53 protein-coding genes and 1 pseudogene (2 of these 54 running past the window's edge) are annotated in these 56,111 nt (G+C 63.8%); 27 read left to right on the forward strand and 27 right to left on the reverse strand.

Annotated features, from left to right (window positions below; translation table 11 throughout):
- Positions 1-1,012 carry the 5' portion of a molecular chaperone DnaK gene (dnaK, locus tag AB7C87_RS11680; RefSeq protein WP_369729639.1) on the reverse strand. The gene continues 923 nt to the left of window position 1, outside the view, so only the first 1,012 of its 1,935 coding nucleotides appear in the window; the start codon lies at positions 1,010-1,012; the stop codon falls past the left edge of the window.
- Between the two features lie 319 nt (positions 1,013-1,331).
- Positions 1,332-2,447, reverse strand: coding sequence for a nucleotide exchange factor GrpE (locus AB7C87_RS11685; RefSeq protein ID WP_369729640.1), 1,116 nt, complete (start codon positions 2,445-2,447; stop codon positions 1,332-1,334).
- Positions 2,448-2,646: 199 nt separating this feature from the next.
- Here AB7C87_RS11685 and AB7C87_RS11690 point away from each other — a divergent pair, with 199 nt between their 5' ends.
- Positions 2,647-4,104: a DEAD/DEAH box helicase gene (locus tag AB7C87_RS11690; protein ID WP_369729641.1), complete on the forward strand. Its 1,458-nt coding sequence runs from the start codon at positions 2,647-2,649 to the stop codon at positions 4,102-4,104.
- A gap of 124 nt (positions 4,105-4,228) precedes the next feature.
- Here AB7C87_RS11690 and AB7C87_RS11695 read toward each other — a convergent pair whose 3' ends face one another.
- Positions 4,229-6,226, reverse strand: coding sequence for a glycoside hydrolase family 15 protein (locus AB7C87_RS11695; protein ID WP_369729642.1), 1,998 nt, complete (start codon positions 6,224-6,226; stop codon positions 4,229-4,231).
- A gap of 200 nt (positions 6,227-6,426) precedes the next feature.
- On the opposite strand from AB7C87_RS11695, the gene AB7C87_RS11700 reads away from it, so the two are divergent.
- From AB7C87_RS11700 to AB7C87_RS11720, 5 genes are all read left to right on the forward strand, one after another.
- A complete protein-coding gene (locus tag AB7C87_RS11700; RefSeq protein WP_369729643.1) occupies positions 6,427-7,980 on the forward strand; it encodes a DUF790 family protein in 1,554 nt (517 codons plus the stop codon).
- An 89-nt stretch (positions 7,981-8,069) separates the two neighbouring features.
- Positions 8,070-8,768: a hypothetical protein gene (locus AB7C87_RS11705; RefSeq protein WP_369729644.1), complete on the forward strand. Its 699-nt coding sequence runs from the start codon at positions 8,070-8,072 to the stop codon at positions 8,766-8,768.
- Positions 8,769-8,916: 148 nt separating this feature from the next.
- A complete protein-coding gene (locus tag AB7C87_RS11710; protein WP_369729645.1) occupies positions 8,917-9,765 on the forward strand; it encodes an alpha/beta fold hydrolase in 849 nt (282 codons plus the stop codon).
- 96 nt (positions 9,766-9,861) lie between these two features.
- Positions 9,862-10,128 carry an AbrB/MazE/SpoVT family DNA-binding domain-containing protein gene (locus AB7C87_RS11715; RefSeq protein WP_369729646.1) on the forward strand — a complete coding sequence of 89 codons (267 nt, stop codon included), beginning with the start codon at positions 9,862-9,864 and terminating at the stop codon, positions 10,126-10,128.
- A complete protein-coding gene (locus AB7C87_RS11720; protein WP_369729647.1) occupies positions 10,128-10,580 on the forward strand; it encodes a type II toxin-antitoxin system VapC family toxin in 453 nt (150 codons plus the stop codon). The genes AB7C87_RS11715 and AB7C87_RS11720 overlap by 1 nt, the downstream gene beginning before the upstream one ends.
- A gap of 356 nt (positions 10,581-10,936) precedes the next feature.
- On the opposite strand, the gene AB7C87_RS11725 is transcribed toward AB7C87_RS11720, so the two are convergent.
- Positions 10,937-11,827, reverse strand: coding sequence for a hypothetical protein (locus tag AB7C87_RS11725; protein ID WP_369729648.1), 891 nt, complete (start codon positions 11,825-11,827; stop codon positions 10,937-10,939).
- A 528-nt stretch (positions 11,828-12,355) separates the two neighbouring features.
- Here AB7C87_RS11725 and AB7C87_RS11730 point away from each other — a divergent pair.
- Positions 12,356-12,748 carry a hypothetical protein gene (locus AB7C87_RS11730; RefSeq protein WP_369729649.1) on the forward strand — a complete coding sequence of 131 codons (393 nt, stop codon included), beginning with the start codon at positions 12,356-12,358 and terminating at the stop codon, positions 12,746-12,748.
- Between the two features lie 82 nt (positions 12,749-12,830).
- Here AB7C87_RS11730 and AB7C87_RS11735 read toward each other — a convergent pair.
- From AB7C87_RS11735 to AB7C87_RS11745, 3 genes and pseudogenes are all read right to left on the reverse strand, one after another.
- A pseudogene (locus AB7C87_RS11735) lies at positions 12,831-12,968 on the reverse strand (IS1595 family transposase); the annotation flags it as partial.
- Positions 12,969-13,082: 114 nt separating this feature from the next.
- Positions 13,083-13,640, reverse strand: coding sequence for a DUF7122 family protein (locus tag AB7C87_RS11740; RefSeq protein WP_369729650.1), 558 nt, complete (start codon positions 13,638-13,640; stop codon positions 13,083-13,085).
- Positions 13,640-14,548 (reverse strand): RsmB/NOP family class I SAM-dependent RNA methyltransferase, encoded by a 909-nt coding sequence (locus AB7C87_RS11745; RefSeq protein WP_369729651.1) that lies wholly within the window; start codon positions 14,546-14,548, stop codon positions 13,640-13,642. Before AB7C87_RS11745 ends, AB7C87_RS11740 begins: the two co-directional genes overlap by 1 nt.
- A 151-nt stretch (positions 14,549-14,699) precedes the next feature.
- On the opposite strand from AB7C87_RS11745, the gene AB7C87_RS11750 reads away from it, so the two are divergent.
- The 5 genes from AB7C87_RS11750 (at position 14,700) to AB7C87_RS11770 (ending at position 19,854) form a co-directional block, all read left to right on the forward strand.
- Positions 14,700-15,398 carry a class I SAM-dependent methyltransferase gene (locus tag AB7C87_RS11750; protein ID WP_369729652.1) on the forward strand — a complete coding sequence of 233 codons (699 nt, stop codon included), beginning with the start codon at positions 14,700-14,702 and terminating at the stop codon, positions 15,396-15,398.
- 93 nt (positions 15,399-15,491) lie between these two features.
- Positions 15,492-16,235 (forward strand): proteasome assembly chaperone family protein, encoded by a 744-nt coding sequence (locus AB7C87_RS11755; protein ID WP_369729654.1) that lies wholly within the window; start codon positions 15,492-15,494, stop codon positions 16,233-16,235.
- A 195-nt stretch (positions 16,236-16,430) separates the two neighbouring features.
- Complete coding sequence (locus tag AB7C87_RS11760; protein WP_369729655.1) at positions 16,431-17,807, forward strand: geranylgeranyl reductase family protein; 1,377 nt, start codon at positions 16,431-16,433, stop codon at positions 17,805-17,807.
- Positions 17,808-17,991: 184 nt separating this feature from the next.
- Positions 17,992-18,834: an aldo/keto reductase gene (locus AB7C87_RS11765; protein ID WP_369729656.1), complete on the forward strand. Its 843-nt coding sequence runs from the start codon at positions 17,992-17,994 to the stop codon at positions 18,832-18,834.
- A gap of 267 nt (positions 18,835-19,101) precedes the next feature.
- Positions 19,102-19,854, forward strand: coding sequence for a hypothetical protein (locus tag AB7C87_RS11770; RefSeq protein ID WP_369729657.1), 753 nt, complete (start codon positions 19,102-19,104; stop codon positions 19,852-19,854).
- 66 nt (positions 19,855-19,920) lie between these two features.
- Here the strand turns inward: AB7C87_RS11770 and AB7C87_RS11775 are convergent, their stop codons facing one another.
- The 4 genes from AB7C87_RS11775 to AB7C87_RS11790 form a co-directional block, all read right to left on the reverse strand.
- Entirely contained in the window at positions 19,921-21,066 is a 1,146-nt protein-coding gene (locus tag AB7C87_RS11775) for an ABC transporter ATP-binding protein (protein ID WP_369729658.1), read from the reverse strand.
- Between the two features lie 63 nt (positions 21,067-21,129).
- A complete protein-coding gene (locus AB7C87_RS11780; RefSeq protein WP_369729659.1) occupies positions 21,130-22,044 on the reverse strand; it encodes a carbohydrate ABC transporter permease in 915 nt (304 codons plus the stop codon).
- Complete coding sequence (locus AB7C87_RS11785) at positions 22,044-23,054, reverse strand: carbohydrate ABC transporter permease (RefSeq protein WP_369729660.1); 1,011 nt, start codon at positions 23,052-23,054, stop codon at positions 22,044-22,046. The genes AB7C87_RS11780 and AB7C87_RS11785 overlap by 1 nt, the downstream gene beginning before the upstream one ends.
- A gap of 33 nt (positions 23,055-23,087) precedes the next feature.
- Positions 23,088-24,422, reverse strand: coding sequence for an ABC transporter substrate-binding protein (locus AB7C87_RS11790; RefSeq protein WP_369729661.1), 1,335 nt, complete (start codon positions 24,420-24,422; stop codon positions 23,088-23,090).
- Between the two features lie 246 nt (positions 24,423-24,668).
- On the opposite strand from AB7C87_RS11790, the gene AB7C87_RS11795 reads away from it, so the two are divergent.
- Positions 24,669-25,301: a DUF4013 domain-containing protein gene (locus AB7C87_RS11795; RefSeq protein WP_369729662.1), complete on the forward strand. Its 633-nt coding sequence runs from the start codon at positions 24,669-24,671 to the stop codon at positions 25,299-25,301.
- Between the two features lie 12 nt (positions 25,302-25,313).
- Here the strand turns inward: AB7C87_RS11795 and AB7C87_RS11800 are convergent, their stop codons facing one another.
- Both AB7C87_RS11800 and wecB read right to left on the reverse strand, forming a co-directional pair.
- Positions 25,314-26,285 (reverse strand): phosphoadenosine phosphosulfate reductase family protein, encoded by a 972-nt coding sequence (locus tag AB7C87_RS11800; protein ID WP_369729663.1) that lies wholly within the window; start codon positions 26,283-26,285, stop codon positions 25,314-25,316.
- Positions 26,286-26,635: 350 nt separating this feature from the next.
- Positions 26,636-27,745: a non-hydrolyzing UDP-N-acetylglucosamine 2-epimerase gene (gene wecB / locus AB7C87_RS11805; RefSeq protein WP_369729664.1), complete on the reverse strand. Its 1,110-nt coding sequence runs from the start codon at positions 27,743-27,745 to the stop codon at positions 26,636-26,638.
- A gap of 753 nt (positions 27,746-28,498) precedes the next feature.
- Between wecB and AB7C87_RS11810 the strand changes: the two genes are divergently transcribed.
- On the forward strand, positions 28,499-29,671 hold the full coding sequence (locus AB7C87_RS11810) for an MFS transporter (RefSeq protein WP_369729665.1): 1,173 nt from the start codon (positions 28,499-28,501) through the stop codon (positions 29,669-29,671).
- Positions 29,672-29,731: 60 nt separating this feature from the next.
- Here AB7C87_RS11810 and AB7C87_RS11815 read toward each other — a convergent pair whose 3' ends face one another.
- The 9 genes from AB7C87_RS11815 to AB7C87_RS11855 form a co-directional block, all read right to left on the reverse strand.
- The gene (locus AB7C87_RS11815; RefSeq protein WP_369729666.1) at positions 29,732-30,313 is read right to left on the reverse strand and encodes a DUF7110 family protein; all 582 of its coding nucleotides are present in this window, start codon (positions 30,311-30,313) and stop codon (positions 29,732-29,734) included.
- A 164-nt stretch (positions 30,314-30,477) separates the two neighbouring features.
- The gene (locus tag AB7C87_RS11820; RefSeq protein ID WP_369729667.1) at positions 30,478-30,822 is read right to left on the reverse strand and encodes a glutaredoxin family protein; all 345 of its coding nucleotides are present in this window, start codon (positions 30,820-30,822) and stop codon (positions 30,478-30,480) included.
- Positions 30,823-30,873: 51 nt separating this feature from the next.
- On the reverse strand, positions 30,874-32,493 hold the full coding sequence (locus AB7C87_RS11825) for a class I adenylate-forming enzyme family protein (RefSeq protein WP_369729732.1): 1,620 nt from the start codon (positions 32,491-32,493) through the stop codon (positions 30,874-30,876).
- Positions 32,490-33,575 (reverse strand): mandelate racemase/muconate lactonizing enzyme family protein, encoded by a 1,086-nt coding sequence (locus tag AB7C87_RS11830; protein WP_369729668.1) that lies wholly within the window; start codon positions 33,573-33,575, stop codon positions 32,490-32,492. Before AB7C87_RS11830 ends, AB7C87_RS11825 begins: the two co-directional genes overlap by 4 nt.
- Positions 33,572-34,513 carry a 1,4-dihydroxy-2-naphthoate polyprenyltransferase gene (locus AB7C87_RS11835; protein WP_369729669.1) on the reverse strand — a complete coding sequence of 314 codons (942 nt, stop codon included), beginning with the start codon at positions 34,511-34,513 and terminating at the stop codon, positions 33,572-33,574. The genes AB7C87_RS11830 and AB7C87_RS11835 overlap by 4 nt, the downstream gene beginning before the upstream one ends.
- 134 nt (positions 34,514-34,647) lie before the next feature.
- Positions 34,648-35,442, reverse strand: coding sequence for a cohesin domain-containing protein (locus AB7C87_RS11840; protein ID WP_369729670.1), 795 nt, complete (start codon positions 35,440-35,442; stop codon positions 34,648-34,650).
- A complete protein-coding gene (locus AB7C87_RS11845) occupies positions 35,442-36,890 on the reverse strand; it encodes a DUF7350 domain-containing protein (RefSeq protein WP_369729671.1) in 1,449 nt (482 codons plus the stop codon). The genes AB7C87_RS11840 and AB7C87_RS11845 overlap by 1 nt, the downstream gene beginning before the upstream one ends.
- 29 nt (positions 36,891-36,919) lie before the next feature.
- Positions 36,920-38,203 (reverse strand): DUF7405 family protein, encoded by a 1,284-nt coding sequence (locus AB7C87_RS11850; protein ID WP_369729733.1) that lies wholly within the window; start codon positions 38,201-38,203, stop codon positions 36,920-36,922.
- Between the two features lie 236 nt (positions 38,204-38,439).
- Positions 38,440-39,330 (reverse strand): 1,4-dihydroxy-2-naphthoyl-CoA synthase, encoded by an 891-nt coding sequence (locus tag AB7C87_RS11855; protein ID WP_369729672.1) that lies wholly within the window; start codon positions 39,328-39,330, stop codon positions 38,440-38,442.
- Positions 39,331-39,613: 283 nt separating this feature from the next.
- Here AB7C87_RS11855 and AB7C87_RS11860 point away from each other — a divergent pair, with 283 nt between their 5' ends.
- The 6 genes from AB7C87_RS11860 to AB7C87_RS11885 all read left to right on the forward strand — a co-directional run bounded on the left by AB7C87_RS11860 (position 39,614) and on the right by AB7C87_RS11885 (position 45,501).
- On the forward strand, positions 39,614-40,486 hold the full coding sequence (locus AB7C87_RS11860; protein ID WP_369729673.1) for an EamA family transporter: 873 nt from the start codon (positions 39,614-39,616) through the stop codon (positions 40,484-40,486).
- A gap of 336 nt (positions 40,487-40,822) precedes the next feature.
- A complete protein-coding gene (locus AB7C87_RS11865) occupies positions 40,823-41,758 on the forward strand; it encodes an ABC transporter substrate-binding protein (RefSeq protein ID WP_369729674.1) in 936 nt (311 codons plus the stop codon).
- 10 nt (positions 41,759-41,768) lie between these two features.
- Positions 41,769-42,485: an ABC transporter permease gene (locus AB7C87_RS11870; RefSeq protein ID WP_369729675.1), complete on the forward strand. Its 717-nt coding sequence runs from the start codon at positions 41,769-41,771 to the stop codon at positions 42,483-42,485.
- A complete protein-coding gene (locus AB7C87_RS11875; protein WP_369729676.1) occupies positions 42,482-43,249 on the forward strand; it encodes an amino acid ABC transporter ATP-binding protein in 768 nt (255 codons plus the stop codon). The genes AB7C87_RS11870 and AB7C87_RS11875 overlap by 4 nt, the downstream gene beginning before the upstream one ends.
- A 55-nt stretch (positions 43,250-43,304) precedes the next feature.
- Positions 43,305-43,994 carry a TOBE domain-containing protein gene (locus tag AB7C87_RS11880; protein WP_369729677.1) on the forward strand — a complete coding sequence of 230 codons (690 nt, stop codon included), beginning with the start codon at positions 43,305-43,307 and terminating at the stop codon, positions 43,992-43,994.
- Between the two features lie 454 nt (positions 43,995-44,448).
- Positions 44,449-45,501, forward strand: a complete 1,053-nt coding sequence (locus tag AB7C87_RS11885) for a DnaJ domain-containing protein (protein WP_369729678.1) — start codon at positions 44,449-44,451, stop codon at positions 45,499-45,501.
- A 25-nt stretch (positions 45,502-45,526) separates the two neighbouring features.
- On the opposite strand, the gene menD is transcribed toward AB7C87_RS11885, so the two are convergent.
- Genes menD through AB7C87_RS11900 form a run of 3 tightly spaced genes read right to left on the reverse strand, consistent with a single transcriptional unit; the run spans position 45,527 to position 49,388 of the window.
- Complete coding sequence (menD, locus tag AB7C87_RS11890) at positions 45,527-47,335, reverse strand: 2-succinyl-5-enolpyruvyl-6-hydroxy-3-cyclohexene-1-carboxylic-acid synthase (RefSeq protein WP_369729679.1); 1,809 nt, start codon at positions 47,333-47,335, stop codon at positions 45,527-45,529.
- Positions 47,332-48,696, reverse strand: a complete 1,365-nt coding sequence (locus tag AB7C87_RS11895) for an isochorismate synthase (protein WP_369729680.1) — start codon at positions 48,694-48,696, stop codon at positions 47,332-47,334. The genes menD and AB7C87_RS11895 overlap by 4 nt, the downstream gene beginning before the upstream one ends.
- 32 nt (positions 48,697-48,728) lie before the next feature.
- Positions 48,729-49,388, reverse strand: coding sequence for a sulfite oxidase-like oxidoreductase (locus AB7C87_RS11900; protein ID WP_369729681.1), 660 nt, complete (start codon positions 49,386-49,388; stop codon positions 48,729-48,731).
- A gap of 266 nt (positions 49,389-49,654) precedes the next feature.
- On the opposite strand from AB7C87_RS11900, the gene AB7C87_RS11905 reads away from it, so the two are divergent.
- The gene (locus tag AB7C87_RS11905) at positions 49,655-49,954 is read left to right on the forward strand and encodes a hypothetical protein (RefSeq protein ID WP_369729682.1); all 300 of its coding nucleotides are present in this window, start codon (positions 49,655-49,657) and stop codon (positions 49,952-49,954) included.
- Positions 49,955-50,204: 250 nt separating this feature from the next.
- Positions 50,205-50,426 (forward strand): ribbon-helix-helix domain-containing protein, encoded by a 222-nt coding sequence (locus tag AB7C87_RS11910; RefSeq protein WP_369729683.1) that lies wholly within the window; start codon positions 50,205-50,207, stop codon positions 50,424-50,426.
- 3 nt (positions 50,427-50,429) lie between these two features.
- On the opposite strand, the gene AB7C87_RS11915 is transcribed toward AB7C87_RS11910, so the two are convergent.
- On the reverse strand, positions 50,430-50,618 hold the full coding sequence (locus AB7C87_RS11915; RefSeq protein WP_369729684.1) for a DUF7550 family protein: 189 nt from the start codon (positions 50,616-50,618) through the stop codon (positions 50,430-50,432).
- A 220-nt stretch (positions 50,619-50,838) separates the two neighbouring features.
- On the opposite strand from AB7C87_RS11915, the gene AB7C87_RS11920 reads away from it, so the two are divergent.
- The 5 genes from AB7C87_RS11920 to AB7C87_RS11940 all read left to right on the forward strand — a co-directional run bounded on the left by AB7C87_RS11920 (position 50,839) and on the right by AB7C87_RS11940 (position 55,879).
- Complete coding sequence (locus AB7C87_RS11920; RefSeq protein WP_369729685.1) at positions 50,839-51,564, forward strand: hypothetical protein; 726 nt, start codon at positions 50,839-50,841, stop codon at positions 51,562-51,564.
- Positions 51,561-52,904 (forward strand): hypothetical protein, encoded by a 1,344-nt coding sequence (locus AB7C87_RS11925; protein WP_369729686.1) that lies wholly within the window; start codon positions 51,561-51,563, stop codon positions 52,902-52,904. The genes AB7C87_RS11920 and AB7C87_RS11925 overlap by 4 nt, the downstream gene beginning before the upstream one ends.
- Positions 52,905-53,156: 252 nt before the next feature.
- Entirely contained in the window at positions 53,157-53,972 is an 816-nt protein-coding gene (gene hisF, locus AB7C87_RS11930; RefSeq protein WP_369729687.1) for an imidazole glycerol phosphate synthase subunit HisF, read from the forward strand.
- Between the two features lie 390 nt (positions 53,973-54,362).
- The gene (locus tag AB7C87_RS11935; protein ID WP_369729688.1) at positions 54,363-54,986 is read left to right on the forward strand and encodes a hypothetical protein; all 624 of its coding nucleotides are present in this window, start codon (positions 54,363-54,365) and stop codon (positions 54,984-54,986) included.
- 47 nt (positions 54,987-55,033) lie between these two features.
- The gene (locus tag AB7C87_RS11940; protein ID WP_369729689.1) at positions 55,034-55,879 is read left to right on the forward strand and encodes a hypothetical protein; all 846 of its coding nucleotides are present in this window, start codon (positions 55,034-55,036) and stop codon (positions 55,877-55,879) included.
- Here the strand turns inward: AB7C87_RS11940 and AB7C87_RS11945 are convergent.
- Positions 55,876-56,111, reverse strand: partial view of a DNA-directed RNA polymerase subunit L gene (locus AB7C87_RS11945; RefSeq protein WP_369729690.1) — the 3' portion only. Its footprint extends 49 nt past the window's final position; the window shows 236 of its 285 coding nt (coding positions 50-285); its start codon lies off the right edge, out of view; it ends in the stop codon at positions 55,876-55,878. The two genes, AB7C87_RS11940 and AB7C87_RS11945, sit on opposite strands and share 4 nt — an antisense overlap.

Here is a 56,111-nt window from a genome sequence, read left to right on the forward strand (position 1 = left end):
TCTTCTGGGGTTCTTTCCCTGTTAACTCCTCGACTTTCTGTGCGACCTGGGGCATCCGGGTCGAGCCACCGACGAGCAACACCTCGTCGATGTCGTCTTTGCCGTAGCCGGCGTCTTCGAGGGCCTGCTCGGTCGGCTCGACGGTGCGATCGATCAGATCCTGTGTGAGCGACTCGAACTTCGCGCGAGTCAAACTCTCTTCTAAGTGAATCGGGCCGTCGTCGGTCGCCGTGATGAACGGGAGGTTAATCTCGGTCTCCTTGCGACTCGAGAGTTCGATCTTGGCCTCCTCGGCGGCGTCTTTGAGCCGCTGGAGGGCCTGACGGTCTTCGCGGAGGTCGATGCCGTGGTCGGCCTCGAACTCCTCGGCGAGGTAGTCGATGATCGCGTGATCCCAGTCGTCGCCACCGAGATCGTTGTCGCCGTTGGTCGCGACGACCTCGTAGACGCCGCCGCCGAGGTCGAGGATGGAAACGTCGAACGTGCCGCCGCCGAGGTCGTACACCAGCACAGTCTGGTCGGAGTCGTCGTCGAGGCCGTAGGCCATCGACGCCGCCGTCGGCTCGTTGATGATCCGCTCGACCTCGAAGCCGGCAATCTCGCCGGCGTCTTTCGTCGCCTGACGCTGTTTGTCGGAAAAGTACGCGGGAACCGTGATGACGGCTCGCTCGACGTCGTCGCCGAGGTACTCCTCGGCGTCGCGTTTGATCTTCTGGAGGATCATCGCCGAGATCTCCTGGGGCGTATACTCTTCGCCCTCGACGTCGACTGTGTAGTCTTCCTCCCCGATGTGCCGTTTGATCGACGCGATCGTCTTCTCGGGGTTCTGGATCGCCTGATTCTTCGCCGGCTTGCCGACGAGCCGTTCGTCGTCGTCGGTAAACGCGACGACCGACGGCGTCGTCCGGTCACCTTCCGCGTTGACGATGATCTCCGGATCGCCGCCTTCCATCACCGCGAACGCGCTGTTCGTCGTTCCGAGGTCGATACCGAGAATTTTGTTGCTCGCCATTAGGAGGGCATTGTGCGCACTTTGGTTTAAACGTTACTAGCCAGGGTGGGGAGGCGAATAAAACTCCTGTGGCCGATATTCGACTGGATCGAATCGCACGTCGAAACGGGTTCTCGAAACGCCCTCGAGTCGAGTCACACCGCGTCTCGACAGCCGAATCATACCGAGTGTCATCAGTATGCCCAACGTCGCCAATCGGATTACATACGTGTCACGAACCAGTCCTCACTGCGTGTCGTCAGCGGATCGCACCGAGTGTCGTGGAGCGGACGGGAAGAAAACCAAAAAAGACGTTTGCGGTGGCTGACAGTAAACCGTCTCAGGCGTCGCCGGTGCCCTCCGGCGACTCGTCGCCGTTTCCGTCCCCGGTCTCGACCTCGCCACCGAGTTCGATCGCGTCTTCGCCCTCGTCGGCACTCGAGTCCGCCGAATCGCCGCCGCCAGACTTCTCCGAAGCGTCGGCCCTCGAATCTGCCGACTCGGCGTCTGCGGTCTCTTCTCCGTCCGCCTCCGGCGCGACCGTCTCGGATCCTTCGGATTCTTCGGATTCCTCGGAATCGGTTGCGAGTTCGCCGTTCGAGACCGTCACCTGTGCGTTCTGGATGACCTTCTCACCCATCTCGTACCCGGGCGTGTAGACGTCCGCGATCGTGCCCTCGGGCTGGTCGCTGTCGACTTTCATCATGACCTCGTGGCGCTGGGGATCGGTCTCGGTTCCTGGCTCGGGATCGATCTCCGAGACGTTCTCGTCGGCGAGCACCCGGTCGAACTCCCGGAGGGTCATCTCGACGCCCTCGCGAAGCCCCGCCGCGTCGTCGCTTTCCTCCTCGAGTGCGCGCTTGAGGTTGTCTCGAACGCCGATGAGGCGTTCGACGAGGTCCTCGGTGGCGCGGTCTTTGACCTGCTGTTGGCGCTTTTTCGCCCGTTTCTTGTAGTTCTGGAAGTCGGCTTGCTTGCGCTTGAGTCGGCTTTTCAGCTCCTCGACCTCCGCTTCGTACTCCTCGAGTTGGTTCTCGCGTTCGGTGAGCGTCTGCTCGCGGCTCTCGAGGTCGTCTTGCAGGTCGCCGATCGTGTCGGCCTGGGCTTCGACGCGCTCGGAGAGGTCCTCGAGTTCCTCGCGCTGGTGGCCGACCGTCGACGAGAGTTCCTGTAGCTCCTCGACGACCGAACTGATCTGCTCGGCGAGTTCGTCGTCGTATTCGGTGACGCGATCGAGGAGTTCCTGTACCTCTTCGCCGGACTCGTTCGGTCGATCCGGTTCACTCGAGTCGGACGATTCGTCCTCGGTCGATTCCGCCGCGGCTGGCGCCGGGTCGGATTCGGGCTCGTCCTCCTCGACCGTTCCGTCGGTTTCCGCCGCCGTCGCCTCGCCCTCGTCCGGTTCGTCTTCGGACGGGACTTCCTGGGCGGAGTTTGCGCCCTCGTCTTCGCTCATGTTCGGCTCAACGAACAGCGGAAATAAAAGGGTTGAGGTCCCCGTCTGGCGCCGGTGTGGACGGCTCCTGACTCTCTGTATCAGGCGGTCTGCTGTCCGTCAGCTCCGGCGCGACGCGACCAGTCCCATGGTCGCGTCGATACATCGGGACAGCGTTCCGTCTGAGTCGCCCGACCGGGCGTTGAGACCCCGACAGTATATGATCGACCGGTCCCCACTACCCGTCGTGTCGCGATCATCCGACGCCGCCGGGGCGGTCGAACTCCGGTACGAGGACGGAACGATTCGGATCGATGGCGAGGAGTCGGTCGTTCACGCACTCGAGCCGGCGATTCCCTCGCTCTCGAGCGATAGACGTTCCGGCGGCTGGCGCGTTCCGGCGACTCGCTACGTCGACGTTCGGAACGAGTTGTGCGATCGGGACGTCCCAGTCGAGGATCGGGTGCTCGCACTCGAGTCCGTTCCCGACCTCGAGTCGGCCTACGAACTGCGTTCCTACCAGCACGAGGCGCTGTTGGCCTGGCTCGAGACGGATCGATGGCTTGATCGTCCCATCGAGACGGGAACCGATGTCGACTGCGCTCCCGCCGGCGTTCTCGAACTGCCGACGGGGAGCGGAAAGACCGTCATCGCGCTGTCGGCGATCGAACGCCTTTCAGTGCCAACGCTGGTGGTCGTCCCGACGATCGACCTCCTAGAGCAGTGGCAACGGGAACTCGAGGCGGAGTTCGAGGTGCCGATCGGCCGCTTTGGCGGCGGCGAACAGCGTCGGGAGGCGATCACGGTTTCGACGTACGACTCGGCGTACCTGAAAGCCGACGCCGTCGGCGACCGGTTCGGGCTCGTCGTCTTCGACGAGGTCCACCACCTCGGCGGGGAGGGCTACCGCCAGATCGGCAGATTGCTCGCCGCCCCCGCGCGACTCGGGCTCACCGCGACGTTCGAACGGCCAGACGACGCCCACGAGGTGATCGCTGAACTCGTCGGCCCCGTCGTCTCTCGCGTCGACGCCGACGAACTCGCAGGCGACCACCTCGCGGCCTACGACGTCAAACGCCTCGAGGTCGACCTGACGGCCGACGAGCGCGAGGCCTACGAGCGAAACCAAGAGACGTTCACGGGCTACCTCGCGCGGTCGAACATACGGATGCAACGCGGCTCGGACTATCAGGAACTCGTCAAGCGATCTGGAAACGATCCCGAGGCTCGCGAGGCGTTGCTCGCCAGACAGCGCGCGCGGGAGATCGTCTTCGGGAGCGCGGCCAAACTCGAGGCGCTCGAGGGGATCCTCGAGAACCACCGCGGTGAGCGAACGATCGTCTTTACGGCCCACAACGACCTCGCGTACGACGTCAGCGAACGATTTCTGATCCCAACGATCACCCACCAGACCGGCGCCGCCGAACGCCGAGAGATCCTCGAGCGATTCCGCGAGGGGACCTACACCCGGATCGCCACCTCGAACGTCCTCGACGAGGGCGTCGACGTCCCGGACGCCTCCGTCGCGGTCGTCCTCTCCGGAAGCGGGAGCGAGCGTGAGTTCACCCAGCGTCTCGGTCGCATCCTCCGACCGAGCGAGGAGACGGATCGGGCGTTGCTCTACGAGGTCGTCACCGCGGACACGTCGGAGGAGAGCACTGCGTCTCGGCGGCGTTGACATCCTCCCGCGGTAACGCGTGGTGATTCGCTCGTGTTCGATGAGGACGGCTGATTTCGAGCGGCCTGTCGGCCGTCGGCTCTGCCTGATCGCAAACCGGCCTCGATCGAGACAGCGGTGCGTATCAGGTTCCGTGTCGTCGAAACAGCGGCGCCGCGGCACCGCTCGAGAGCGCATCCGGCGGCAACTCCTCGGCGTCGGTCGCGCTGGCGAGGTAGATCGCGCTGTTGAGCAACCCGATGTGGCTGAACGCCTGCGGGAAATTGCCGAGAAACGTCCCGTCGTCGGCGTGGATCATCTCCGAATACAATCCGAGCGACGACGCGTGCTCGAGAAGCGATTCGAAGACGTCGGTGGCCTCCTCGAGACGACCGGAGAGGACGAGTGCGTCGACGAGCCAGCACGTACAGATGACGAATCCCCCGGGCTCTTTCGGTCGGGCGGGGCTGTCGGCGAATCGAAAGACGAGTCCGTCGTCGGTCGTCAACTCCTCGAGGATCGTATCGATCGTGTTCTGTACGCGGTCGTCGTCGGGTGGCAGAAAGTCGTACAGCGGGATCAGGAGGGCGGTCGCGTCGAGTGCCTCCTCGGCACCGAAGTACTGGACGAAGCTTTCGCGTTCCTCGTCGTAACCGCGCTCTTCGATCGCCTCTCGAACGGCATCGCGCTCGCGCTCCCACCGATCGACCGGCGCCTCACGATCGTACTCCTCGGCCAGCCGGATCGCCCGATCGATCGCCACCCAACACAGGAGCTTCGAGTGGAGGAAGTGTTCGTGGAGGTCGCGAAACTCCCAGATTCCCTTGTCTCGGTCCTCCCAGCGCTCGCAAACGTAGTCGGCGAGCGCGCGAGTCGACTCCCAGTCGTAGTCGGAGAGGCCGTTCTCGTACCGAACCGTCTCGTAGATCCCCTGGACGATCGTGCCGTAGATGTCGAGTTGCTCCTGGTCCGCGGCGGCGTTGCCGATCCGGACCGGCTTCGAGTCGCGATAGCCCGAGAGGTGCTCGAGGTGTTCCTCCTCGAGATTGGTCTCCTCGTGGAGCCCGTACAGCGGTTGAATCTCCGCGGGCGTCTCGTGGCCGATCTCCCGGAACCACTCGAAGTAGCGGTGGGCTTCGGTGGATTGGCCCACGCTATGAAGCGCCTGAATGGTGAACTTCGCGTCGCGGATCCAGTTGTACCGGTAGTCCCAGTTGAGCTCGCCGCCGATCTCCTCGGGGAGCGACGTCGTCGGGGCGGCCGGAATCGACCCCGTTTCGTCGTGGATCAGGAGTTTGAGAACGAGCGCCGATCTGACGAGTATCTCCTGGTACTCGTCGTCGAAACTGAAGACGTCCGTCGCCGACTCCTCGCAGTTCTCGAGCCACGTCCGCCAGTAGTCGACCGTGTCGTCGTGACTCTGCTCGTACTCGCCTTCGCTCCGGCGGTTCGGCCCCCCGTACTGGAGACAGAGCCAGCACGACTCCCCCGCTTCGATCGAAAGCGTCGTCGACGCGACAGTCTCGGCCGCATCGATCTCGAGGTCGACGTCGGTGTGCAGATAGAGACGGCCCGGTTCGTGATCGCGCATCCGGTCGTCCTCGGGCGCCGCCTCCAGGCCCCCGCCGTCGCCTTCGCGCTCGCCGGCGATTGCGACGACGTCGCCACGATCGTCGCGGTCGAGCGTGGTCGCAGACCGCGCGTAGTCGAATCGCGGTTCGAACACTACCTCGAGTTCGACGGTGCCGGAGACGGCCTCGACCTTCCGGTAGATCGCTTGTTGTGCGAACTGGTCGGTCGATCCCCGCTCGTGTTCTGAGTCGTCGGTCGTCGACTCTCGGATTGCACTTGGCCCCGAAACGGGCATGAAATCGGTCAACGTCGCCGTTCCGCCGTCCGTTTCGAACGTCGTCTCGAGGACGTTCGTCCGCTCGACGTACTCGTGCGTCCCGTCGTACTCCCCGCTGGGACGGACGGCGAACTGCCCGCCGTCTTCCGGGTCGAGGATCGCCGCGAACACGCTCGGCGACTCGAGGTGGGGGAAACAACACCAGTCGATCGATCCGTCGTGGCCGACGAGCGCACAACGATCGTCGTTGCCGATGAGACCGTAGGCGTCGATCGGCAGGAATGTGTCATCCATGTGGTACGCGTCGAAACTCCGTTAGAGTCCGATTCCGTGGCATTAGCGTGCGGTCCGATTGCGTTTCTCGTTCCACGTCGACGGGCAAAAGCGTGGGCTGTGCGATAGCCGCCCCGGCTCGGATCGTCTCGACGCCCGACGTCCGGCCAACTCGCGGGGAGCGGATCGTTTTTGCCGTCGCGTACCCGAGTTCGAGCCGGATGCTGACCAAGGACCTGCTCCGCGTCTCGAGAGCCGGTGGCGGCTATCACCCGCAGTTCGCCGGACGGGAACACCGGCCGCTGGCCGCTCGCGTCGTCGGGACCTACCAGGGCCACGCTGGCGAGACACGCGGCGATCTCGAGGCGGCCCTGGCCGAACTGGAGGCCGACGCTCCCGACTTCAAACTCGTCCGCGGGTTCGCGGCGTTGCTCGAACGCGACGCGACGTTCGAAACCGACGCGCCGGTCGATCCGGAACGCGCCAGGAGAGGCGCGTTCGAGGCCGCAGAAGCCGTCGGCGTCGTGAGCGAAGACGACCGGGCGGCGGCGCTCGCGGACGCCGGTGGCTCACTCAGGTGCTCGGTCGACGACCTCGAGCGATCGCTGTACGCCGACCTCGAGGAACGGCAGGTCCTTACGGCGGTCGACTCACGGTGGGACCCCGACGACCTGATCGCCCAGTACAACCTCTCGCTCGCACAGACTGCGCTGTTCGACGCGACCGAACTCCGGGTTCGCTCGAGCGATCCGAAGGCGCTGGTGACGGCGGTCAAGCGACTGCGGCTGATGTACGAGATCTACGCGCCGGACGACGAGCCGACCGACGCAGTCGAGGGTGGCGACGGGATCGACGACCGGGCGAGCACCCGCGAGGTCGTCGTCACCGGTCCGACGCACCTCTTTCGAGCGACCCGTCGGTACGGAACGCGGTTCGCCCGTCTCCTGCGAACGATCGCGACGGCCGAGCAATGGTTCCTCGAGGCGACGATCGACGACCGCGGCACCGAGAGGCGCCTCTCGCTCTCCCACGAGGACCCGATCGAAGTCCCCGACGTCGCCCCCGTCGCCGACGTCGAGTTCGACAGTAGCGTCGAGGCGGAGTTTGCCGCCCGCGTCTCGACGCTCGATCTCGAGTGGGATCTCGTCCGCGAACCCGAGCCCCTCGCGACGGGAACGCGGGTGATGATCCCCGACTTCGCGTTCGAGTACCACCACGGCGAGTTCCGTGTCTTCTTCGAGATCATGGGCTTTTGGACGCCCGAGTACGTCGAGAAGAAACTCGGCCAGCTCGAGGGCCTCGAGGACGTCGAACTGATCGTCGCCGTCGACGAATCGCTCGGGGTCGGCGAGGAGATCGCCGCCCGCGACTTCCGGGCGGTTCCGTACTCCGGGTCGGTCCGGCTGAAAGACGTCGCCGACGTCCTCCGGGAGTACGAGCGGCAACTCGTCGCCGAGAGCGCGGCCGATCTGCCGGCGGAACTCCGTCCGGACGCAGACGTCGTCTCGCTCGAACGAGTCGCCGACGAGCGCGGCGTCGGCGAGGACGCCCTCGAGGCGGTCGCCTTTCCGGACCACGAGCGGGTCGGACGGACGCTGATCCGACCGTCGACGCTCGAGGCCGTTGGCGAAGAGATCGACGTCGGGATGACGCTCTCGGAGGCCGAAACCGTCCTCGAGAGCTACGGCGCGACCGACTCGAGTGCGATCCTCTCGGAACTCGGCTACCGCGTGGAGTGGGAGGGGCTCGCCGGCGGAACGATCGTGGAACGATAGCCGCCACCGCCGGCTCCGACGACGTTGCCGTGGGGCGTCGTTGCTGTCGATTCGCCAACTGTTATCGTGGGTCGGCGCGAACGTCACGTATGGCGTACGCACGAACCGGCCCGGAGGAGATCCGAGCGATCGATCGCTGGGACGACGGCGTCGGCTGGCTCGCCCATCCCGACGAGTTCGGTCGCCGCGCGAGTCACGCCGTTCGCGGCGAGGACGGGATCTGGCTACTCGATCCCCTCCGCGGTGTCGGCGTCGAGACGCTCGTCGCCGACCTCGAGGGGGACGTCGCCGGCGTCGTCGTCTGCTCGTGCTGGCACGCTCGAGACGCCGACTGGTTCGCCCGCGAGTACGACGTACCCGTCTTCGTCCCCGAGTGGATGGATCGGGTCGAAGAGCGAACGGACGCGCCTGTCCGCCGATACCGCGGCGCGTTCGACCCGTCGGTCCGGGTGATTCGCTGTGAACCGATCCCGATGTGGGACGAGGCGATCCTCTACTGGGAGTCCCACGGGACCCTGTACGTCCCCGATTCGATGGGGACGATCGACGCGTTTCTCGCCGGCAACGAGCGAATCGGCCTCGAGTTGTTCCGACGACTCACACCGCCACGGAGGCTCCGCCGGTTCGAACCCGATCGGATCCTCGTCGGCCACGGCGAGGGCGTCTTCGACGACGCGACGCGGGCGCTCGAGAACGCGCTCGCGGGCGGACGACGGCGATTTCCGCGGGCGGTGCTCGAGAGCGGACCGGGAACCGTTCGCTCGCTCGTCGGCGCAGTTCGTGACTGAGCCCGAATGAGCGATTCCGTCTCGACGTCTCGAGTGAGGCGTTCGACGGCGCCGCCGTTCAAATCGTCCGTGCCACACCGCATCGTGCAATCGCTTACCGACACGTGCAATCGTTTTGTCCCGTCGCGTCGAAGCCCTCGAGAGAGCGATGATTTCTTCGATCACTCCCGAAACCGGGTGGCTCGACGAGACGTACCCGTACGTCCGAATCGGCGACGGGCCGAAAACCCTCCTCGTGATTCCGGGGCTCAGCGACGCGATGTTCGACGGCGAGTACGGCCGGACCGGAGCGTTTCTCACGTGGCGAGGATTCGGCCACTTCACTGACGAGTACACGGTGTACGTCGTGAGCCGACCCCGCGGACTGTCGGACGACCGGACCATCGAGACGATGGCCCACGACTACGCGCGGGTCCTCGAGACACACGTCGGCTCCGCGTCGGTCCTCGGCATCTCGATGGGCGGGCTGATCGCCCAGGAACTCGCCCGCATTCGCCCCGACTTACTCGAGCGCCTCGTCGTCGCCGTCTCGGGCTGTCGGCTCGCGGCGAGCAGTCGGCCGATGGGCCGTAAAATGCGGGAGTTCGCCGTCGAACGCGAGTGGATCGACATCCAGTGTCAGCTCCACGAGGCGATGTTCACGGGCGTGCGTCGCCGACTCTATCCGGCGTACTCACGAACTCTCGGCCGCCTCCGACCGCCCGAACCCGCCTCTCCCCGCGACGTCGTCGTCTCTATCGACGCGGTTCTCGCCTACGACGGCTCCGACCGACTCGAGGAGATCGAGCCGCGAACGCTCGTCATCGGTGCCGACGACGACCCGTTTTTCCCCGAGGAGATCCTCAGAGAAACCCACGCCGGGCTCCCCGACGCCCAGTTGGCGATGTTTCGAGGGGCCAAACACGGCGTCTTCCTCGAGCGAAAGGAGGCGTTCGACAACTGGACGAAACGGTTCCTCGAGGGGGAGACGGCGCGGGTTCGCGACCGCGCGTACTGATACGGTCTACGGTGTACGAACCACGATCGCCGCCTCGGGAATTTCGTCACCACGACTTATGGTGATCGAAGCCCTCAGATCGAATAGTGGTGATCGATGAGTTCGACCGACGATCCCTCCGGCGAAGAGGAGTACGGAGAGGCCAAAATAAACGAACGCGGCCGGTTGACCATCCCGAAAGCACTTCGTGACGATCTCCGGATCGAAGATGGGACGACGTTCACGGTCATCCGGGAGGGAACGTCCATTCGGCTCGTGCGCCAACTCCCCGAGTTACAGACGGTCTCGTCGGGAAAAGACAGAGACGAATGGGGCGAGGAAGCGTTTCGCGATGCTGGCGAGGCGACGTTCGGAGGTCGGTAATGCGGATTCTCCCCGATCTCAACGCACTCTCCATTCAGTTGATCGACGATCATCCGGGACATCCGTACGTCGCGGAACACCTCGTCCCGGCACTCCGGGGCGAGCCAACACTTCTCATGTTCGGGTACCTTCCGCTTCGCGTCCAGTGGGTTCTCGAGGACCTCGGTTTCTCTACTGTCGAGGCGCGAAACGCGGTGAGCTCGCTCCTTCGACACCCGATGGAACCAGTCGACGTGACCCCAGAGACGGTTCTCGAGGCGTACGAGATCAGCGCCGAGAAAAATCACGACGTCTACGACTGCTTTTACGTCGCGGTTGCGCGCGAGGCCGACGCTGACGCGCTCGTGACGACCGACCGCGACTTCGAGACGCTGTGTGCGGACGAACCGTTCGAGTACACGAACCCCGTTCCCGAGGACGTGCTCTCGGAGTTCACCGAGGTCTCCACGTAAAGCCGACTCGAGCGGCCATTACGGCGATTTCGTAACGTCCTTCCGTAGGAGATTGTTGATCCAGTTCGTTGCTCTCTGGTTGACTGAGATCTACGTGTAGAGCGGTTCCTGACAGATGACTCTATTCCTCGCAGTCAGGGCACAATTGCAAGAGGGGGGCTCTATTAACAATGTGATACACAAGAATGTTAATTATGTTGATCAGTTGCAATCTCCGTGCAGAGGAAGCTTGCGCTGGCTCTCTTGCGACTCGTGTCGGACGGGTGAAAATCAATGTTCGATATCTCACTTAGCCAAGGGAACCAAATGGGCTTGGAGTGGGAGTGTAATCGCTGGCAGTGGTGTTCGGGTTGCTCTCAAAACCACGGTGGGAGTGGCGTAATAGGCGAGACTGGGAAATCATCAGCACCGATACAGGTCCCGTATTCATTCTCTGAAAATTCTAAGAGTTGTGTTTGGGTAGCTGCACCGGGATCATCCCGATAGTCGAATTCCGCACCAGACTCGAACTCGCCCCTAACGATACATTCACCCAGATCGCTTGAAATTTGCTCTTGATTGTAGGTGAATGAAGCCCATTCCTGATCGTAATCTTCAGTAATTATTGATCGGTCTGGGAAGACTGTTACCTCCGCCACATCGTCGCTCACCGCAACCTCTTTCCCTATATTGATACCAAACGCCCCATCTTCAGAGATGTCGACGCCAACGTCAACGGAGGCTGTCGTTACTGTTTCTTGGAATCTGGTCCGGAACTGGGCTCCCCAATCCACCTCTTCGATCACATCACTGTCCCAGAAGAGGGTGACCTGTCCATCTTCGAGGGTGAAAGTCGATCCGTGCGCACTGACGTTCGCAGTCACTTGGTGAGTCCAGCCATTTCCGGAAACTATCTCATTATAATCGAAACCGGAGGTGGTAGCGCCCAAGATAGTAACGTCCTGGGTATGTACCGACTGCTGATAATCGGCAGGCGAAATCTGCTTGACTTGCGTACGGTCACCGGTTCTGTACTCTCGTGCGATTGACTCGAGTTTCGTCCGGTCAGCAGGTGAGTCGAAATTGCGGAACTGGAGATTACCCGAGGGAGTGTCAACTACTTTTCCATGCTTCCCGTCGTACACGAGAATGTAATATCCTTCACGATCGGCGTTCTCACTGTCTTCTTTCGCCCCAACACTAGTGCTAAGGACTCCTGTTGAAACGGCGCTACCACCGAGCAGCTTCAATATGTTTCTTCGCTGCATGTGGGTTGGTAATAGCCCATAGAACTTATAATTAACTAATACTATTAGAGTTTTAATTAGGCGGTCAAAGGAGATTAGATATAACGTGGACAGCTGATCGGAACACTCTATCTCTTCACTTTCTATGGAGATAACGCGATTAGAGCGGTTCTAGCTAGCAATCCTACTGAGCAGAAGCAATTGTCCAATCATGCCGATCCTCATATGGATGTGTAGGAGAATCCGCTAGCGAACATATTTGGAACCGTGAATGATCCCCACCAAAACTCCTTCACGATGTTAATCCGTACGAATCCTATCGTGAAACGTGTGAGTTATCTCTCGTTGAAGTGTGGCCCGTTCGAGTGAGCCAGGCCCTTCTACGATCCGTTCCTATAGAAAATCTTGTTGTCTTTGTTCATTTTGTCTGGACGATGTGACAAACGTTGTGTTTAGTATATATTTATAACTTATAATTATATTTTGTTCCCCCATATGATAATAGATATATCCATAACAATTAACCCTATCCACCCCAACCGGATCCATATGAACCCGGACATTGGGAGGCGCACGATACTGGTAGTGGCTGGTCTCGCTCTGATTCCGGGGTGCCTCAACAACGAGGAACCCAGAGGGCCTAATAGCCCACCCAGAATGACGTTCGCGTGGGATAACCATTTAAATGACCCCGAGATCGTAACTATCCGGCACGAACACGGAGAGTCGGTGAAAGCAGGAGAGCTTCGGTTCGTCGGCACCATTGAGGAAGACGGGCAGACGTGGGCAGACGCAGCTGGGTTGCCTGCAGACGATACCATCGAAGAAGGCGATGAAGTTGATCTAACACCCCTGGACAGCTCCATGACTATCGCAATCCGATGGGAAGGAGGCCCGGACGGTCCGGTTGAACTCAGCAATCGGAGCATAAACATAGAATAATTTCCCACGCTTCATCCGATCCTCCGCAGGGAAATCATCAAGCAGTGGATTTCATCATAGACCTCTCGACAAAGCGTAGTCACCGGAAAGTGCCCAGAGCTGCCTTCTCGATTGTCAGGTCAGAGCGGCGGCGGGGACAGGAAACTCCGTTACGCCAGCGAACCTGTTGGAGCAGGCCCGTTGCGACCGATTCCGACCCAAACACATCCAGCGGAATCATACGTATCGGACACCGCTGACGCGGTGTCCTTGTCCTCTTTGATTCGACAGCCACAGCTGAGCGATATCAACAATCTCCTACAGAAGAGCGTTCGGTAACGAGTCCGTCGTGCGATTACTCGAGGTCGCGTTGGCGTCCCTTCGGAACCATCGAGCGCAGTTCGCCGTGGACGTACAGCCCGACCCCGAGCGGTTCACGCTCGCCCCCGATCTCGTGGGCGGCGATCAGGTAGCCCCAGTCGCCGTCCCACTCGAGTTCCTGATCCTCGCCGGCGGCAAACCGGCGAGCCTCCTCGCGCTCGAGGTCGATCACGCACTCGTTCGCGTGGCGGCCGAAGCGCTGGACGAAATCCGTCGTCGGTTTCCAGTGTTCCTGGCGGGTCCGCAGGCAGGTCATCCCGATCGCCTCGATCTCGAGCGGAGTGGTCGCCTCGCCCGCGTAGATCCAGATCTTTCCGGCGCCTTTCTCCCAGAACGTGTACTCCTCGAACGTGTCGGGCGAAATTTCGAACCGATCGGCGAAGTACTCGAGGACCGCCTCACGGCTGACTCGTCCCTCGACGGTCCGTTCGGCGTCGGTTGCAGGCAGGCGGTCGAAACGCTGGCCGTCGTTCGAGGCGAGACCCTCCCCGCCGTCTTCGGACGCTCCGTCGGCGTCGGTGTCGTCGGCCATCAGCCGGTCACCTCCAGTTTCGCGACGAAGAAGCCGCCGGTGTCGTTCTGGTGGGGGTAGATTCGGGCGGCCCGCTCGAGCGACGGATCGAACTCGTCGTCGCGCCAGGCGGTCACTCCGGCGGCGTACGCCATCTCGAGGTCGAAGTCGACGACGCGACAGGGTTCGTTCTCTATGGCGTGTTGAACGACCGCCTCGTTCTCCTCGGGAGCGAACGTACACGTCGAGTAGACGACGGTCCCACCCTCGCGGGTGGTCTGGATCGCCCGTCGGAGGATTCCCTTCTGGATCCCCGCGACGGAGTGAAGGTGACCTTCGGACCAGGTATCGAGCGCGTCGGGGTTCTTCCGAATCGTCCCCTCACAGGAACAGGGGGCGTCGACGAGCGTCCGATCGAACGCGTCGAAGGGGAACCGCTTCATCGAGTAGTTGCGGGCGTCGTCGTTCGTCACCGCGAGACTCGTCGCGCCCAGTCGCTCGGCGTTGAACCGAAGCGCCGAAATCCGCCCGAGGTTGTTGTCGTTGGCGACGACGGTCCCCTCGTCACCCATCAACGCGGCGATCTGGGTCGCCTTCCCGCCCGGGGCGGCACAGCAGTCCCAGACGCGCTCTCCAGGCTGGGGATCGAGGACGACCGGTGGGACGGCCGACACCTCCTCCTGGCCGTGCGTAACGCCGTGAAAGGACGTCCACGTCGATCCCGGCGAGTCGGTCTCGAGGCGCAACACACGGGGGTTCCACGACGCCTGCTCGAAGTCGACGCCCTCCTCCTCGAGTACGGCGGTCGCCCGATCGGCGGACGCTTTGATCGTATTTACGCGGACGGCGTTGCCGAGGGGCCGCTCGCAGGCCCCGAGAAACGCCTCGAAATTGTCGACGATCGGCCGATACCGCTCGAGTGGCTCCATCGACTGAAGGTTTGGCCACCCCGCGTTTGTGGGTTTCGGACCGTCACAACCAGTCCAATTGAACAGATACAGTCATTAGTGCATGATACTGTCTATCTATAGCCACCATTATACATCTGGGAAGACTCACATCGAACGGAGATACCGAGACATGACGGACGAATCGACGTTCGAGGTGACCGATTGCGCGATCATCGGACGCACGTACGAGGAGTATCTGGCGATGTTCGGACTCGAGCCGGCGGAACTCGAGGGGCGGCGCGTGCTCGACTGTCCGTCGGGCGTCGCGTCGTTCGTCGCGACGGCGACCGACCGCGGCGTCGACGCCGTCGGCGCCGACGTGGTTTACCGTTGGTCGCCCGACGACCTCGCCGACCGCTGTCGCGAGGATCGAGAGAGCGTCGCCGAACAACTCGCCGAGAAGACGCACCTCTTCGAGTGGTCGTATTACGACTCTCCGACGGACCGCCGGCGCTACCTCGAGCGGGCGTCCGAACGGTTCCTCGAGGATTATCCCGACGGACGGGAGGCGGGGCGGTACGTCCCCGCGGCGTTGCCGTCGCTTCCGTTCGCCGAGGGCTCGTTCTCGCTCGTCCTTTCCGCGCACTTTCTGTTTCTGTACGACGACCGGTTCGACTACGAGTTTCACCTCGAGGCGATCCGGGAACTCGCACGCGTCGCGACCGACGAAGTTCGCGTCTATCCGCTCCAGGGACTCGACGCAGAACCTTCCGACCATCTCGAGGGGAGTATCACAACCCTCGAGACGGAGGGGTACGAGCCGGCGATCGAATCCGTTCCGTTCGAGTTTCAGTCGGGGTCGACGGAGATGCTCGTCCTCCGTCTTTGAGCGCTCGAGGTCGACGGCCGACGGTTCGTACCGAGGCTTCGAGGACACCTCGTCGCCCCCGTCTTTATGCTGGTTCCGACGTTTCTCTCGAGTATGGCACGGATCTGCACACAGGGGACGGAGATCGATCTCGACGAGCCGATGCTGGTCGAGGGATTCCCCGGCGTCGGTCTCGTCGGCAAGATCGCGACCGATCACCTGATCGACGAACTCGAGATGGCCTACCGTGCGAGCGTCCACTGCGAAGGACTTCCCCGGATCGGCGTCTACCGGAGCGGCGATCGGACCGTGCGCCCACCGGTCCGGATCTACGTCAGCGAGGAACACGACCTCCTCGCCCTCCAGAGCGACGCCCCGATCGCCTCACAGGCGGTCGAGAGCGTCGCCGAGTGCGTAAGCGCCTGGATCGACGGTCAAGGGGCGACGCCGATCTTCTTGAGCGGCCTGCCGGCCGAACGCGACGGGGAGCGACCCGAGATCTACGGCGTCGCGACCGGCGACACCGGGGAAACACTCGAGCGCCACGACATCCCGGCCCCATCCGAAGACGGCGTCATCACGGGTCCGACGGGCGCACTCATCAACCGGGCGGCCCAGCGCGACGCCGCTAGCCTCGGTCTCGTCGTCGAGTGCAACCCGCAGTTTCCCGACCCCGAAGCCGCAAGCGTTCTCCTCGAGGACGCTATCGCCCCGATCGCGGATCTCACGATCGACGTGGGCCACCTCGTCGAACGGGCCGAGGAGATCCGACAGAAACGCGAACGGCTCGCCCAGCAGATGCAGGCTATCGGCCAGGACGAGAGCACGCAGGCTCAGCCACTGCGAATGTATCAGTAACGCCGACTCGTACGGATTGCTGTCAGTCAGTACCGGCGAACCCACGACTCGCGTGAGGTTTCACCGGTAAACAGTCACAGTAACCCGTATCGCGAGATCGGGACGGCCCCGTTCCGAACGGAATCCGTCGTCGTATCGGCGTCAGAACAATTCCCACGTGTTTTTTATTGTCGAACCCGTCCGGGATGAACAGAGATGCCTGCGTCCACTGCGTCGTACGATATGGTCGTCGTCGGGGGCGGAACCGGCGGCTGTTTCGCCGCGGCGACCGCCGCTCGAGCCGGCCTCGACGTCGCCCTCCTCGAGCGAAAGACAGAGGCAAAAGCGGGGAAGATCGCCTGCGGCGACGGAATCAAGGGAAAGAGCTCGTTCCCCGACGTCGTCGACCGGGAGCGAATCAAAGAAGAGTCCTTTACGAACCGGAGTATTAGCCGCGGAATCTTCGAGAACCCGGCGAGCGGCGAATCGCTCGAGATTCCCTTCGGCCAGACCGGCGCGGTCGTCGACCGCTTTGCGTACGGGCAGGTGTTGCTCGACGAGACGGACCGGGCAGGCGCCGAGATCCACTACGATACGGTCGTCAACGACGTCGTCCAGCCGAACGGAACGGTGACCGGCGTCACCGCGGTTCGCGACGGCGATCCCCTCGAGTACGAGGCGGAGGTCGTCGTCGACGGCGCGGGGGCGCTCTCGGTCTTGCAGGATAAGGCGGACTTCGCGTCCTCGACGTTCGATACGAACGTCAACTACTCCCAGTTCTGTTCGGCCTACCGGGAGGTACTCGAGGTGCCCGAACCGGTCGAGTGGGACGACGCGCTGGTGTTCAAGCCGACGAAGGAACTCGGCTACCTCTGGTACTTCCCTCGCTCGTCGACGGAGATCAACGCGGGACTTGGCTTTCAGATGACCCAGGAACCGATCGAACTCGTCGACGTACTCAAAGACGATATCGCGAACCGGACGGAGTTCGCGGGCGCGACCGTCAAGAACAAACTCGGGGCGGCGCTTCCCACCCGGCGGCCGTACGATTCGGCTGTCCACCCCGGCTACGTCGCTGTTGGCGACGCCGCCGGACACGTCAACCCCTGTACCGGCGGCGGAATCCCCGGTGCGGCGAAAGCCGGCCACTGGGCCGCACAGGTCGCGATCGACGCGATCGCCGACGGCGACGTGAGCGAGGCGGCGCTGTGGGAGTACAACGAGCGCGTCCAGACCGACTTCGGCAAGCGCTTCGCCGCGATGGACCTCTACAACATCTTCGGCACCGCCCACGAACTCGACGAACTCGTCTCGATTATCACCGCCCTACCCGGCCAGCAACTCGTCGACGCGATCGGAAAGAAGGGAACGGCGGACATGGGACTCGGGCTCAAGCTCAAAACGCTCGTCAAGACGTTCGGCCACTGGGACGTCCTCTACGAACTCTACAAGGTCCAAAACGCCGCGGCCTCGATCAAGGACGTCTACGACAGCTACCCCGCCTCGCCCGACCACTTCGATGCCTGGCAAAGCGAGCGCGACGGCGTCCTCGAGCAGGTGTACGAGGTCACTGGGGCCGAGCCGAAGTACTGATACGGTAACGATTTACCGCGCAACCACCGCTCGGGTCGCGGTTGCGCCGGAACTGACTGACAGTAAACCGTACGACACACGCGAAAGCGTCGAACCAACCCTCGAGTGCCCGACGGCGACTTCGAACCCTCCCTCCTTACCCGCAACCCAAACCCATTTTCCGGACCTCGCCCTTCGATCGCACATGGTAACCGACGACGCCGACGCGAACGCACCGAAATCCTATCCGTCCGCGGGTCCCATGCCCATGCTCGGGCTCGGTACCTGGCAAAACGAGGAGCCCGAACAGTGCGTCGAGAGCGTCCGAACGGCCCTCGAGATGGGCTACCGTCACGTCGACACCGCACAGATTTACGAGAACGAAACGGCCGTCGGCGAGGGGATCGAACGGGCCGGCGTCGACCGGGAGGACGTCTTCCTCGCGACGAAGATCTGGAGTTCGAATCTGGCCCCCGAAGACGTCCTCAAGACGGCCCGCGAGAGCCTCGACCGACTCGGCGTCGAGTACGTCGACCTGCTGTACGTTCACTGGCCCGCGCGGGCGTACGACCCCGAGGGAACGCTGGAAGCGTTCACGGAACTCCACGAGGAGGGGCTGATCGAGAACGTCGGCGTCAGTAACTTCCTCCCCGAGCAGTTAGCGGAGGCCGTCGCCGTAAGCGACGTCCCGATCCTCGCCAATCAGGTCGAGTTACACCCTTTACTCCAGCAAGCCGACATTCGGGAGGCGTGTGCGAGCCACGACGTCGAAGTCGTCGCGTACTCCCCGCTCGCCCGCGGTGGCGTCTTCGATCAGCCCGTGGTTCAGGACATCGCCGACGAACACGACGTCAGCGAGGTCCAGGTGAGCCTGGCGTGGCTCCGTGAGAAAGGCGTAACCGCGATCCCGAAAGCGACCTCAAAAGCCCACATCCGCGACAACTGGGAGTCGCTCTCGCTCGAACTCTCCGCCGACGAGATCGACGCCATCGATGCCATCGAGACGGACGAGCGCCAGGTCGACCCTGGCTTCGCTCCCTGGAACTGAGAAGGACTGCTGTACGTCGTTACAACGATCCTCCGATACGGCTCGTTTTCTCGAGGCGGCGTACAGTCGCGACCCGTCTTCGCCGCCTCGAGGATTCGGGGTCACAATCCGTCTCGAACGCTCCGCACGGACGTTGTTGACAGCCGGAGAGAAAACGGCGATCCGGCTCCCCGGGCCCGTCTCTTCGTTTCCCTCTCGAGTCTCAGACCTGTCGTTAGTGAGGAAAGAGAAGGAAAGTTTACGGTACACCGGCAGTTTGGCTTGCGTATGTCAACCCACTCTCGAAGAGGCGGTGGAGGTGGGGTCGTCGGCGCGATCAAAGCCGACCTCGCCCGGTTACACGGCGCCTGGATGGAGCTCGTCTTTCCACGCCAGCGCGGCCGCGGCCACTCCGTCATGGGCAAGTGGAAGCCCGAAACTCTCCCACAGAAGATCGGCTACTACGCCTGGAGTACGTTCGGGACGATCGGCTTGCTCCTCCTCTATCCGTTGACAGTACTCGGATTCGCGACCCGCTTTTATGCGGTGAAACTCGACTCGACGCAGGCTCGACTCGGCATCGTCGGCGTCACCGGGATCGCGGTGCTCGCCTGGGGAACGTTGACCGTCGTTGCCCACTTCCAACTGCCGTGGGACGCGTTCCTCGCCATCGCCGCGGCGAGCGGTGTGGCCATCGTTTCGACCGCGCTCGCGGCGACGTTCTCGAAAGTCGGTGGCCGCGGAACGTCGGTCATGCTCGCGTACCCGTTCGCGATGACGGCGCTGTTTCTCCCGCCCGTCGTCGCGGCGCTCGTCACGCCGGCACTACAGCCCCACATACTGGACCCCAGCTACGAGTTCGCGATCTGGATCCTCGACAACGTGTTGTTCGTCGGCGGCCTCAACGAGTGGCTCCGGGCCAACTTCACGCTCGAGGGGGCGGCCTACGCCGCGATGTGGGTCGGCATCTCGTTTCCCGTTGGCTGGTTCCTCGGCATCCCGATTGCACTCGCCGACCTCGTCCGGCCGTCCGAGGAGTAACGCCGTTTGACGATCTCGGAGCGGATTTTCTTCGAAACTGTCGGGTCCCGTGATCCTCCGAACGACTCAGATCCGCGACTCGAGCAACGTCGCCTCGTCGTCGATCTCCCGGCTATGCAACGCGGCCCCCGTCTCGCGGTCGAAAACGTGGATCGCGGACTCGGGGAACCTGGCGATGTAGTGAGTGCCCTCCTCGATCCGACGCATTCCGTCGGTCGTGACGTTGAACTGTGAGTCGTTCTCGTCGGTTCGAAAGCCCGCTAGAAGGTTGTTCTCGTTACCCATCGGTTCGACGACGTCGACGCGAACCGGGAAGTCGTGTGCCGTCTCACGAGCTTCGAGAATCTCGACGTCTTCGGGTCGAATGCCGAGAACGAGAGCGTCACGACCGGTCAGTTCAGACCGGATCGACGACGAGAGCGGATACTCGAAGCCGGATCCGACGAGTCGGTCGCCCTCGAGGGTAACGTCGAAGAAGTTCATCGACGGCTCGCCGATGAAGCCGGCGACGAAGAGATTCGTCGGCCGGTGGTAACACTCGAGGGGAGTTGCAACCTGCTGGAGTTCGCCGTCGTCGAGGATGGCGATCCGATCGCCCATCGTCATCGCCTCGGTCTGGTCGTGGGTGACGTAGACGGTCGTCACGCCGAGGTCGTGTTGCAGGCGTTGAAGCTCCATTCGCATGCCCGAGCGGAGTTTGGCGTCGAGATTCGACAGCGGTTCGTCCATCAGGAAGACGGCCGGATCGCGGACGATCGCCCGTCCCAGCGCGACCCGCTGTTGTTGGCCGCCCGATAGCTCACCCGGCTTGCGCTCGAGGAGGTCGTCGATCTCGAGCATCGTCGCGGTTTCCTCGACCCGTTCGTTCATGGTGTCGGTGTCGAGGGTCGTCGACTCCTCGAGACCGAAGCGCATGTTCTCGCGGACGGTCATGTGGGGGTACAGCGCGTAGCTTTGAAACACCATCGCGATGTCCCGTTGCTGGGCCGGCGCCTCGTTGACCACCTCGCCGTCGATCGCAACCTGCCCGTCCGAGATCGTCTCGAGGCCGGCGATCATTCGAAGGGTGGTCGACTTGCCACACCCCGAGGGGCCGACGAGGACGAGGAACTCGCCGTCGTCGATCTCGATCGAGACGTCGTCGACCGCGACGACGACGTCGCCGCCGTCGTCGAATCGCTTCGTCACTCCGTCCAGCGTGAGTTTAGCCATGAGTATCCTCGGTTTCGTCTGCCTGTTCGTACGTACTCGAGTGCCAAATCGTCTCGTGTCGGATCATGATGCGCCTGTGATTCCTTTCGCGAACTGCCTGCCGAAGATGACGTAGATGATGATCGTCGGCAAAGCGGCGATGAACGCTCCCGCCATCTGAATGTTGTACTCCTGTGCCATCGACCCCTGAAGTTCGTTCAGCGACTGGGTGACGACGTAGTTCGACCGCGAGGTGACCAACACCAGCGCGAACAGCAGGTCGTTCCAGACCTGCGTGAACTGGTAGATCAGCGTCACCGCGAACATCGGCGCGGACAGCGGGAGTATGATCCGTCTATAGATGCGAATCGCACTCGCGCCGTCGATCTTCGCCGCCTCGATCATCTCGTCGTCTAACGTCTTGTAGTACGACCGAAAGAGGATCGTACAGATCGGAATCCCGTAGGCGGTGTGGGTGATCGTCAGCTCGATCAGGTCGGCCTGGTTCGCGAGAAATGGTGCGAACGAGAGCAATCCGGCGAGATCGACCGCGGACCAGAACTGCCGAAGCGGAACCAGTACCGACTGGTACGGCAGGAACACCCCCGCGAGGAAGATCACGAGAATACCGATCTGGCCGCGCCAGGACAGCTTCGTCAGCCCGTAAGCCGCGAGACTGCCGAGCGTCGCCGAGAGGATCGTCGCCGGAACGACGAACATCGCGCTGTTGATCACCCCACCCTGCATCGCGGCGAACGCCAGCTCCCACGGCTCGAGGGTGAACCACTCCGGCGTCGGCGGGGTCACCGGCGTGGTTTCGACGAATCCGGTTTGGGTCTTGAACGCCGTCGTCAGCCCGGCCCACAGCGGCGAGAGGTAAAAGCCGATGAGACCGGCGAGGACGACGTACAACGCGACGCGTTGGGTATCTACGGTCTCGAGCGTCTTCGAGAGGCGATCCTTGCCCGTGCCAGCGTCGGTCGGTTCGGCGGTCGTCATCAGAGATCACCTCGTCTGTACTGCATGTACAGGTAGGGGGCGACGACGGCGAGCGCCATCAGGAAGAGGATGGTCGCGATCGCCGCGCCGTAGGCCCACTGGGTTCGCGAGAAGGCGACGCGGAACATCATGACGGCCAGGATGTCCGCAGAGCGACCGGGATTGTCCCCGAACATGACGAAGATGAAGTCGAACGCCTTCAGCGCGAACACCATCAACACGACCGCCGCGGAGGTCGTCGACGCGCTCAACTGTGGGACGATCACGCGCCAGTACATCCGGAACGTACTCGCGCCGTCGACTGTCGCCGCCTCGTAGTGTTCGTCCGGAATCGCCCGCAAGCCGGCGAGGTAGACGACCATCGCGTATCCGCTGAACTGCCACGTGAGCGCGAAGATGATCGACGCTAGCCTCGTTCTGGGATCACCGATCCAGTTCATGGCGAGGAAATCCAGCCCGATCGCACTCAGGACGACGTTGATCGTCCCCGTACTCGGGTTGTACATCCACGACCAGAAAATCGCCGTCACGACGAACGATAGCGCCATCGGCAACAGGTAGATCGTCCGGAACGTGTTCTCGAATCGGATGTTCTGATCGACCAGGATCGCCAGCACGAGACCGATCGCCAGCGAGACGACGGTAAACGCGATCAACAGGACGATCGTGTTCCGAAACGCCGCCCAGAACGACGGATCGTCCGGCATCTGTGCGTACATCTCGAGCGTGAGATCCGTATACTCCGGCTGGCCCAGCCCGCTCCAGTCGGTCAGTGAGATGAGGAGGTTCCAGCCGACTGCGCCGTAGACGAACCACCCCATCAACAGCGCCGGCGGGAGCCAGAACGGCAACGCCTGGACGGCGTCGCTGTGTCTCAGCCGGGAGAGCCCACCTCGACGCTCGGGCTCAGTCGTCCCACCGTCGGTCAACACGCTGTTGTCGTCACTCGAGTCGTCGTTTCTCGATAGTTGTTTCTCACGCCGCCGGACACGCGCGAGTAACCGATCCATATCGAATACCATGACGAATTCGGGAGGCGTCGCCTAGAAGATAGCGACGAGGTTTTCCGTCGTCTCGTCGGGGTCCCAGTTGTCCGTAAAGACCGCGAACTCCTCTTCGACCTCGCTCGCCAGGGCGGGCTCTAAGCCGCTTCCGTGTGAGATCGACGTGACCTGTGTCTCGGAGGCCTCGAAGTCGGCCATCTGATCCTGCAAGAACGGCGGGAACTCGTCGGTCGGGACGTCGGTTCGTGGCGGGATCGAACCCTTGTGCGGGTTGAATCGTTCCTGGGCGTCGATCGTCGAACAGTAGTTGATGAACGCCTCCGTCGCCTCCGGCGACGGGTTGTTCGTCGGCATGACGAACGAGTCCATGACCAGCGTGTAGACGTCCTCGGTACCGGGGACAGCCATGTACTCCCAGTCCTCACCGTACTCGAAGTCGTCCGCCGCCTGATACTCGCCGGCGGCCCAGTCGCCGTTGTGGTGGAACGCGGCGTCACCGGTGATGACGTCGGCGTTGGCTTCGTCCCAAGCGACCGTCCCGGCGTCCTCGTTGAAGTACTCCTGTGAGTCGGCGACGAGTGCGAGCGATTCGTAGATCTCCTCCTCGAGATCGGCGGCGTTGCCGTCGAGGAACTCCTGATAGGTATCGGCGCCGTGCTGGCCGGTGAAGATCACTTCCCAGAACTGAAGGATACCCCACGGCTCCTGGGTCTGCTGGGCGAGACCGACGTAGCCCGCGTCCTCGGCGGTCGCGAAGGCGTCGACGAGATCCTCGGGGCTGTCGATCGCGTCGACGTCGATACCAGCATCCTCGACGACCTCGACGTTGTAGAAAACGTTGTTCAGCCGGTGGATGTTGATCGGGACCGAGACGATGTCGCCTTCGGGACTGGCCGCGTCGACGACCCCCTCGACGTAGGCGTCGTGGGCGTCGTCCTCCCAGAGATCGCCGACAGGTTCGAGCGCACCGGCATCGGTGTACGGTCTGAGCGCTTCGCCGGGCCAGATCTGGAACGTACTCGGCGGGTCCTCGTCGATGACCCGCGTCTGGATCGCGGCGTCGATGGCCGCGCCGGCGCCGCCGGGTGCCGGATTGTCCTCGATCTCGTAGTCGGGGTACTCCTCCTGGTAGCCGTCCAGCAACGCGTTCAGCGCTTGCTCCTCCCCACCGGCGGTCCACCAGTGGACGATCTCGAGTTCCTCCCCGTCACCGTCGCCGTTACCGGTGTCGTCGTCGGTTCCGGCGTCTCCGTTACCGTCCCCGTTTCCGTCGTCGATCTCTTCGTCCTCCGCACATCCAGCGAAGGCGACCGCGCCGGCCGCCGCGGTGCCTTGAAGGTACCGTCGTCGTGAAAGTCGTTTTTCCTTCCCCATGGGTCTTGCTTCCACTTCGCTTTCGATGAAGACTCACATAAGATTGTTGTATTTACTCCGTATTGAGTAGTTATATATTTTATAAGGTTGGTAACGAGACACGTCCTGGACGACCGCGGCGCTCGAGTTATCGACGGTGACGAGTCGCGAGTCGCCACCGGATCGTCGGTTCTGAAAGCGCGTCCCACGAGCCGCTCGCGGGCGGACAACGAACAGTATAACAGCCCGGAGTGACCAGGGTTCGCCATGAGGGAGGCGCTTGGCTATCCGCTTCGGGGCGACCACGCCGAAAAAGCCCTGCTCTCGGCGTGGCTCTGCGTTCTCGTCCACGCAATCGTGATCCCGATCGTCACACTCGTTCCCCTCGTCGGCTACGTCGCGACGGTCCTCGTAGGTGAAAGCGACGAGCCGCCACCGTTTCTCGAGCGCGCGCTCGTGGGCCGGAGTCTCGGAGCGACTGTTCTCGTCGTCGGGTACGGAGTCGTTCCTGTCGGGGCCGCGCTGATCTCCATACTGTTGTTGACCGGCGGCGATCAGCCGCCGACGGACGCGGACGCCCTCTTCGTCCTCGTCGGATCGACCGCGGTCCTGGCGATGCTCGCGGCGTACGCGTATCTCGTACCGATCGCGCTGGCGAACTACGCTCGAACCGGATCGCTCCGTGGGGGACTGACGGGACTCGGTGCGGTAGCCGGCGACGCCGTCTACTTCGTCGGCTGGGCGTCGGGTTCGATCGTGCTCCTCGTCGGCATCGGTATCGCTAGCGCGTTCGTCGATATCGGCGGGATTTTCGCCGTCATCGGCTCGTTCGTCGGCACCTACGCGGTTCTCGTCGCGAGTCGACGGGTCGGACGCGGATACGCCGCCGCGACGGAGTGAACTCGGCGGTGGCTACATGTAGCCGAGGTCGCGAAGTCGCTCCATCAGGTCCTCTTTGTCCTGTGCGCGGCCGGCGCGCTCGGTCGTCCCCTCGAGGTCCTGGAGCCAGGCCGGATCTTCGTCCGACTTCTCGGTGCTGATCTCGCTACCGAGCGACCGGAATCCGGCGAAGTACTTCGGCGAGACGGGGATGTCGTCCTGCTCGAGGTCGTTCGGCAGGTCGTCGTCGCTTTCGGGGACGTAGCCGTCGTCCGGGAACTCCGCGACGGTGTCGGGAACGACGAAGTTCCAGAACGCCTCCCAGACCGCCGCCTCGTCGAACTGGAGGATGGGCTGGATCCGGTCGTGGGGCGGGTAGATGTCCGGATCGTGGCGCGGGGAGAAGAACGTCTCGTCCGCTCGGGCCTCCTGTTCGTCCCAGCGAACGCCGGAGATGACGCCGTCGACGTCGTACTCCTCTAAGGCGTCGTTGAGCGCGACGGTCTTCAGGAGGTGGTTGCCCGCGTAGGTGTCGAGCAGGAACGGGAACGTCTCTTCTTCGTACTCGAGGATGTTCTCGACGTGATGTTGGTTGTGCTCGGAGAGTTCGTCGACGGGAACGTCGTCGCCGGGCTCTAAGTCGTTTTCCTCGACGTAGTCGCCGATGTCCTCGTTGCGCGCGTAGATCACGTCGAGGTCCCACTCGTCGGCCCAGCGGTCGACGAAGTCGTGGATCTCGTCGAAGTGCTGGTAGTGGTCGATGAAGATCGCTGGCGGCACCTCGAGGTCGTACTGCTCGGCGACCTCCTTCACGAAGTAGAGCACGAGCGTGGAGTCCTTTCCGCCGGTCCACATGACCGCCGGATTCTCGTATTGCTCGAGTCCCTCTCGAGTGACCTCGATCGCTTTCTCGATTCTGTCGTTGATGTGGGGGTAGTCGGCCGGATCTTCGCCGTCGCCGTCGTCGTAGTCGACGTCGACGTACTCGGGGAAGTTCGTTGGCATCGTCGTGTAATTAGATATAATTACCATACTTAAACCGTTTGGGAGACCGGAAACCTCTGACGGAAACTGAGATCGGCCGGACGCTGTGGTGACGTCGATAGCGTAGACCACTCGAGTTGCCGAACGATTCGCTGTTATTCATGATCTCGACATCTGGGCCGTCTCGAGGCGGTTCTCTCGTCGATCAGTTGACGGTCGTGTTCGTGAAACGCGTGAACTCGTGGCGTGACGTCGTCGAATCGAGTTTCGAGCCGGCGAGACAGACCCCGGCGATATTGGGTGCTACCGAAACATGGGGAAGGGTTCTCGACTGGACGTGCCTGCCGATCGGAACGGACCAGCGGTGGCGATCAGTCGAGCGTCGGCGCTTCGAACGCCCGGTCGGGTTCGTCGGCGTCGAGGCCTCGCTGGAGCAGGCGAACGATCCGGCGAGCCGCTGCCCCATCCCCGTAGGGATGGGGGTTGGCCTCCGGCGTCCACTCCTCGCGAAGCCCCGCACGGATCGCGTCTGGATCGGCACCGACGAGTCTATTCCATCCGCAGTCGACGGTCTCGACCCACTCAGTCTCGGCTCGAAGCGTGAGACAGCGGGTTCCGAGGAAGAACGCCTCCTTCTGGACGCCGCCGGAATCCGTCGCGACGCGCTCGGCGGCGTCGAGCAGTCGGACGAAATCGAGATATCCCTGCGGTTCGATCACCTCGAGTTCGTCCGTCGCCCGAGCCCAGAGTCCGTACTCCCGCAGACGGCCGACCGTCCGCGGATGGGCGGGGAAAACGACAGGACGCGGCGCATCGGCGAGTCCGTCGAGTATCCTCGTCAACGTCGGCCGATCGTCGGTGTTTCCGGCGCGGTGGACCGTCGCCAAGACGAATCCATTCTCACTGACGCCGAGATCCTCGAGGATCGTCGACCGCCGTCGCGAGCGCTCTCGCGCGTCGAGGATTGCATCGTACATGACGTCGCCGGTCCAGTGGACGCCCGCCGTAATTCCCTCGTTCTCGAGGTTGGCGACCGCGGCCTCACTCGGCGCGAAACAGAGATCCGACGCGTGGTCGGTCAGCACCCGGTTTACCTCCTCGGGCATCTCCCAATTATCGCTTCGGAGTCCCGCCTCGACGTGTGCGACGGTGACGTCGCGTTTCGAGCCGACGATCGCCCCCGCGAGCGTCGAGTTCGTATCGCCGTAGAGTAACAACACGTCGGGCTGGATCTCTTCGACGACGGGCTCGAGCGCCGCGATCATCTTCGCCGTCTGGCGGCCGTGCGTGTCCGACTCGACCCCGAGGTGGTACCCCGGCTCCGGGATGTCCAGTTCGTCGAAGAAGACGTCGGAGAGCTCTTCGTCGTAGTGTTGGCCCGTGTGAACGAGAATCTCCTCGCCAGCCTCGCGGAGTTTCCGGGAGACGACCGCCGCCTTGACGAACTGCGGTCTGGCACCGACGACCGAACAGACCCGCATCAGTACCCCCACCTCCGACCCACGACCCTCTGGGTTCTCCCGCCGTCGTTCGGCCGCGCCGTCGTTTTCGTGGATGGCCTCGCCTCGAGTCCGGTAGTACCCCAGTTCGCCCTGCGTACTGTGACCTGACTCGCCCCGCGTACCGAGATTTCTGGATCGAACAGGCAGTCGGAGGACGGAGAGCGCTCAGAACGGAGACGCCACACGTGCGATCACCTCGTGATTCATGGCAGTCACCCGTTCTAGAACGGAGTATATCGTTATCTGGCTGTTACCCGGATTTTCGCACAAGCGACGTTCACGAAACCGACGCCCCTACGCCCGCTCGCCGAGAGAAACGCGGACACTAACGTAGGTCCTAGTGCCTCGAGCGTCCGCCTTACCGGTCGGTAGGATTCGTCGATCGGTTGACCAACTCCGTTCGACGTTCCTCCCGGGACAGCGCGTCTGCGTCCAAGTACGGCGTCGGCTCGATTCGTAGCGTAACCGTTCGATCGACTCTGGAGGGTTACGCCCCACTTTCTCCCGGATCCGCCTCGAGTCGAGTCGGTGTCGGGTCTCGAGTACTGCCGTCCCTCGAGTCGAGTCGGTGTCGGGTCTCGAGTACGACCACTCAGTCCGCGGTCTCTCGTCCGTAAGCGAGTTCGGGCGTTCTTCGATCGCCACCGAGTCCGGACGTGTGAGCCGAACGAAACGTCGGAAAACACTACGCTCATACGCTTCCGCCCGAGTCGGTGACGTACCGAACCTGGCATGGACTGGCGCTACCGACACACCGTACTCGTCCTCTGTATGCTCGCGTTTTTCGTCACCTACTTCGCGCGGATGGCGATCGGTCCGGTCGTGCCGCTCATCACCGGCGACTTCGAGATTTCGAACGCACGAATCGGGTTCGCCCTGAGCGGAATGTGGCTCGCCTACGGCCTCTCGCAGTTTCCAAGCGGCGTCCTCGCGGACCGATACGGCGAGAAACCGGTCATCCTCGTCGCCGTGGGCGGAACCGCAGTCGCGAGCCTCCTGCTCGCGATTTCTCCAGTGTTCGCCGTCTTCGTGCTGTGTGCGGTCGCCCTCGGCGGCGTCGCCGGGCTCCACTACTCCGTAGCGACGACGCTCCTCTCGCGGACGTACGACGACCTCGGGACTGCGGTCGGCATCCACTCGCTGGGTGGCCCACTCGCCGGATTGATCGCACCGGTAGCCGCCGCCTGGGTCGGCGTCCGATACGGCTGGCGCCCCGCCGTCGCGCTCGCCGTCCTCGTCGGCACCCCCATATTCGTCCTCTTTCTGTGGCGCATCCGACCGACCGAGCCCCGGCGTCCGTCCCAGCCGATGCGCGATCGGTTCGAACTCACACCACTGCGACGACTTCTCACCCGGCCGACAATCGCCTTCCCACTGGTGATCGCGATGGCGGGTACGTACGTCGTCCAGGGGCTGATGTCGTTTCTCCCGACGTTTCTGATCGAGTTCCGCGAGTACTCACCGACGGTAGCTGGCATCGCGTTCTCCGCGTTCTTCGTCGTTCGGGCGTGTGCGCAGGTCGGTCTCGGCCGCGTCTCCGATGCCTACGGCCGTGACTTCGCGATCGCCGGATCGATGATCGCCGGCGCGGTCGGCGTTGCACTCTTTCTGTTCAGCGACGACCTCCTCGTCGTCTCCGCCGCCATCCTCCTCGCGGGTCTGGGCTCGAGTTTCTTCTCCGCGCTCGACCCGCGTTTCATCGATCAGCTCTCGAGTGAGGAACGCGGCGCCGGCTTCGGCCTCGTGCGGACGGTCTACACCGTTGTCGGGGCCGCCGGCTCCGCCGGCGTCGGACTCACGGCCGACTTCCTGGGCTGGCCCGTCGCGTTCGCCACGCTCGCCGTCCTCTTTTTCATCTCGTTTCTTACACTCCTCGCGAACGAACTGCTCGAACTCGGCTACTAACGAGAACATTCCGTGCCCGAGGCTGGTCGATCGGGAGATCGGACCTCGAGAACCAGGAGGTTAGTCGGTGATGAACTTGTTGTCCCGCCAGTTGACGCCGGACTCGCCGGAGCCGTGATCGCGGGGGCCCTCGACGACTTCGATGTTGGCCGGACGCGGCTCTCCCTCGACGATCCGGGTCGCCTCGAGGTCGCCGTCGTGTTCCGAGATCGCCGTCAGCGTTCCTTTCTCGGCGGCTTCGGCGATCTCACAGAGGACGAGGAACATCTCGTACTGGAGCAACGAGTTCTGGAGGACGGTCTCACGATCGCCCTTGAACGCCGCGAACTCGACGAGTTCGGATTCGATCTCCTCTTCTTCTTCCTCGTCCCAACGGAAGGAGTTTCGTCGCTCGTCGGGATCTTCCTCGTACACCCTGTTTTCGGTAACGCTGGCTTTGAGCTGTGCGCTCGGAGTGTACTTGCTGACCGACTGGTCCTCGGCGACCGCTTTGAGAATGAGCGTGTTGTTTCGCCGGGTGATCTCCACGTCGTCGATCCCGTCCGGGAACGCCGCCTCGTCGATGTGTTCGCGAAGATCTTCGAGCGGCAGTTCGAGCGTCGAGTGCAACCGATATACGTGTCTGGAATCCTCTGTTGACATAGTGGGGAAGGTGTGCGACGACAGTGTTCGTACCTGCTAGTACGGGCGCGTGACTTATATGATCTGCTATTAACTACGTGTGGTTTCCCTCCGGATAAATTCAACTCCGACGCTCGAGGATGGATTCCGTAGAGCACGAAGGGAAACAGCCACGAAGCGATCCGTTACTCGGCGTCGAGCGTCTCGGCCAGTTCGCCGCGCTCTTCGAGTTCCACGAGAATGTCCGATCCGCCGACGAACTCACCGTCGACGAACGTCTGTGGAATCGTCTCCCAGCCGCTGTGTTCCTCGAGTGCCACGCGATACTCGTCGAGCGACTCGAGGACGTCGACGGTCTCGTACTCGTCGCGGTACTGGTCGATCAGTCCGAGCGCGCGTCGAGAGTAGCCACACTGTGGCATCAGTTCCGTCCCTTTCATGAAGAGAACAACCTCGTTGTCCGCGAGTACCGATTCGACCTGCTCGTCGACCTCCTCCTGATCGAGACCCTGATTCGGTGGGAAATCCATGTGCGGGGTTACGGCCGTCGACGGGATATGCCTTGCCTTGTCCCACGTCGATTAGGGGGCGTCGGTCACGTCGATCCCGTCTTCGAGCAGTCTGTCACGCACCGCCGCCCTGTCCACCGTTCCCGACGAGGTCCGGGGAAGCGAGGCGCCGACCGCGATCGTCCTCGGCCGTTTGAAGTCGGCGAGGCGAGTCGAGCAGTGTTCGAGAATAGGTTCGATCTCGAGTGCGCGCGCGGTAGTGTCGTGGGTCGGGATCAAAAGCGCCGAGACGCGTTCGCCCCACTCCTCGTCCTCGAGGCCGACAACTGCCGCGTCGTCGACGCTCGGGTGAGATCCCAATGCGTCGACCACTTCGCCGGGGTCGACGTTCTCGCCGCCCGTGACGATCCGATCGCTCCTGCGGTTGAGGATCCACAGCCGTCCACCATCGTCCCTGTAGCCGACGTCGCCCGTGTGTAGACCCATCTCGGAAAACGCTCGCTCGGTGTGAGTCGACTCGAGGTAGCCCGGCGACACCGTCGGCCCCGACACGACGAGTTCGCCCGTTTCTCCGGGAGGAACTGACTCACCCTCGTCGTCGACGATGGCGACGTCGGTGGTGACGAGCGGCCGACCCACGGTTCCTTCGTACTCGGCCGTCTCCTCGGGCGTTGCGGTCGCGATCTGGGAAGCCGTCTCGGTCATGCCGTAAGTCGGGTGGACCGGAACGCCGGCGTCGCGACAGCGCTCGAGCAACTCGTCGGTCGCCGGCGCACCGCCCAGCAGGACGAACCGAAGCGAGTCGGGCGGGCGCCACCCCGCCTCGAGGAGCCGTTTGCACATCGTCGGGACGAGCGAGATGCCGGTGATTCCGCGCTCATCGATCACGCGAGCGGTTGCCTCGGGCGAAAACTCCCGCTGGATCACGACCGTCGTCCCGTAGAGGGTCGACCGGACGACCGGCGCCAGCCCGCCCATGTGGTACATCGGGAGACAGCACAACCACCGATCGTCGGGATCGACGCCGAGACGGAACGCGGAGGCGGTGGCGCTGGCGACGAGGTTGCCGACCGTCAGACGCACGCCCTTCGGCTCTCCGGACGTCCCCGAGGTGAACATGATCAGGTGGTCGCGCTCGAGCGAGACCGGAGTCACGTCGCCGCCGGTCGGTGCATTCGCTCTCGACGCGGTGTTCGCGTCCCTGTTGGCCTCGAACGCCGACCGAATCGACCGTACTCCGCCGCAGTCTGAGTCGTCGACGGAGGCGACGGGACAACTCGCGACAGAATGCGCGAGCGATTCCGTTCCGGCCTCGCAGACGATCGCATCCAGTTCCGTCCGCACAACCTTCGACTCGAGTTCCGCGGCGGTTTCGCGGACGTTCAGCGGGACGACCGCGACGTCGCGGCGCGTGGCGGCGAAGTAGACGGCGGCGAACGCAACACGAGTGTCCATCAACACGCCGAGGCGGTCGTCGGAACCAAGCGATACTGATTCGTCCGACTGTGCGACCACGCCCTCGAGTTCGCAGGCGACGCGATCGACACACCGGTCGAACTCGGCGTACGTCCACTCCGCCCCCGCGTCGAACTCCCGGTCGTCGACGGCGACGACGGCCGTCGCGTCGGGACTCGTCGCGACGCGGTGGGTGAGGAGATCACGCGTCGGCCACTCGAGGGGGTGGCCCGTCACTCCTCCCACACCCCGTCGACGCCCAACCCTTTCGCTTGCGGGACGACGGCCGCCCCGTTCTCGAGCAAGACAGGATCACGTCCGAGATCCTCGGCGAGCAACTCGGCGGTCGCGAGCCCGCAAGCCGGAACGTCGGGGATCGACGCCGCGAGGTGGAGCGCTCCGGTGCGCGCGACGACGCCGTCGATCGTCGTCGTCACGATCGGCGTCAATCCGAGTTCGTTCACCCAGACCGCCATCTTGCGCGCGACGTCGATGCCGCCCAGCGCCATGGGTTTCAGGACGACGGCGTCGGCCGCCCCCGCCTCACAAATCGCGTCGACGCCGTGTTCGAGTAACCCCTCGTCCAAAGCGATCAGTACGCCGTTGGATCGCTTCCGGAGCGTGGCGTGTCCCTCGAGGGCGCCGGCCGGAAGCGGTTGCTCGAGCAGCGAGAGGCCGATTTCGTCGAACGCATCGAGAGCGGTCTCGGCCTCCTCGAAGGTCCATGCCTCGTTTGCGTCCGCGCGGAGTGTCACACCGTCTCCGGTCGCCTCGCGGGCTCGGCGAATCCGCTCTATGTCTTCCTCGACGCTTCGGATCCCCACTTTCAGCTTACAGGTTCCGAATCCACGCTCGGCGGCCTCGCGAGTGTCGGCGGCAGTCTCCGACGGATCGCCGTCGCCGATCGTCGCGTTCACCGGCACGCGACCGACCATCGGCCCCCGTCCGAGATACCGGTACAGCGGCGTCGCCTCCCGCTTTGCCTGGAGGTCGGCGAGCGCGAGCGAGACCGCGTGCCGGGCCGCGACCTGGCGTTCGACCGCCTCGAGAGCCTCGTTCACACTCCCGCGAATCGATTCTCGCGCGCGCTCGAGAGCCGCTTCGCAATCCGAGACGGACTCGGTCCAGCCGGCGAGCGGAGTCGCCTCGCCGTAGCCGACGGTCGCGTCGTCGGGTTTCCCGTCCTCTCTACTATCCCCGTCGACGACCCTGACCAGAAACCCGTCCCGGCTCTCGATCCGCCCGTCGGCCGTCTCGAGTGGCGACGACAGCGACAGCGAGAACTGCCGGTACTCGAGGGAGAGGCGGTCCTCGATCATGCGATCACCAGCCCGGCCGCGAACAGCAGTGCGTAGATCGCCAGGAGCTTGCCGGTCGCCTCGAGCGCCGGGTTGAGCGCCTCGCCGTCGGTCCGCGTCCAGACGGTTCGGGCCGTGAAGGCGGCGTAGGGAAGCGACAGGAACGGGAGCAAGACGCCGAGGCCGATCCCCTCGACCAGCCAGAACCAGACGGGGACGGCGTACGCGAGGCCGACCATCGCGGTGTACTCGATTCGGCTCCACCGGTAGCCGAGGCGAACCGCGAGCGTTCGTTTTCCGGTCTCGGCGTCGGTCTCGCGGTCACGGATATTGTTCACGACGAGGATCGCCGTCGAGAGCCCCGCAATCGGGAGGCTCGCGAGCACCGCCTCGCGGGTGATCGTCCCCTGGGGAACGCTCGTCGCGAGCGGTTCGGCGAACGACGCGGCCTGTACGTAGTAGGTGCCGACGACGGCGACGATTCCGAAGAAGACGAAGACGAACAGGTCGCCGAGGCCGTGGTAGCCAAGCGGGTACGGGCCGCCGGTATACGCCCACCCACAGAGGACGCTCACGAGTCCGATCACGAGAATCGGGAGCCCGCCGACGTAGACGAGATAGGTTCCCGAGAGTACCGCGAGTCCGAACGTGACGATCGTCGCGAGTTTCACCCGCTCGGCCGGAATGATTCCCGCCTGCGTGACGCGCGTGAACCCGTCCCTGTCGTCGGTATCGGCACCCTTGATCGCGTCGTAGTAGTCGTTCGCGAAGTTCGTTCCCACCTGGATTAGGGCCGCGCCGACGAACGCCATCAGCGCCGGTATCGGCGCGAAGACGCCCTCGGCCATCGCGAGACCCGTTCCGACGATAATCGGCGCGGCGGCCGCTGGCAACGTCTGTGGCCGGGCGGCCATCACCCAGGCCTTCGTCCGTGACATCTCGACCTCGGCCGTACTCATCGCTCGAGTGTCCCACTCGAGAGAGTGTCAACGTTGGCATTGCGGGCGCACACGACCACCCATCCGCACACGATTGCCCACGCACTCGAAACGTCTACGTGAGCGAAACTCGGTATCGATTCTCGGGACGGGACTCAACGCCGGTTTCCGATGCGTCCCAGTACGAGCGCCGCGGCGATACCGAAGACCGCGGCCGCACCGACGAATCCGGGGATCGGGTCCTCGGACGCCGATTCGTCCGAATCGGCCACCGTTCCGTCGCTCGAGTGGTCACTCGAATCGTCGGCCGCTTCACCGCCAGCGTCGTCCGCGAACGTGACGCCGTCGGTCTCGTCGGTCTCGTCGTCGACCGGTTCGGCGCCGCCGTCGACGTGAACCGTCGCGTCCCGCTCGATCACCGCCTGCGGGTAGTCGGTGACGAGGACGGCGGACGCGTCGGCGATCTCGATCGTCTCCGTCGTCGGCTCCGCGTCCTCGGCGACGTCGAAGGAGACCGTCGCCGCCGTCTCGGTCGCTCTCGCGCCGTCGCCGGCAGGGTCGCGTTCCTGTTCGACCGTGATCGTCCCCGTTTCGTCGTCGATCTCGCTCGTCCCGACGACTTCGGCGTCGGAATCGCCCGCCGCGAGCATCGAGCCGTGCTCGAGATCACTCGCGGTGAACACGTCGGGGTCATAAGAGAGTTCGAACGCGAGTTGGTCGATACCGTTGGCGTTGTAATCGCCGTGGTCGCTCACGACGAGTTCGAGTTCGATCGTCTCGCCGGGTTCGGCGTCGATCTCAGTCTCCTCGAAGAAGAACAACGTCGTGTTGTCGCCCGCGAATGCGGGTCCGGGGACGACCAGTCCGACGGCGAGCAGACAGACGAGGCCGATCGCGAAGCCGGCTCTAACCCGGGACGATCGTCCCTCGAGGATGCCGGCTGGAGCCATCAGGATTCCTCCGGGACGGTTAGTTCGATCGGCGGCATCTCGAGGAACGCCGTCTCGTATCCCCGATGGCGGGCGACCTGCGGGGGTGATTCGACCGTGATCGTCACCGAGTCGCCCGGCTGAACGTCCGTCAGGGACGTTCCGTAGTGGAGGTCCAGGTCGCTATCGAGGGTTTGCTCGAGCGAAGATTCGACGACGACCTCGCCCTCGCGTTCGATCGTCGTCGAGACGGTCATATCCGCCAGCGGAACGCGGTTGTACGGCGTTCGCGGCGAGACGAGCAGGTATCGCTCGTCGCCGTCGGCCAACCGGAATCCGGACTCCGTGAGGGTCGCCAGAACCGCGGCGTCGCCGCTTCGCGGGAGATCGGCCGTCTCCTCCGGCCGTTCGCCGGCGTCCGGATCGACGAGCAACGCTCCGGGGTACTCGCCGACGTCCGGCAGTTCGGAGTAGGGGACGTGGTGATGTTCATGGTCATCGTGGCCGTCGTTGCCGTGGTCGTCGTGTTCTTCGTCGTCGTGGTGGTCGTGGTCGTCGCTGTGGCCGTGGTCGTCATCGTCGTGACCGCCGTTCTCGTGATGGTGGTCGTCGTGCTCGTGGTCGCTGTTTCCGTGGTCGTCGCTGTGGTCGTGGCCCTCGTCGTGTCCACCGTCTCCGTGGTCGTCGCTGTGGTGTCCACCGTCTCCGTGGCCGTGATCCATGGGTCCGAGCGCGCCGCGTCGACCCCAGTCGGCTTCGTCCAAGTACTCGACGCCGCCGACCACCTCGTGGCGAAACTCGTCGTCGTAGACGAACTCGAACGTCGCCGTCTGGGCCTCCTCGAGTCGACCCTCGAACTCGCCGGTTTTGGTGGTCGACACCGGAGGGATTCTGACGTCGACGGTGTAGGTTCCGTCTTCTGGAAGCGGAACGTTATCGCCGAAGTGAAAGCCCATTTCTTGGGAGATCATCGCCCACGGGGACCGGGGAGAGCCCACCTGCTCGCCATCTCGGGAGACCGTAATCTGTGCACCCTCGTCGACCGGGAGCACGATACCGGTCTCGGCGTCCCAGAGGGTAAACATCATGTGCACGCCGCGACCGTCGTCGGGGTCGACGCGTTCGACCTCGTCCGCTGTGCTCCCGCCGCCCGCGATCACCCAGAACGGGTGGGGGTACGAGAGCATCGGCGCGAGGCGGAAATCGCCGGCGTCGATCGGCTCGAGCATCCGCATCGCCTCCCGGTGTGTTGGGACGTAGACGGCGTCGGGCGGGTTCTCGATCTCGGGAAGCTCCGGGACGGCGGAAACGTCGTCGTCTCCGTTACCGTTCCAGTCTTCGTCGGTTTCGTCCCCATCTCCGGGCTCCTCGTCGCCTCCGCCGATGCAACCGGCGAGTGCGATCGCACCCGTTAGGGCGGCTGTCCGTCGTGTGAACGTTCGTCGATCGATGGTGTCGCGATCCTGCATGTGTCGTGTTGGTATCGTCGTCGGTCGATTCACGCCCCAGAATCCGGATTCGCGGGCGGTAACGCACGGAGGGCTCGGGGCGGAAGGAGGTAGTTACCGCGTCGGTTCACGAAGATGTAGTGGAGGATGCCGTTGTTCGCCGACGGCACGTCGAGGTCGTCGCCGTTCATCGCCTCGCGTACGCGAACGAACTCGTCTATCTCCCGCTGGAGCGAGAGGAAGTGCAATCCTGGCCGGTCGCCGTCGACGGTGTTGAAGTCCCTGCGTAAGAGGAGCGGATTACCGGCTTCCCTGGCTCGAGCGGCCTTCTGGGCGTGGCCGACGACGCCGCGTCCGCGGGCGTCGGCCTCGGTCGCCTCGATCCGATCGTCGGTCAACGCACTCGACGTCTCGAGGGTCTCGCCGAACTCCCCGACGAGGCCCTCCTCGGCGTGTTCCGGGCTGAACAGCTTCGAGACCCGCTGATAGTGATTGTCCTGTTCGAACCAGACCTCGAGTTGGAGATCCATCGAAGACAGCTGTTGGGTCGTCCCGCCGGCGAACGGCCCCTCGGAGATCGTCACGCGATCCTCGCTCGCCTGGCTCTCCCGGAACCCGGACCGAAAGCCCATGAAAAACGGCGCCTCCTCGTGGATCGATTCGGGAACGCCTGAGAGATCCGTCTGTTGGGCAGGGAGGCCGTCGCCGACGAACCCGGTTCGTCGGTGCTCCTCGAGTCGTTCGAAGACGCCGGAGAGATCCGCCTCGAGATCGACTCCGTTGACCGCCTCCCGCTCGCCGAGCAGTCCTTCCTCGGCCTCGAGGACCACTTCCGGCCGATCGCTCGCGAGGTGGACTACGGCGTCGAACTCGTCGAATTCGGGGTCCTCCCGGTCGGTCAACGCGACGGGATCTGGAAGGTCGATCGCTTCGGGAAGCGATTCATCGTAGCGCGCGAAGTACCTCGGCGTGTAGCCGACGGTAAAGACCAACCCCTCGTTGCTCCACTCGTAGGCTCGCTCGAGGGCACGGAATGCGGTCTCGGTCGTTTCACGGGCCGCCTCGTCCGGCCCCTCCCGAAGCGAAAGCGCGACGAGTGCGTGGTGTTCCGGAAGGAGCACGTTCCCGTCGCCGTCGGTCGTGAGGACGTCGTTCCAGGCGTGTTGGCGATCCGGGAGCGTGCTCGGGTCGTCGGCCCCGGACGGAACGTCGACCGCCGCGGCGTCGTCGTCGCCCACCGCGTCCAGGCAAGCCGAGAGCGCGCTCGCCCCACCTGCGGCTACCAGCGCACGGACGTACTCTCGGCGGGACAGCGAGGACCGATCGGGAACCATCGTCACCGATCGTCAGTCGGGGCCGGAACGCCCAAAACGTTGCGCTTCGGCCCGAACGTACCGTCGTCTCCGACCGCGGCCCGTGGCGAGTACAGGGCCCAGCACGGATCACGATGGACTCTCGAGGCGAAACTGACGCTCACCGGTGGCCACAAGCGTACGATAGATGGCGGCCGGTGTTGCCGGTTATGGCGAACCTGATCGGCCCGGGGTAAGCACGTGCGTAGATGGACGGGTCAGTAGTGCCAGGGGAACTCGTCGAAGTCGGGTTCGCGGCCCTCGACGAACGCGTCGCGTCCCTCCGTGGCCTCGTCGGTCATGTAGCCAAGACGTGTCGCCTCGCCGGCGAACACCTGCTGGCCGATCATGCCGTCGTCGGTCATGTTGAACGCGTACTTGAGCATCCGCATCGCGGTCGGGCTCTTCGCGTTGATCCGCTCGCCCCACTCGAGGGCGACTTCCTCGAGTTCCTCGTGGGGAACGGCCTCGTTGACCATGCCCATCTCTTCGGCTTCCTCCGCGGAGTACGTCTTTCCGAGGAAGAAGACCTCTCGAGCCTTCTTCTGGCCGATCTGTTTCGCGAGGTAGGCGGATCCAAAGCCCGCGTCGTAACTCGCCACGTCGGGGTCGGTCTGGAGAAATTTCGCGTGTTCTTCGCTCGCGAGCGTGAGGTCACAGACGACGTGAAGCGAGTGACCGCCGCCGACCGCCCAGCCGGGAACGACGCAGACGACGACCTTCGGGACGTGCCGGATGAGCCGCTGGACCTCGAGAATGTGAAGTCGTCCCTGCTCTGTGGCACGGTCCTCGTCGCCGTCGTACTGATAGCCATCCTCGCCGCGACTCGTCTGGTCGCCCCCGGAACAGAACGCCCAGCCGCCGTCTTTGGGCGACGGGCCGTTGCCGGTCAACAGGATACAGCCGACGTCGGTCTGACGTTTCGCGTGATCGAGCGCATCGTACAGTTCGTCGATCGTTCCCGGTCGAAAGGCGTTCCGAACCGCTGGCCTGTCGAATGCGATCCGCACCGTCCCGGAGTCGACCGCGCGGTGGTAGGTAACGTCGCGAAAGTCCTCGTTCAGGGCCGCCGTCTCCCAGCACTCGGGATCGAACAGTTCCGAAACCATTGCTCGCTCTCGTCTCGAACGCGGCGCCAGATATAGGTTCTCGTCACGGATTCGATTCGTCGCGGTAGCGACCGTAATCGCCACCGGGTGACCGCAACGGGATCCGGCTTCACCTCGTCGTCTCCGGCGGACCCGTGACCGGATCGGAACGCTCGAGTGGGTGACGACTGTTAGCAACATACTGTCATTTCTGGGTCGCCTCGAATCACCACACGTCGGCAAGCTATCACCATCGGTCGGATAATCGATTCTCTCTTATGACACACCTCCATCCGATCGGAGTATGGATGCCGGTCTCGGGGTCGCGATTATCGCCGCCGTCGTGTGGGGCGTCTACATCTACGTCTTGAAGCAGGCGTTCTCCGGCTATCCTCCGGCAGCGTTGACGGTTCTCATCAATACGTTCGCACTCGCGTGGTATCTGCCGGTCGCGGCGACGGAGGCGAGCGGCTCGGCCGACGCGCTCGGTAACTTCGGCATCCTCGAGGTCGGCGTGACGGGTCTTACCGTCGTCATGACCGCCGTCGCGTTCGTCCTGTTTCTCGAGGCGATCGCCGACGGAGACGTCTCTTACGTCACGCCGATCAACAAGATCGTTCCGATGTTCGTCCTGCCCCTCGAGGTGGTGATCCTCGGCCAACTGCTCACGCCGCTTCAGGTCGTCGGCGTCGTCGTCGCGACGCTCGCGGTGTACGTCGCCAACTACGACCCCGGCGGATTCTTCGAACCGTTCGTCAAAGCGGCGAACTCGAGACCGGCCCAGCTCGCCTTGCTGAGTGCGATGTGCTATGCGGTGAGCGATCTCGGGAAACGGATCTCGCTTCAGGAGCTTGCGATTCCGGAGCGACTGTGGGTACCGTTGTTACTCGTCGGCGTCGCGGTCGTGTTGTTGCCGAGCGCGATCAGAAATCCGCCCCAGGAAATTCGCGGCGATCTCCCGCAACTCGCGCTTGCGGGTGCGATCGTCGCACTCGGGGAACATCTGACGACGCTCGCGTTCGCGATCCTTCCGGCGAGTATCGCCTCGCCGATCATCAACACCCAGGCGATCGTCGCGGTCGTGCTTGGCGGAATATTACTCGGTGAACGACACTTCCGGATCCGACTCGTCGCCGCCGTGTTGGCGGTCGTCGGCGTCACGCTGATCGCCCTCTGAGCGGGATTGGTGGAACGAGTTACCGGTGTCTCGCGTGGGGAAACCACTTGCGGCTCGCGGTTTGGCCGATAACGACTCACAACGGTCCCTTCGATAGGCCGACTCGAGTCGTATCCGGTGTCTCTGTGATCTTCGATCGCACCGAAACGGAGAGTCCGTATTCCGCGTGCTCCTGAGACGTCGGGACCGTCGTGACCACGTCGAACGCTTCCGAGGGTGGGGAAATTGATTCCGGTTACGATATCTTCCCAGTGGTCAGCAGACCCACTCAGATAAACTTAAATGAGTTACGCCGAGGTCCACAGCTATTTGTACGACGATCACCTCGTGGTATCCATGTCGATACATCGGCGGAAGTTTATTGTTGGGGTCGGGACGGCCTGCTCGGTCGGGCTTGCTGGGTGTAGTGCCCGTGAAGACGACGACGGGGGTGGATCGGCGGAGATTAGTGACGAGACCCTGACGCTCACGACGACTACGAGTACCTACGATACGGGCCTGCTCGACGAACTCAACGTCGCGTTCGAAGATCGATACGGCATCACGGTCGAAACCGTCTCACAGGGGACGGGTGCCGCGATCGAAACCGGACGGAGCGGCGATTCCGACGTCGTGATGGTCCACGCCCGTTCTCAGGAAGACGAGTTCATGGAAGCGGGCTACGCGATCAATCGACGGGATCTGATGTTCAACGACTTCGTCGTCGTCGGAGCCCCGGACGACCCAGCCGGAATCGCCGGCGAGGACGATGCCATCGAGGCGTTCGCCCGGATCGCCGACTCGGAATCACCGTTCGTCTCGCGTGGGGACAACTCGGGTACGCACACCAAGGAACTCGAGATCTGGGACGAGACTGGACTCGAACACGGGGCCTTCGGCGAGTGGTATCAGGAAGCAGGCCAGGGAATGGGCGAGGTGATCATCCAGACCGGTCAACGCGACGGCTACACGCTCGCAGACCGCGGTACCTACCTCTCGATGGGAAACGAGACCGACCTGGAAATCTACGTCGAAGGGCCGGTCGAAGACGGCCCGGAGATCCTCGCGAACCCGTACGGTATCTTCGCGATCAACCCCGCCGTTCACGACAACGTCAACTACGATCTCGCGATGGCGTACATCGGCTTTCTCACGAGTCTCGAGGGCCAGGAGCTAATCGAGGAGTACACCGTCGAGGGAGAACAGCTGTTCTTCCCGAGAGCGCTCAGCGAGGAGCCGAACTTCCAACAGTACGTCCCCGAAGACTGGGACGGCTCTGCAGGCGACGGCTAACTGGACACCCATGCCACTCGAGTCACTGACACTCTCGCCACTGCTCGTCGACTTTCCCTTCGAGTGGAACTACATCCGGAGTATCGTCGTGGTGTCACTCTACGTGAGTATCACGGCCGTCGCGTTGAGTACGGCGTTCAGTCTGCCGGTCGCACTGCTCGTCGGGTTCCGGGAGTTTCCCGGGAAGACGCTACTCACGTCGATCATCAACACGGGAATGGGGTTTCCGAGCGTCGTCGTCGGGCTGGTCGTGTTGTTCGCAGTCTCGAACGAGGGGCCGCTTGGCTCGTGGGATCTCGTGTTCACGCCCGAAGCGATGATTCTCTCGCAGTTCGTTCTCGCCGCGCCGGTCATCACGGGCGTCACCCTCGCCGCCGTGAGTAGCGTCGAGCAAAACGTCCGCGACGCGGCGTACGCGATGGGCGGGACGAGAGTCGACGTGGCGCTCGTGACGATCAAAGAGGCTCGCTACGGCATCGCGACGGCGATACTCGCTGGGTTTGGTCGGGCGATTAGCGAGGTCGGCTCCGTCCTCATCGTCGGCGGAAATATCGCGAGCGCGGACGGTACTTCGGTGACCCGGACCCTGACGACGGCGATCCAACTCGAGGCTCGCCAGGGTCGGTTCAGGACTGCGATGATACTCGGTGCGATCCTCGTCGTGCTCGTACTGGTCGTTAACGCGCTCGTCGTTCGTCTCGGGAACGGAGGTGGACGGTACGGATGACCCTCGAAGCGATCGACGTACACCACGCATACGGGGACGAAGTGGTGTTCGAGGGCCTCTCGCTTTCGGTTCGACCCGGGGAAGTCCTCGCGATCATCGGCCCGTCGGGCGTCGGAAAGTCGACGCTCCTTCGTTTGCTCGCGCTGTTCGACGCTCCGAACGGGGGATCGGTCAGATACGAGAACGAGAACGTCTGGCAGGTCCCGGAGCGACGCCGACTCGAGTACCGCCGACGCATCGGAATGGTGTTTCAGGAGGCGAGTCTCTTCGACGCGAGCGTTCGGCGCAATGCCGAGTACGGGCTTCGGGTTCGCCAATCCTGGCCGGATCGGGTTCGCCACGAACTCACGACGCTCGTTGGCCGGACCAACGGAACGGGTGATGCGATCGACGCCCTCGACACCGTCGGGCTACGGGCGAAAGCCGATCAGGACGCGTCGTCGCTCTCCGGAGGTGAAGCGCAACGGGTCGCATTCGCTCGCGCACTGGCGTACGACCCGGATGTCCTGTTGCTGGACGAGCCGACGTCGGACCTCGATCCGCGGAACACGGCAGTTATCGAAGACGCCGTCCTGAACGCGAAAAACCGCGGGATAGGCGTCGGTATCGCGACCCACGATATGCACCAGGCCGAACGAATCGCCGACCGGGTAGCGGTACTTCTCGAGAACGACGTCATCGAAGTCGGATCCCCCGAGACGGTCTTCGACGATCCAACCGACGAACGAACCCGGAAATTTATCGAGGGCGAACTGGTATACTGAGACCGACCTCGAGCGCCAACAACTGACCTCGAACACCGACGTGATGGAGCCAGAGATGACGATCGAAAAGGAATACAGCACGAAACTGACCGTCGACGGTGTTACGATCGACCGACGCGACGTCGACATGCTCGAGGCGATCGACCGACAGGGGTCGATGCACAGGGCGGCCGAGGCGCTGGGGCGATCCTACGCCCGGTTGCAAAATCGCGTCGTCGAGATCGAAGACGCGGTTGGACCGATCACGGAACGTCAGCGAGGCGGAAGCGGTGGTGGCGGGACCGAACTGACGGCGGCCGCACGCGAGTTGCTCAACCAATACGACCGACACGACGCTGAACTCGACGGCGTCGCGCGGGTGACGGAGTCCGTGTTTGCGGGAACCGTACAGGAGCGAACCGGAGAGCTCGCGACGGTCGCGACGGAGGTCGGGCCGATAATCGCACTGGTCCCCGAAACCGCGACGACCGTACAGGTCACTGTCCGCTCGGATGCGGTCGTCCTCACCGATCCCGCGCAAACGCCACGAACGGACCACACGAGTCTTCGAAATCGATTTACGGGCAAGATCACCCAGGTGGACTCGGGTGAGGCGGTCTCGAGAGTGACGATCGAACTCGGCGACGACGTCGCGTTGCAAGCGCTCGTCACGAACGCCAGTTCGGATCGGTTGGAAATCGCTCGAGGCGAGCCGATCACCGCCTCGTTCAAAGCGACCGCGGCGAGAGCGATCGGTATCGACTGAGCCCCCACCCCGCGGAACACCCGACACAGATCGCAGTAGTATCGACCATGTCGCGATCACCGAACCCTCGATCGATCGTGACCGATAATATGGCGACAAACGGGTCCCAGGACACCGGTCTCCGTCCGTACGAAGTCGCCTGGCGCCACTCTCTCGTCGGTTCCCAACCTCACACATCGCTACTGTTCTCGAGATACTCGCGTCGATGCGGCCGCGCCGTCAGCGACGGCCGCGCTGGTGACAGCGCGGTCGAGAACCGGTTATAGATTCGAGAGGGGCGGAACAAAACTCCTCGTTCGTCGTTCCACTTCGACGAAATTTTATATAGCAATATACGATTTGTCTGTCGCGTTTGCCCGCCGAGAACAGTCACGCCGACGACACCGCCACCGGAGGTGACAGATCACCAACCCGAATAGTTTTTGACGACGGACGGTCGAATCGAGGTCGGCGGATGGGTGAAACGTACTACGACGTCCTCGAGGTCGATCCGGACGCGAGCGAAGACCGCATCCGGGAGGCCTACCGCGAACGGGTTCTCGAGACCCATCCCGATCACAACGACGCGCCCGACGCCGCCGAGCAGTTCCAGCGCGTCTCGACCGCCGAGTCGGTCCTCACCGACGAAGCGGAACGGGTCCGGTACGACCGACTCGGCCACGACGCCTACGTCCGACTCGCCGAACACTCGGGGCAGACAACCGCGGACTCGAGCCGTGAGTCGGACGCCGACCAGGGACGGTCGGAAAATCGCGAGGGGCGCGGGGCCGAAACGAACTCGAGAGGCCAACACAGTACCAGGACATCGGGTGGTCGACACGCCAGCAGTGACTCGAGCAACCGACACGCCAGCAGTGACTCGAGGGGACGCAACGCTACCGGTAGCTCGAGCGGCCGCCGCGACACCGGGACCTCGGCTGGCGGCTACGGGTCGAGTCACCACGCTCGCCACCGGCGGAACCGTCAGCGATCGAAATCACGCCAGTCGTCGGCCGACCCGTTTGCCAGCGCCGGATTCACTGACGCCGATCGAAAACGAACGACGCGAACGAACACCGACCGGGTGGGCTCGACGCGAGCGACCACCGACGAAACCGATGGGGAAACGGCCGAAAGCGAGGCGTCGGGATTTCGGTACAGCGTCAAAGACTGGGACGGCGACGTCGACCTCGAGTGGGAGGGGCGATCGATCGAACACTCGACCGCGGTGACGCTCGTCTGTATCTGGCTCCTCTACCCGGTGTTCGTCTACACCAGCGTTGCACCGCTGGTTTCGCCGGTGTTCAACGGAATTTTGATCCTGTGTACGCTCGGAATCGTCGCCTACCTCCTTACCATGCCACGGATCGCGACAGTGTTGTTTGGCTCCTGGGCCGTGGTGCTTCCGGTCGGGTTCGCCGCGTTCTCGATCGCCGATCCCCTCTCGCTTCGCGGACTGCTCGCGATCGGATTCGTCTGGATTCCGCTTGGCTACTCGGTAGCGCTCTGGTGGGCTCTCCGCCCGTGATTGCCCCGGAAAACTCCCTGCTCGATCACTCGGTACCGAGTTCTTCGCGGAGTCGCTCCTCGAGTGCGTCTCGACGGCGGTGGCTCCGTTCGGAGTCGAATCCGACCGAGAGAACCTGCGTTCCGTCGCGATCGAGTGAACGGCGGTACGCGTCCGCGAAATCGACGGGATCGACCCGGTCGAACTCGAGGTCGTACAGCGCCGCGAGGTGCTCGAACTCGAGGCCGTGGGGCGTCTTGAACTGCGCCGTAAACGGCGGGTCGAACTCCTCGATTGGCAGTTTGTGGAAGATACCACCGCCGTCGTTGTCGAGGAGGACGATCGTGGCGTCGACGCTACAACGATCCACCGCGAGCAGGCCGTTCGCGTCGTGATAGAACGCGAGATCGCCGATCACGAGGACGAGCGGCTCGTCGGTTGCGCTCCCGGCGCCGAGGGCAGTGCTCGTGATCCCGTCGATCCCGCTTACGCCACGGTTCGCGAGGACGGACAGCTTCGTGCCTGTCGGCCGACCGAACCGATCCGCGTCCCGGATCGGCATACTGTTCGAGACGAACACGGTTGCCGGACTCGGCGCGTGCTCGAATACCGAGGCGAGGATCGCACCTTCGAAGGGATTCGCCTCGAGCGTTTCGTTCGTCGTCGCGTCCTCACAAACCGTCCAGTGTCGGCGTTCGGCCTCCCAAACCGTCTCGAGCCAGCCGTCCCGATCGGAGTCTGTGGTTCCGTCGGGAGAGTCCGTGAGTTCCACGTCGAGTCGCTCGAAGACCGCATCCGGTGAGGCGACGAGGAGGTCGGTCGCGGTGAACGTCGCCTCGCGCCACGCGCCTGCCGGATCGATCAGCGTCTGTTCTGCGTCGGCGTCGCAAAGCGCGTGACGGAGCGGCTTCGAGGTCGGAGACGCTCCGAACCGGACGACGACGTCGGGTTCGGGGAGTTCCGAGACGTACGCGTCGTAGCCGCCGACGACCGGTGACGTCCACCCCGAAGCTTCCGAATCGGCCACGTGTGGACCGAACCGCATGCCCGAAAGCGGGTCGGCGAAAATCGGCGCACCGATCCGCTCGGCGACGCCGACGATTCGTTCGGGATCGAGGGCAACCAGATCGGCAGGATCGGCCGGCCCGGCGACGATCAGCGGTCGGTCCGCGCCCTCGAGCGCCGTCGCGAGCGAGCGGATCGACTCATCCGTCGGGACCACTCGTCCGTCGTCCGTCTCGACGAACGCCCCCTCGCGTCCCGACCCGGCGAGCGTCTGTGAGAACGAGTCCGGAACCGAGCCGGGGTCGGCGATCGGCTCGAGTGGCTTTCGAAACGGGCAGTTGAGGTGGACCGGACCGGGGGGAACGCCGATCGTCTCGGCGAGCGCCCGCGCGGCGGTCGTCCTGAGACTGCGGACCTTCCGCTCGTCGGCTTCGGGTTCGGGTACATCGGCGTACCACCGGACGGCGTCGCCGTAGAGTTTGACCTGATCCGCCGTCTGGTTCGCGCCGCTGTCCCGGAGTTCCGGCGGCCGGTCGGCGGTAAGCGCGAGTAACGGCACCCGCGCTCGGTCGGCCTCGAGAATCGCGGGGTGAAAGTTCGCCGCGGCGGTTCCCGACGTACAGACGAGCGCCGTCGGCTCGCCGGTTCGGCGCGCCCGTCCGAGCGCGAAGTACGCGGCCGACCGTTCGTCTACGTGTGAATACACCTCGACGTCCGGATGCTCGGCGAACGCGACGGTCAGCGGCGTCGATCTGCTCCCGGGTGCGATGCAGACCGCCTCGAGCCCGCCGCTGGCGAGTTCGTCGACGAGCGTTCGCCCCCAGAGACTCGATCGGTTCGGTGCGGTCATCGGTCCCTGAGTTCGTCGAGGATCGGTCGGAACTTCAACTCCACTTCCTCCCACTCCTCGGCCGGGTCGCTGTCGGCGACGATGCCGTTTCCGGCGAACAGCGTCGCGGTTTCGCCGCTCGTAACCGCGGATCGAAGGCCGACCGCGAACTCGCCGTCGCCGTCGCCGTCGAACCAGCCGACCGGTGCGGCGTACCAGCCGCGGTCGAACGTCTCCGTCTCGCGGATCGTCTCCCAGGCCCGGTCGGGCGGGACGCCGCCGACGGCCGGCGTCGGGTGAAGCGCTTCGACGAGTTCGAGGACGTGCCGGTCGCACTCGAGGGTCGCCGCGATCGGCGTCTGGAGGTGCTGTATCGTCGCCAGCTTCCGAACGCGACGGTCGGCGATCGTCAACTCGCGTGCGAGCGGGTCGAGTTGTTCGCGGATCGCTCGAACCACGAGGTCGTGTTCGTGCTGGAGTTTCTCGTCGTCACACATTCGGTCCGCGTACTCGTCGTCGGATTCGGGCGTTTCACCGCGAGGGGCCGATCCCGCGAGTGCCTCGGTTTCGACGTCCTCGCCGCGTTTCGAAACCAGGCGCTCCGGGGGCGCACCGAAGAACGTCCCGCCGCCGCCCTGGCCGACCAGAAATCGGTAACAGTTCGGATACTGTCGGCGAAGCCGCTCGAGTGTCTCGGGGACGTCGACGGCCGACTCGAGGTCGACCGAAAGCGCCTGTGCGAGGACGACTTTGACCAGGCGGTCGGTTTCGATTCGGTCGAGTGCGCGTTCGATCTGTGAGGCCCACACGGACGGCGACGTCGTTCTGTGTGTCGAGGCGACGCCGGGACCGGAGCCGCTCGAACACATCGTCGGGCCCTCGGTCAATCGGTCGTCCCATCGATCGAGACGCTCTTCGGCGTCGTCCGTCGAGTCCGAGACGACCGTCAACCAGACGCCGTCCCGTTCGGTTCGCGTCACGAACGCGCGGGGAACGACGAACGAGGCGGCGTCGAATCCCGTCCACGGCGGCGTCGATTCGTGACCGTCGTGAAACGAAAAGCCACCGAACGCTCGCGGGCGAGCCACGACCGGCCCGTCGTACTCGAGCGTCTCGAACACCCGCTCCGCCCGCGTCCGAATCCGGTCGAACCGGTCCGGTCCCGTCGCAGTAAAGCGAGTGGCGATTCCTCGTCCGGCGATCTCGAGTCCGTCGGGTGCGGCCCACAGGATCCGCGGGTCGTCCGCGCCGTCGACGACCGCCGTAAACGAGACGTCACCAACGGCTCGACTGCGGGCGATCAGGTCGCTTGCCTGCTCGTCCGGATCCGAATCCGCTGGCGATTCGGCCGTCAGATGCCCCTCCCCCGACGTACGATCCATCGACCGAGATTCAGGACCGGTCCGTCTTCAGCCTAACTATATCGCTCCTCTCGCCACGGGTTCGCCGTCCGGGAGTAGCCTCGTTGCTCCCAGTAGCCGGGTTCGGCTTCCGTCAGGAACTCGATTCCGTCGACCCACTTTGCCCCCTTGTACGCGTACTTGTGCGGGGTGACGACCCGAAGCGGCCCGCCGTGACCGGCCGGCAACGGCTCGCCGTCGTACCCCCACGCGAACAACACCTCCTCTCGCAGACAGTCCTCGAGCGTCAGATCCGTGGTGTAGCCGTCGAGTGCGGAGAACATGACGTGTACGGCCCGCCCGGAGTCGGTTCGCGCGCCGACAGACCGTCCTTCGTCTCTCGGTCGACAGTCGTCGGCGTTGTCGACGACGCCGGCACGTTTTGCGAGTTCGGGAAACGAAACGCCGGTGAACGAACAGCCGAGTTTGCTCCAGCCGGTGACACAGTGAAAGTCCTGTGTCTGCGTTTCGGCTGGCAACTCCCGAAACTCCTCCCACGTAAACGAGAGCTCCTCCTCGACGGCGCCGGTCACGGTGAACTCCCAGCTGTCGGGATCCCAGGAAGGTGTCTCGCCCATCGAGAGTACCGGAAACTTCGACGTCTCGTGTTGCCCGGGTGGAAGCCGTTGCTCGCCGAACTCCTGGTAGAGATCGGTTACGTCGTTTTCTGCCATACCTGCACGTCGAGACGAACGGACGTAGGTGTGGCGTTCCCCTCGAATTGAGCCCAGTCTCGAGTCAGCGTGGCCCTGTTATAGGGACAGGGCCCACCGGAATTCAAGCCGAACGTTCCTGTTCGAGTTCCTTTAGTAATCCGAAATTTGAGGGACGATGGGGCCGTCGAAACGGTTCGAACGAAGCGACCGACCGGATCCAGTCGCGACCTTTCTCACGAAACCCTCGCCACTCCTTAGTAGCGTCTCACCGACTCGAGTAGCGTATGGCGAGTAAACAACAGATGGCAGAACGGGACGTATCCACACAGGCAGCTGAAGAAGTTGGCGAACAGGCGATGGGGCCCGCGGTTCTCGCGTCGGCCGCCTCCGTCGGACTCTCGTGGTATTACTTCTTCATCCGCGGGGATCGCCAGCGGGGACTGTTCGTCGGTCTCTGGCCCCCGACCATCCTCGCGTTCGCGAGTTACTTCAATCAGCGAAAGATGCGCCAACAGCTCGATACGATCACCAAACCGGGGACGTCGATCAAGAACGCGATCGATTCGATGATGGGGAACAGCTGAGTTTCGGTTCCGCCACCGTCCCTTCTTGTAACCACCATTCTACGACGGTAACCACCGGTCGGTCACAACAGGACCGCCCATCAGTCGCCACTTTCGGCGTCAATTCGGACGTGTCGAACGTCCACCGATCCCGACGATTTTCTGACGGTCGACTGGCAGAGCCGTTCTTCTCGCCGGAAACGACCTGAGAGACCCATCCGGGGAAAATCCCCGTCAAACCTAAATACCCCCTCGCCGAAAGCCGAATCAGATGCCGAAAGTAGAGATCACTATCCCGGAACACCTCGAGATGCAGATCACGCAGATGGTCGAGCGCGGCGAGTTCGTCAACCGAGAGGAAGCCATCGAGGATCTGCTCTCGACGGGTATCAAGGCATACAAGACCAGTGGACCGATGGACGAAGAGGAAGGAGGCGGCCCCGGCCTCGAGGACGACGGAATGATGGGCCACGACGACGAGTACGTCTTCTAATTTCTACAGTCCGAGCGCCAAGAGTGGAACGCCGAAGGCGATCGCCGACCCGATCAGAAACACCGCGACGCCGATCGTCACGTCCCCTGACGTGTACTCGCTCATCGGTGCGGTCGTCCGCTCTGCCTCGAGGTCGTGACCGACGTTGGCGGCCGAATCGTCGGCTGTGGCCGGTTCGTTGTCGTCTGCCATACTCCGTCGTTACCGACTCGAACCCTTATACTGTTCGCTGCGCGGTCGGCCGATACGGACCACTGTTCGATAGACCAGTGCGACCGAAGGACGGCTACGGTCACACCGCAAATGCCGTACAGTAGTGATCTGAGTGGGTGGTCGTCATCGCGGCCCGGCGTTCGCGACGATGGTCACCGATCCAGAGAGTATTTACTGACCGAACGACAACTCGCGATGAATGCCCTCCAGCGAATGCACCCGCCGCCGGCTGATAGCCTGCGGAACCGGTTGCCTGTCGGCACTGGTCGCCGGCTGTACGGGGACCGACACCCGCGAAACGACGAGCGCCGAACACGAGGCTCGCGAAGGCGGCCAGCCCAGTCCGTCCGACGAGTACGACCTGCTCACGCTCCGGTCGGACGACGCCGAGGCGATCGTCTATCCGAGCGACGAGCCGCCCGAAGACGACGACGAGTACCACGCGAAACTCTCGAGACGCCGCCCGCAGTTTATCGTCGATGCCGACGACGACGCAGACCTCGTGATCGACTCGCCCGACGAACCGGAGGCGCGAGCGTTCATCGAGGAGACCGACTTCGAGTTCGAGTCCGTCGTCGTCGAACAGCGGACCATCGAGGACTGTTATCACCGCCACGTCCTGAGCGTCCAGGCGAACGAGGACAACTTCCGGACGGAGTTCTGTCGATCGCTAAAGAGTCCGACGACCTCCTGCGAAGCGGATCTCGAGGTGATGGAGGCGCTGTTCTTCCGGGTCCAGCGTGCGTACGACGACCCACCCTCGAGTCGCTCGAGTAGCGACAGCATGTCGTGTCCTCCGACGGTCCACGATTCGGCTGACGGAGCACCCGAAACCGATGAAACGAGTGCGGACGACGAAGCGGAGAACACGTCGGTCGACGACGCCGCCGGAACGGACGACGAGTCGACCGGAGGCGAGCCATGACGGACCGACAGGCCGCGAGCAGGCGTCGGTTCCTCGCCGGAATCGGCGCCGCGTCGATGACCGTCGCCGCCGGCTGTACCGACGTTTCGATCGGCGGGGACGACGGCCCGACCCGGTTCTCCCCGGCGGAGGTCGAACCGATCCTCGAGGAGTCCCGCCCGGAGGTCGATCGACCGACCCCGATCGAACCCGACGAGGACGCTATCTCCCGTGCGATCGAGCGCGTCGACGACCTCCTCGCCGACGTTCCCGACCCCGTCGGCGTCGAGGCGGTCCCCAACGGCGTCGTCCGAGAGTCGATCGATCGGCGACGCGAGAGCGCGACGGCCGACCGTGCGGATGCACTCGAGCCCCCGGAGTCGAACTACCGTGCGCTCCGGGTCGCCGTCCCCGGGGCGCGCGAGTCGGCTCGGGCGGCGGCCGCAACCCTCTCGGCCGTCGACGTGGACCCCGACCTCGACGACCTCGCCGCCGAGCACGACGAGGCACAATCGATCGTCGAAGACCGCCTCGAGGCGATCGAGTACCGCGGTGACGACACCGACGACGGACGACTCCGCGCGGCGCTGGTCGCGGCCGATCTCGAGGACGACCTGGTTTCCGCTCGACGGACCGTCGATCGCTGGCGGGTATCCGAACACACGAATGTCGTCGATCTCGGTGAGGCGTTCGGCGACGTCGAGTTCGTCGCGGCGACGGTCGACGCCTGGGATCATCTGACCGCCCGATTCGACGAGGGCGCCGGCGACGCCGACCTCGAGCCGGCGTTCGCCGACACACTCGAGACGTCGATCGCCGATGCGGAGTTAGTCGACCTCCCCGAACAGGGCGAGTCGGACTGGCTCGACGAACTCGTCGAGGGAGAACTCGAGATGGGGTTCCCCCAGACGTTACTCTGGGACGCCGTTCGGCCGGTGTACAACGCGCGAGATCGGATGACCGACGCCCGCGAGGACGGCCGTCTAGGGACGGGACTTGCGGCCGCCACCCGATTCGAACAGGAGCTTCGGGCCTTCCGAACCGTCCGGGACCGGTTCGAGGACGGCGACCTCGAGACGCCGGAGTCGATCGACGAGGTGCGGGCCGAACGGGAGGCCGCGATCGAGGCGGCGGAGTCGGCGATTTCGGAGTTCACGACACCCACGCTCACGTCGGCCCGACTCGCCGAGACGCTCCAGTCGTTCGAGTGGACGGACGGCCGAATTCAGCGGGACGCCGATCGAGATCCCGACAGCCGAGTGTCGGTGAGCGGCGAGTACAGCGAGTACGCCTGCTTGCGGGCGCGTTTCGACGCGCTTCCGGACGCCGCCGAGACGGTTCGATCTCGCCTGCTCGAGTGACGAAGGCGTCTCGCCGATTCGAGTAATAGTCACCGCGTACCGACTCGAGTAATCGTCGTCCATTCCGGCGGGGTCGTCGTCTTCCGTTTCGTCGACCGGCGTTATCGGCTTCGCTGACTCGAACCGTCGTTTGCCGCGAGGCGGTCACCCGGCACGACCATCGTCTGGGGCAGGCCCGCGAATCGATCCGCCGACGATCGTTGCACGATCCACTCGCCTTTACTATCCCCGGTGCGAACGGGCGCGTAGGAAATGGTGCTGACCAAACGAATCATCCCGTGTATCGACGTCGATCTCGACGACGACGGGAATCCGGCGGTCTATACTGGCGTTCACTTCGAGGACCTGAAGTACACCGGCGACCCGGTCGAGATGGCCAAAGCGTACAACGAATCCGGGGCCGACGAGTTCGTCTTCCTCGACATCACCGCCTCGGCAGAGGGCCGAGAGACGATGCTCGACGTCGTTCGCGACGTCGCCGACGAGGTGTTCATCCCGCTGACCGTCGGCGGCGGCATCCGCACGACCGAGGACATCAAAGAGACCCTCCGGGCCGGAGCCGACAAGGTCTCGATCACGACGGGGGCGCTCGAGCGCCCGGAACTCGTCAACGAGGGTGCGCGCGCGTTCGGAAGCCAGTGTATCGTGATTAGCGTCGACGCCCGGCGCCGGTTCGACGAGGGCGGCGAACACTACGTCGAGATCGACGGCGAATCCTGCTGGTTCGAGTGCACGAAGAAAGGCGGCCGCGAGGGGACCGGCATCGACGTCCTCGAGTGGGCGGCCGAAGCCGAGTCCCGCGGCGCGGGCGAACTGTTCGTCAACTCGATCGACAAGGACGGCACCAAAGACGGCTACGACCTGCCGCTGACGAGCGCGGTCTGTGACGTCGTCGACACGCCGGTCATCGCCTCCTCAGGTTGTGGCGGTCCCGAGGACATGTACGACGTGTTCACGGAGGCGAACGCCGACGCCGGACTCGCGGCCTCGATCTTCCACTTCGACGAACACTCGATCGAGGAGACGAAGGAGTATCTGGACGAGCGGGGCGTCCCGGTTCGCCTTTGAACGACGAGACCCGAAGCGCGAGCGAGCGACGAGTGAGCGATTTTTTTGGTCCAGATTTTTGCGCGAGTGGTGAGTGAAACGAACCCGAGTGGAAAACGGTGGGAACAAAGTACCTCGGCGAGCGGGAAAAATCTGTACGTTCCGACCCGTAGAATTTATCACGTTATGATAAGTAAATTGAATAGATGATCCGTGCCGTGGCAATGTGAGGAGTGCAGTACGGTTCACGAGACGAACGACCCGCCGTGTCGCTCGTGCGGACACGAATCGCTGGTTCGAACGAAGACTCGCGGTCGAGTCGAATCGTCGAAGTCGTTCGTCTGGGCGTGTCCCGAGTGCGACCGGGAGCACGTCAAGAACAATCCGCCCTGTTCGCGTTGTGGAAATCCGTTGCTCGAGCGCCGCGAACAGCGGTTCGACGACGAAGACGTGGTGGTTCCGTCGGCGAGTTACCTTTCCGCGGCGAAACAGTACGCGCCGTTGATCCTCCTGTTTACCGTCGTAATCGGGATCACGACCACCGGAGTTGTCACGCTCGGAATGCTCCCCGGGCACGGTCCGCCGGCACCTCCCGACGCCCCCGGAGAGAGCGAAACCGCCGCCGGACTCGAGTTCGAAGACGTCGAACACCAAGTCCACGACCATCTCGAGGCCGAACGCGAACAGCGGGACGTGGGCAGTCGGTCCTACGATACGGAGTTGGCCTCACTCGCGACCCACCTGAACAGAAACGAGGTTCGAAGCGCTCACGGCGACGAGCCGACCGGGGAGATCCGTCCGGAAGAGTTCGGCCTCTCCTGTTCCCGGACCATCACCGTTTTCCCGCTCGTCCTCGCCGGCGACGTCGGTATCGACGCCTACGAGGATGAATCCGAACTGGCGGAGACGATCGAGACGACCCTTCGCCTGGACCGGGCGCTCGAACGTGAACTGTTCGCCACCCACTCCGAGGAGGCCCTCGACGTTCACGTCGGACCGGAGGGATCGGTCTACGTCCTCTACGCGACGTGTTGAGAGGCGGTAGTCGCTACCCTTTTCTCGTATCGGTCGATTGTTCAAGTGTGAAGTGGCGGTGTACGTGGTGTGGGAAACCACACGAGGAGAACGACCCCCCGTGTGATAGTTGCGGACACAACACCTTCGAAAAAGCGGTCGTTCGGGCGGACGAGGAGCCTGTGGACTCGCCTCCGAAAACCGTCGACACCGGGACGACCTACGTCTGGCGCTGTACCGACTGTGGCCGCGATCACGTTCGGAACAACCCGCCCTGTTCGCGGTGTCACAATCACGAACTCGAGAAAGTCGAGCAAACCTACGACGAGATCGACAGGGAACTCGAGACGCCGAGTTGGCTCGACGTCGCGAAACCGTACGCTCCGGCGTTTGCGGTCATCGGCATCGTCGCACTCCTGTTCGCGACGGGGATCATCCCGGCGTCGATCCTGCCGGGGATCGGCGCGCCGTCCCCGCCGGACGCCCCCGGCGAGGGAGCCGAAGCCGCCGGCATCGACCTCGAGGCGACCGAAGGCGAGATCCACGACCGCCTCGAGGCCGAACGGGCGGCAACCGATGGCGACTCGAGAGCGTACGACGGCGGGCTGGCGGGCTACGCCGAGTACATGAACCGCGCGTTCGTGGTGATCGACTACGAGGAGGATCGTCCCGACGGCGCCCAGGTCGACGACTTCGGGGCGGAGTGTTCGACGAGACCGACCGGCGGACAGCTAACGCTCGCTGACGGGCCGATTACGGCGTTCGACGACGAGGACGAACTTGCAGAGGCGGCCGCGGATGGACTGCTCGAGTCGGAGATCGCCGACGCGGTGAGAACCGGATCCGACTCCGAGGGAGTCGACCTCCACGTCGGGCCGGACGGTGACGTCTACGTCTACTACGTGGCCTGTTAGGCCGCGGCTTCGAAGGCGTCTCGGAACGCGACGGCCTTCCCGCGAACGTCGACTGCAGCTTCCTCGAGCGCGTCGAGCGGGTCGACGCCGTCTACGGTCTTGATCGTCAGAATCGGTTCGGTTTGTCCACCCGACTGTTCCGGGTTCACGTCGTACGTCGCGGCACTCACGTCGTCGTGCTCGAGGAGCGTTCCCTTGAGGACGTTCATGAACGTGTGATCCTCGCCCGCGA

Source organism: Natrarchaeobius versutus, from assembly GCF_041205745.1.
Taxonomy (GTDB): Archaea; Halobacteriota; Halobacteria; order Halobacteriales; family Natrialbaceae; genus Natrarchaeobius; species Natrarchaeobius versutus.

Coding starts and splice junctions, on each gene's coding strand:
- AB7C87_RS11685 (WP_369729640.1), bottom strand. CDS start 2,447: ATGAGCGAAGACGAGGGCGCAAACTCCGCCCAGGAAGTCCCGTCCGAA.
- AB7C87_RS11690 (WP_369729641.1), top strand. CDS start 2,647: ATGATCGACCGGTCCCCACTACCCGTCGTGTCGCGATCATCCGACGCC.
- AB7C87_RS11695 (WP_369729642.1), bottom strand. CDS start 6,226: ATGGATGACACATTCCTGCCGATCGACGCCTACGGTCTCATCGGCAAC.
- AB7C87_RS11700 (WP_369729643.1), top strand. CDS start 6,427: ATGCTGACCAAGGACCTGCTCCGCGTCTCGAGAGCCGGTGGCGGCTAT.
- AB7C87_RS11705 (WP_369729644.1), top strand. CDS start 8,070: ATGGCGTACGCACGAACCGGCCCGGAGGAGATCCGAGCGATCGATCGC.
- AB7C87_RS11710 (WP_369729645.1), top strand. CDS start 8,917: ATGATTTCTTCGATCACTCCCGAAACCGGGTGGCTCGACGAGACGTAC.
- AB7C87_RS11715 (WP_369729646.1), top strand. CDS start 9,862: ATGAGTTCGACCGACGATCCCTCCGGCGAAGAGGAGTACGGAGAGGCC.
- AB7C87_RS11720 (WP_369729647.1), top strand. CDS start 10,128: ATGCGGATTCTCCCCGATCTCAACGCACTCTCCATTCAGTTGATCGAC.
- AB7C87_RS11725 (WP_369729648.1), bottom strand. CDS start 11,827: ATGCAGCGAAGAAACATATTGAAGCTGCTCGGTGGTAGCGCCGTTTCA.
- AB7C87_RS11730 (WP_369729649.1), top strand. CDS start 12,356: ATGAACCCGGACATTGGGAGGCGCACGATACTGGTAGTGGCTGGTCTC.
- AB7C87_RS11740 (WP_369729650.1), bottom strand. CDS start 13,640: ATGGCCGACGACACCGACGCCGACGGAGCGTCCGAAGACGGCGGGGAG.
- AB7C87_RS11745 (WP_369729651.1), bottom strand. CDS start 14,548: ATGGAGCCACTCGAGCGGTATCGGCCGATCGTCGACAATTTCGAGGCG.
- AB7C87_RS11750 (WP_369729652.1), top strand. CDS start 14,700: ATGACGGACGAATCGACGTTCGAGGTGACCGATTGCGCGATCATCGGA.
- AB7C87_RS11755 (WP_369729654.1), top strand. CDS start 15,492: ATGGCACGGATCTGCACACAGGGGACGGAGATCGATCTCGACGAGCCG.
- AB7C87_RS11760 (WP_369729655.1), top strand. CDS start 16,431: ATGCCTGCGTCCACTGCGTCGTACGATATGGTCGTCGTCGGGGGCGGA.
- AB7C87_RS11765 (WP_369729656.1), top strand. CDS start 17,992: ATGGTAACCGACGACGCCGACGCGAACGCACCGAAATCCTATCCGTCC.
- AB7C87_RS11770 (WP_369729657.1), top strand. CDS start 19,102: ATGTCAACCCACTCTCGAAGAGGCGGTGGAGGTGGGGTCGTCGGCGCG.
- AB7C87_RS11775 (WP_369729658.1), bottom strand. CDS start 21,066: ATGGCTAAACTCACGCTGGACGGAGTGACGAAGCGATTCGACGACGGC.
- AB7C87_RS11780 (WP_369729659.1), bottom strand. CDS start 22,044: ATGACGACCGCCGAACCGACCGACGCTGGCACGGGCAAGGATCGCCTC.
- AB7C87_RS11785 (WP_369729660.1), bottom strand. CDS start 23,054: ATGGATCGGTTACTCGCGCGTGTCCGGCGGCGTGAGAAACAACTATCG.
- AB7C87_RS11790 (WP_369729661.1), bottom strand. CDS start 24,422: ATGGGGAAGGAAAAACGACTTTCACGACGACGGTACCTTCAAGGCACC.
- AB7C87_RS11795 (WP_369729662.1), top strand. CDS start 24,669: ATGAGGGAGGCGCTTGGCTATCCGCTTCGGGGCGACCACGCCGAAAAA.
- AB7C87_RS11800 (WP_369729663.1), bottom strand. CDS start 26,285: ATGCCAACGAACTTCCCCGAGTACGTCGACGTCGACTACGACGACGGC.
- wecB (WP_369729664.1), bottom strand. CDS start 27,745: ATGCGGGTCTGTTCGGTCGTCGGTGCCAGACCGCAGTTCGTCAAGGCG.
- AB7C87_RS11810 (WP_369729665.1), top strand. CDS start 28,499: ATGGACTGGCGCTACCGACACACCGTACTCGTCCTCTGTATGCTCGCG.
- AB7C87_RS11815 (WP_369729666.1), bottom strand. CDS start 30,313: ATGTCAACAGAGGATTCCAGACACGTATATCGGTTGCACTCGACGCTC.
- AB7C87_RS11820 (WP_369729667.1), bottom strand. CDS start 30,822: ATGGATTTCCCACCGAATCAGGGTCTCGATCAGGAGGAGGTCGACGAG.
- AB7C87_RS11830 (WP_369729668.1), bottom strand. CDS start 33,575: ATGATCGAGGACCGCCTCTCCCTCGAGTACCGGCAGTTCTCGCTGTCG.
- AB7C87_RS11835 (WP_369729669.1), bottom strand. CDS start 34,513: ATGAGTACGGCCGAGGTCGAGATGTCACGGACGAAGGCCTGGGTGATG.
- AB7C87_RS11840 (WP_369729670.1), bottom strand. CDS start 35,442: ATGGCTCCAGCCGGCATCCTCGAGGGACGATCGTCCCGGGTTAGAGCC.
- AB7C87_RS11845 (WP_369729671.1), bottom strand. CDS start 36,890: ATGCAGGATCGCGACACCATCGATCGACGAACGTTCACACGACGGACA.
- AB7C87_RS11850 (WP_369729733.1), bottom strand. CDS start 38,203: ATGGTTCCCGATCGGTCCTCGCTGTCCCGCCGAGAGTACGTCCGTGCG.
- AB7C87_RS11855 (WP_369729672.1), bottom strand. CDS start 39,330: ATGGTTTCGGAACTGTTCGATCCCGAGTGCTGGGAGACGGCGGCCCTG.
- AB7C87_RS11860 (WP_369729673.1), top strand. CDS start 39,614: ATGGATGCCGGTCTCGGGGTCGCGATTATCGCCGCCGTCGTGTGGGGC.
- AB7C87_RS11865 (WP_369729674.1), top strand. CDS start 40,823: ATGTCGATACATCGGCGGAAGTTTATTGTTGGGGTCGGGACGGCCTGC.
- AB7C87_RS11870 (WP_369729675.1), top strand. CDS start 41,769: ATGCCACTCGAGTCACTGACACTCTCGCCACTGCTCGTCGACTTTCCC.
- AB7C87_RS11875 (WP_369729676.1), top strand. CDS start 42,482: ATGACCCTCGAAGCGATCGACGTACACCACGCATACGGGGACGAAGTG.
- AB7C87_RS11880 (WP_369729677.1), top strand. CDS start 43,305: ATGACGATCGAAAAGGAATACAGCACGAAACTGACCGTCGACGGTGTT.
- AB7C87_RS11885 (WP_369729678.1), top strand. CDS start 44,449: ATGGGTGAAACGTACTACGACGTCCTCGAGGTCGATCCGGACGCGAGC.
- menD (WP_369729679.1), bottom strand. CDS start 47,335: ATGACCGCACCGAACCGATCGAGTCTCTGGGGGCGAACGCTCGTCGAC.
- AB7C87_RS11895 (WP_369729680.1), bottom strand. CDS start 48,696: ATGGATCGTACGTCGGGGGAGGGGCATCTGACGGCCGAATCGCCAGCG.
- AB7C87_RS11900 (WP_369729681.1), bottom strand. CDS start 49,388: ATGGCAGAAAACGACGTAACCGATCTCTACCAGGAGTTCGGCGAGCAA.
- AB7C87_RS11905 (WP_369729682.1), top strand. CDS start 49,655: ATGGCGAGTAAACAACAGATGGCAGAACGGGACGTATCCACACAGGCA.
- AB7C87_RS11910 (WP_369729683.1), top strand. CDS start 50,205: ATGCCGAAAGTAGAGATCACTATCCCGGAACACCTCGAGATGCAGATC.
- AB7C87_RS11915 (WP_369729684.1), bottom strand. CDS start 50,618: ATGGCAGACGACAACGAACCGGCCACAGCCGACGATTCGGCCGCCAAC.
- AB7C87_RS11920 (WP_369729685.1), top strand. CDS start 50,839: ATGCCCTCCAGCGAATGCACCCGCCGCCGGCTGATAGCCTGCGGAACC.
- AB7C87_RS11925 (WP_369729686.1), top strand. CDS start 51,561: ATGACGGACCGACAGGCCGCGAGCAGGCGTCGGTTCCTCGCCGGAATC.
- hisF (WP_369729687.1), top strand. CDS start 53,157: ATGGTGCTGACCAAACGAATCATCCCGTGTATCGACGTCGATCTCGAC.